This is a genomic window from Herbaspirillum sp. FG34, from assembly GCF_057809315.1.
Genome location: NZ_JBMDJS010000011.1, coordinates 113527 through 171197, shown reverse-complemented (window position 1 = coordinate 171197; position 57671 = coordinate 113527). Strand labels below are relative to the sequence as shown.

Here is a 57671-nt window from a genome sequence, read left to right as displayed (position 1 = left end):
AACAGCGAATACCTGCTCAAGCTGGCCCAGGCTTTGCGCGAGCTGGGCGCCGAAGACCACCACGTCTTCGCCATCGAACGACATCTGCTGCAACTGATCGGGCTGCCGCCCGTGCTATCGTCTGCGGCACGCCCCTGAGTCCCGCATCGCCTACGACCACAAGGAAGAGCAACATGATCAAGACCCTCGCCACCAGCCTCACCCTCATCATGGCCCTGGCCGCCTGCACCACCCCGGTGGAACGCACCGCCAGCGGCGCCATCCCCGCCGCGCGCGTCTACATCAAGAGCATGACCGAGCAGGCCGCGGGCCTGTCGCCCGTCACCTTCACCCGTGCCGCCGGCCTGCTCAACAACGACATGCTGGAACTGGCCATCAACGATGTGGTGCTGGCCCAGATCGCCGGCGGTGAACATCTGTCGATCTGGCTCAAGCCCGGCAGCTATGATTTCAGCATCAAGCGCGTCAACAGCCTGGGCAGCAATGCCGGACCGACGACGGACAAGCTGGCGCTGCCTGTGGCCCAAGGCGGCCGCTACGAGCTCCGGATCAATACCGAATTGCGCGGCCTGAACCTGCAACTGGTCAAGTAAGCCTGAGCATCCTGCACGACAAAACGTGCCGGAATTCGTGATGTTGCCCCATAGCCCCTGTCGTACGGATGACACACCGTGCCACGGGGGCTTGCTGCGTCAGCCCGGAGGGTTTTACGCAAGCCATTGATTAAAAACGGTTTTTCTCAAGAAAAAAAGACATCGGAGATACCCGAACAGCCAATCATTCACAAAATAGATAACTGGTATTGGGATTCAAAAGTGGAAGCACGCCCGTGAAGCGAATATATTGCAATGCAACAGATCAATTTCTTCCTCACGGAGCTCACCATGAACATCATCGCCGACATCCTCCCGTACACCCTGCTCATCGGCGCCATGGTTGCGCGCTACCTGATTTCGGTCAAGTAAGCAGCCTCCTGGCCGGGTGATCGCCCGTCTCCGCACGGAGACGCGATGCCACTTCGGAGCAGTCCTGAAAAGCGGTTATTGTCGCGTTGCAACGCTGACAAGCCGCTTTTTCTTTTGGCGCCGGTCGCGGATCGATTCGCACTGATTTAGCGCAAATTCGCACCATTATCATCATCGTTGATATCTCAACGATTTACCATGGTGCAACTCTGGCTTGCCGGTGTGGTAAATGTCGTGTCGTCGTCTGACTTGCAAAGCTGCTGCAGCGCATTACACTCGCAAGCTTTGCCAACGCAACGAAAGTGACGCATGAAGCGACTTGCCTCCCTCCTCGCCGCCTCCGCCCTGCTGCTGGCCGTGCAAGGCTGCGCCTGCGCGCCTGGCTTCGTCGGCTTTGACAGCCGCTGCCAGTTCAGCAACGTTCCCAGCGGGCAACCCTGAGTGAACAAAAAAGCACCGGATTGGCCCCTTCAGAAGCCTGTCGCGGTGCTTTACATGCGTAATTCCAGGTTAATTCCTGAACCCTTCTTCACGCTAGCTTCAGCGTCTTCTGGTTTTACCCCATCGATACCGTCGGCATTGGACTGGCTTGCTCGGTCGGCGGCAACTGTCCCAGCCACTCCCGCAAGTCCTGCATGGCCTGCTCACGCAGTCGGGTTTCCTCATTGAAGATCTCGTGGTAAGCCTGGGCGTACCAGTGCAGCGTCTTGCTTTGGCCGGGCAGGGCCTCGTAGAAGGCCCGGCTGCCGCGCGGGGCGACGAAGGCGTCATCGCCGGCGACCTGCAGCAGCACTGGCCGCGTGAACTGGACGGCATCGCGCGCCGTCTGCCGCATGGCATCGAGCATGAAGTTGAGCATGCGCGGCGCGATCTTGCCGTGATTGAGCGGGTCCTGGCGGTACGCTCTTACCTGCTGCGGATCGTGCGAGATGCGCGCAGCCGGCAAGGCGGTCGGCAGGGCCAGGCCCGGGGCGATGGCCGAGGAGACCTTCAGCAGCAGCCGCTGCCAGCGCGACAGATCCAGCGCCAGCGCCGGTGAGGACAAGGCCAGTGCCCGCACCGGGCTGAAACCGCCGGTGGCAAAGCGCGCCGCCACCAGGCCGCCCATGCTGTGACCGAACAGCAGCGGCGTGCACTGCGTACGGCGGCTGAAGTCATCGAAGCTCTGCTTCAGGTCGCGCAGCAGATCATCCGGTCGGATCAGGCTGCCCTGGCGGCCACCCGAATTGCCATGGCCGCGATGGTCGCAGATGCGCACGGAAAAGCCGGCCTGATTGAACAGCTGTGCCAATGCCTCATAGCGCCCGCCATGTTCCCCCAGGCCATGCACCATCTGCACCGCCGAGGTGGCGCCGGGCAGCAGCCAGTCGCGGCAAAACAGGCGGGTGCCGTCGGCGGCGTCGATCCAGTGTTCCTGTACGGGGAGAGGATGGCTCATGGTTTCCTGAAGGAAGAGGACTGCGCATCCGCCTGGCGGCGCGTCATTCGCCAGGCCTTGCGCAGGCGCCGGCTCTGGCGCAGGGCGAGCTGCAGCGAGGCAGCCCAGGACAAGGGACGCGGATGCACCACCGCGCGCAAGGCGCGGGCATAGTCCAGCACCATGCCCGGCGTCCAGGCCATGGTCACGGCGCGCTTGCGGATCTGGCTGGCGACCCAGATCTCGGGCGTCAACATCATGCGCACCGCATTGAACCAGTGCCGGTCCCGGGTGCCGATGACACCCTCAAGCGCGGCCTCCAGGGCATGAGCCACGGTGCTGGAGCAGTTGCGATAGGTGAGGTTGTAGATCTCGGTCTGGCGGTAATGCTGCCAGAAGCGCTCCAGCGAGGCGCGACGGTAGTCGCGGAAGACGATCTTCTCGGTCGATTCGCACCAGGCCGCGGCTTCGCTGCGGTAATCGGTGAGGTAGCGGCCCTTGACGTCGTTGTCGGCCGTGGCGCGCAGCAGCCGGGCGAACTGATCCGGCGAGCGGTCGATTTCCTCGGCCGGATAGAGGCTGATGTACAGATCGGGCAGGATCTCCAGCGCGGCGTGGCCGGTCGAGATGACACCCTGGGTGTCGACGGCGGCAATGTAGCGGTCGATCACCGGCTGCCGCCGGGCCTGTCCCTTGGCGCTGCCGGTGGGGGTCCATACGTGCAGGGTCATCGGCGCCAGCGGCCCCGGTGTCGCAGCAGCCGTGGCCGGGGCGCGCAGCTGCGCCTGCAGGTCGGGGGCAGCGTCGTGCAGCCCGGCATCGAAGGGCAAGTCATCGCCGCTGTTGCGCTCGGCCAGCACGTCAGCGGCGGCCTGCTGCGGCAGCATGCGGCTGCGCAGGGCCACCCAGATCATGTTCCAGCCACCGAAGACCAGGCCCAGCGCCAGGCAATACGGCACGGTCCCCTTGTAGTGGGTGGGATAGGGCTGGAAGAAGAAGATCGCCAGCCCGATCTGCACGACCCCGCCGAACATGGCCGTGCGCCAGCGCGGAAAGCGCACCACCAGGGCCGAGGTGATCTGCAGCGCACCGCCGATGGTGAAGGCCAGCCCAAACAGCATGGCCAGCGCCATGTTGCTGGCGTAGTGCTGGGTGATGACCAGGATAGCAATGAGCAGGAACAAGCCGCCCTTGGCGTAGCGCAGGGTCTTCTGCGCGCCCATGCCGCTGTTGGCCACCCACAGGGTGACCAGGCTCTCCAGCAGCAGCAGGTAGCCGAACAGGGTCAAGGGGAAATTGAGCACGCCATCGAGTGCATCGATCATCAGCGACACGCCGACGGCTCCCCAGGCCAGACCGGCCACGGCCAGAGCGTGCCAGTTGCGGCGGATGAAATCGGCACCCAGCAATAACAAGACAAGTCGTATCACGGCATTCCCGGGGCTGTGCCCTTCCTTTTGCGATCCCGCATTCTGGGGGATTCCCTGCGGCGAGGCAAATCGGCATGCGGCAAGGCTGGCCCGGAGCGGCACAATCACGCACAATGCCAGGCTGTCCACCATTGCTGCCGATCCTGTTCATGTCCTTGCCGGTCCTCCTCTCCGCCATGGCCAGCAGCCTCCTGCTGCCGCCCGTCTCGCCCCTCCTGCTGTACCTGGCCGGGCGATGGCTGCGCCGTCGCGCGCCGCGCAGCGGTCTGGCCCTGATGCTGCTGGGGGTGATGATCCTGCTGGTCCTCAGTACCCGCATCGGCGCCCTGTGGACGGTACGCCCCCTGGAAGACCAGTATCCGCCGCTGACCGGCCCCGGCGATGCGCAGGCCATCGTCATCCTGGGATCGGGTCGGGTCGACCGGGCGCCGGAATACGGTGGCAGCGACGACGCCACCGCCCTCGGCATGAAGCGGCTGCAATACGGCGCCTATCTGGCGCGCCAGACCGGCCTGCCCATCCTGGTGACCGGCGGCAGCCCCGACGGTTCGCCGGAAAGCGAAGCCGCCCTGATGACGCGCGACCTGCAGCGCGACTTCGGGGTAGCGGTGCGATGGCAGGAGCAGCAGGCCGACACCACGGCCCAGAACGCCAGCCATTCGGCCGCCATGCTCAAGGCCGATGGCATCACGCGCATCCTGCTGGTCACAGACAGCATCCACATGCCGCGCGCCATGCGCGTATTCACGCAGACGGGCTTGCAGGTCCGGGCAGCGCCTACCCTGTTCCACGGTCGGTCACGCCCCCGACCCACCGACTACCTGCCGCGCGCCAGCAACCTTGAGCTGGCCAGTTATGCCCTGCGTGAACGGATCGGCCTGTGGTGGTATCGGTTCCGCTCGGCGCTGGAGCAGTGAAATTGTCCCGCACCGCACCATTCATTTCCGAAAATGAGCGCACTTGCGCCTCCTGTTCCGGCATTCAGCAAGGCAATACCGGGTTAGAGTGGCAAGGTCGCGCGCATTTCATCTGCGAAAGCCCGTGAACACCACCTTGACTTGGCAACAATGACGCTCACGCAAGACGATGCACCAGGCCCGCGGGGTCCGCTGCCATCGTCCAGGCACGACGATGCCGGCGAGCGTCCAGATAAAAATTGGGAGATTACATCATGGGCCAGTTATCCTTCAGCAAGAAGCTGTGGCTGCCACTCGTATTGAGCCTCGTCGCCCTTCTGGCGATTTCCGTCTTCAGCGCCTATATGGTGCGCGACGTGCGCCTGGAAGAGCGCAAGAACGATCTGACCAACATCGGCCAGACCGCGCTGTCGCTGGTCAAGGCCTATGGCAGTCTGGCCGACAGTGGTGCCCTCACCAAGGAAGAGGCACAAAAACGTGCCAAGGCCGCCATCAAGAGTCTGCGCTACGGGACCGATGGCTACTTCTCGATTTCCACCTCGGCCCAGATCATCGTCATGCACCCGATCAAGACCGAACTGGACGGCAAGGACCTGACCAACTTCAAGGATCCGGCCGGCAACAACCTGTTCGTCGAGATCACCAAGGCCGGCAGCAAGCCCGGCGGCGGCTTCGTGCACTACCTGTGGCCCAAGGTCGGCGCGGCCGAACCGGTGGCCAAGACTTCCTTCGTGATCGCCTACCAGCCCTGGGACTGGAACCTGACTACCGGCGCCTACATGGATGACATCAACGCTGCCTTCATGGGCACGCTGGCCCGCATGGCGATCCTCTTCGCCGTGGTCGCCGCCGCCCTGGTGGGGCTGGTGATCGTGATCAACCGCGGCATCCTGCGCACCATCGGCGGCGATCCGGCCAAGGCGGCCGAGGTCGCCAACCGCATCGCCCAGGGTGACCTCACCCCCAACATCCAGACTGCGCCGGGCGACCAGAGCAGCCTGCTGTACGCGGTGCGCAGCATGCGTGACTCCCTGCTGAGCACCATCGCCAATATCAAGACTTCGGCCGATACCATCGCCACGGCTAGCCACGAAATCGCCAGCGGCAACCTCGACCTGTCCAGTCGCACCGAGCAGCAGGCCGGTTCCATCGAGGAAACCGCCTCGGCCATGGAAGAACTGACCGCCACCGTCAGGCAGAACGCCGACAACGCGCGCCAGGCCAACCAACTGGCCGAATCGGCATCGGACGTGGCGATCCAGGGCGGCAGCGTGGTCGGCCAGGTGGTGCAGACCATGGAAGGCATCACCGACAGCTCGCGCAAGATTGCCGACATCATCGGCGTGATCGACGGCATCGCCTTCCAGACCAATATCCTGGCCTTGAATGCGGCCGTGGAAGCGGCCCGTGCCGGCGAACAGGGGCGCGGCTTTGCGGTGGTGGCCTCGGAGGTGCGTTCGCTGGCCCAACGTTCGGCCTCGGCGGCCAAGGAAATCAAGACCCTCATCGATGACTCGGTGAGCAAGGTCGATACCGGCAGCAAGCTGGTGGAACAGGCCGGCGCCACCATGACCGAAGTGGTGGCCAGCGTACGTCGGGTCACCGACATCGTCGGCGAGATCAGCTCGGCCAGCCAGGAACAGAGTGCCGGCATCGCCGAAGTCGGCCGCGCCATCACGCAGATGGATGAAGGCACGCAGCAGAACGCCGCACTGGTGGAGCAAGCTGCTGCCGCCGCGCAATCGCTGCAGGACCAGGCCGCTACCCTGGCCGGACTGGTAGGACGTTTCCAGATCGATGGCAACCAGGCACGTACCGCCCAGGCCACGCCAGTGGCACCGGCCGCACCCGTGGCCGCCAGGGCGGCACCGCGCCCGGCGCCGACGGCTGCGGCGCCACGCAAGCCGGCGACGACGTCGGCTGCTCATGCGGCCATTGCCGCACCCAAGGCAGCCGCAGCCAAACCCGCTGCCGCACCAGCCGCCAAGACCGAGCCACAGGCCGAGAAGACAGCCGCCAAGCCGGCCGCCAAAGCCTCGCGCCTGCCTGCCGGAGAAGATGAAGGGGATTGGGAAACCTTCTGAGCCAATGAGCGCCGTACCGCCAGCCCGCCAGCCCGCTTCGTGCGGGCTTTTTCATGGGTGATGCAACTCAGGCCAGGGCGGCGCGGTTTTCCCCGACCAGACGACGGATCAGACCGGTATCAGGCGGCACCGCCAGGGCGCGCGCCGTATCCTGCTTGCCGCTGGCCAGAAGGCCCTGTGCACCGGCCGCAATGGTGTATTCGCTATGGCAGGCCGGACAGTACAGAGTATCGCCCACGGCCGCGTGGCGCGGCTGCACGATGATCGGACCGCAACTGAGGCAGCGTTGCAGGGGGATACCCTCGTCGCTGTGACCGACGATGTGGGCCAGTTCCGGATGGGACTGCAAGCCGATGAACAGCTGACCCAGCTCTGCATCGAACTGCTTGCCCAGCTCGCCCCCGATGATCTCCATGGCGCGGGCGATCGGCATGCCGCTGCGGTAGGGGCGCGTGCTGGTCATGGCATCGAAGGCATCGCAGATGCCGACGATGCGCGCAGCCAGCGGGATGTCCTCGCCGCGTCGTCCGTAGGGGTAGCCGCGGCCATCCGGCGTTTCGTGATGCAGCAGCACGGCCTCTTCGGCCAGCGCCGCCAGCGGGTGGCCGGCCAGCATGCGATGGCCGATCTCGGGATGGGTCCGGATGACCGCATATTCCGCGTCATCCAGCCGCGATTTCTTGCCCAGCACGGCATCGGGAATGCCGATCTTGCCCAGGTCATGCAGGAACGCGCCGATCGTGATGCGCGCCACCTGCTGCGCAGGCAATCCGGCCGACTCGGCCAGCAAACGCGAGAGCCGCGCCACCCGCCACAGATGCCCACCCGTGTAGGGATCGCGCGCCTCGACCGCCCAGGCCAGCAGAAACAGACTCATCAGCAACTGCTCGTCACGTGCAGCCTGGCCTGCAGCGGTCCTTTGCGTGGCCCGCTGCCACAGGGAAAGCAAACTCATTGGAAAACTCCCGGGAACTTACCAGCGCAACAGGCGCGGACCCAGCAGCAAGCCGACCGCTGCCGGGATGAGAATGCCCAGCAAGTACCAGACGCCCCAGAAGGGAACGCCCATTTCCGGGCAATGCAGGCAATACACCATGGTCGCACTGGCGCCGGCCAGCAGCCCGGCCACGGCGCCGGTCAGGCGCAGCCGCGTCGGCGCCATGCCGCGTACGGCCCAGAAGATGCCGATGAACAGCGGCACCGACAACAGCGCGATATTGAAGGGGCAACTGCGCCAGCTGATCCCCATCAACAGCGGCAGACGCTGCGCCACCGGCGCACTGAGCAGCACCGTGACGCCACCCAGCCAGAGCGCCAGGCCGGGCAAGGCAATGCCGGCCCAGCGCGCACCCACGCGCAGCCCCGGACGCACCAGACGCCGCAGCACCAGCAGGGTACCCACGGTCAGCGTGGTGGGAAAAGCCAGCTTGATCCAGAACAGCGGCACCCCCAGCATCACGGTCAGATCGGGGCGCAGTCCATAGATCGGCAGCATCAGCAGCAACGAACCCAGGCCGCCCAGCAGCAGTGCCAGGGCCATCTGCCTGGCCGGCAGGCGACGGTCCACCGGAGCTACGTCACCGGCCATCATCGAAATAAGGTCATCAGTCTTCATGCTTGCAGTTTCTCCCGGATCTTCAGGGCCAGGGCCTTGAGGCCGCGATGGATCCCCACCTTGACGGCCGATTCCGACATCCCCGTCAGTTGCGCCGTCTCGGCTACCGACAGGCCCTCCAGCTTGACGTGCACGATCGGCAGGCGCTGCTTGTCGGGCAGCTCCTCCAGCAGGGCGCCGACATCGCGCCGGGCCTGGGCCGGTTCGTCGTCACAGACGGCCAGCAGGTCATGCTCTTCCTCCAGCGGATCATTGAAGGCTTCGCGGCGCGAGCGCGCGCGCAGGAAGTCCATCAGCTTGTAGCGCGCGATGGCATGCACCCAGGCCGTCAACGGCTGGTCGGGACGATAGGTGTGACGGGCGTTGTGGATGGCCAGCAGGGTTTCCTGCACGACGTCCTCGACGTCATCCTGCAGATGGACCAGCCGCTTGCGCAGGAAAGCGCGCAGGCGTCCGCTGAGTTCGGCCAGGAATTGGCGATAGGCCACGGCGTCACCGTCGAGACCGGCCAGCAGCAGCGTACGCAAGCGTTCCTCGGCCGGGTGCGAAGGCTTGCCGGGAAGACCGGCCAGGTCACCCGACAAGGCCGGGCCGCCAGTGGCCAACAGGAAAGGACTCTCAGTCATGAGCACGCCGACAGATTACCAACGAAGCAGCCATGGGCCACACAAGGCGCCGACCCCCGTCGGCAGCGCCACCCCCAGTACATACCAGACGCCCCAGAACGGCGGCGCCATCTCCACGCAATAAAGTGAATAGACTAGCACGCCCTGGGCACCGGCCACCAAACCGGCCACGGCACCGGCTGCGCGCAGTTGCGTAGGTGCCAGTCCGCGCAGGAACCACAGCATCGTTGCCAGCGTGGGCAGCGACAGCAAGGCCACATTGGCCGAACAGACCTCCCAGCTGCTCCCCAGCAGCAGCTCCAGACGCTGCGAGGGTGGTGCCAGCGCCAGCCAGCTGCCGCCAGCCAGCCACAGCAGGGCCGGCGGCAGCAGCAATCCCGCTGCCGGTGCCAGGCCGATGCGCATGCCCGGCAGTGCCAGCCGGGATGCGGCCAGTTGTCCGGCCAGCAGCGCAGCCAGCGGAAACGAGACCTTCATCCAGAACAAAGGCTGCAGCAGCAGGGTGCGCAGGTCGCTGCGGACCCCATACAGAATGGCCAGCAGCAGCGCCGCTCCCATCAGGCCCAAGGCCAGCGCCACGGCCATGCGCGCGGCCACGTTGCGCACCAGGGTGCGCTGGCCGGGGCCGGCGGAACCTCCGGTGCCGGTGGCCAGCATGTTGACCAGTTCCATCGTTTTCATTCACATCCCCTGTTTCGCCCCTGCGGGCAGACTGCGCAACGGCGCGCTCTCCTGTGTATTCGTTCACAAAACCGTTTGGGTTACAGCAAGCGCGAAAAATATTTCTTCAAAAAATTTTCGATGCGCTGTAACCGGCCAGCCTCCGCCTGCGAATTAACCATCAGACCGGCAGCCTGGCTGCAGCAAATCAGCCTGCGCCGGTCAGTGTCATCTTCCACTTCATTCCATTTCAAGGAGTACACCATGAACCACCGCCTCGTCGCCACCGCCGCCCTGACCCTCGCCACCCTCGCCTCCGGCGCAGCCATGGCGCAAGACAAGCAACCGATGAACAAGACTGCCGTCGAGAAGTGCTATGGCGTTTCCATGGCCGGCCAGAACGACTGCAAGGCTGGTGAAGGCACCACCTGCGCCGGCACGGCCAAGATGGATTACCAGGGCAATGCCTGGAAGAACGTTCCGGCCGGCACCTGCACTTCCATCAAGACCCCGCGCGGCATGGGCTCGCTCAAGCCGATCTGATCCATCCGAAGCCAATGGTCATGACAGCGCACCTCCTCACTGCCGGCCTGGGCCTCAAGCCGCAGCACTTCGATGCGGCCCTGGCCTGCACCACGCCCGGGCTGTGGTTCGAAGTCCATCCGGAGAACTACCTGATGGAAGGCGGCCCCCGACTGGCCTGGCTGCAGGCCATCCGGGAAAGGCATCCGGTGGCCCTGCACGGGGTGTCGCTGTCATTGGCCGGGCCGCAAGCGCCCGATCCCGCTCATCTGCGCCAGCTGGCACAACTGGCCCGACGTATCGAACCGGTACTGGTCTCCGAACACCTGGCCTGGTCACGTGCCGGCGCACACTACCTGCCCGACCTGTTACCCGTGCCGCGCACGACCGAGATGCTGGCGCGCGTGGCCGCCAACATCAGCCGTACCCAGGATGTCCTGCAGCGTCGCATCGCGCTGGAGAATCCTTCTCACTATCTGCGCATGGAAAGGCACAGCTGGAGCGAGCCGGAATTCCTGCAAGAGCTGGTACGCCGCACCGGTTGCGGCTTGCTGGTCGATGTCAACAATGTCCACGTCAGCGCCTGCAACCTGGGTATCGATGCCACCGATTACCTCGACCAGTTGCCAGCGGAGGCCATCCTCGAAATCCACCTGGCCGGCCACAGTGCCGACGCCCATCTTCCCGGCCTGCTGGTCGATTCGCATGATGCACCGATCGCGGCCCCGGTCTGGGCCTTGTACCAGCATCTGCTGGCCCGTACCGGCCCCCGCCCCACGCTGATCGAACGCGACGGCAACGTGCCGGCCTTCGATGTGCTGCTGGCCGAGCGCGACATGGCCGCTGCATTGCTTCATCCGCTGGTGCCGGCACCAGAGGAGCAGCCCGCATGAATGCCCCCGAGAGCCGCTATCACGACGCGTTCCTGCAGGCCCTCCTGAGCGGTCATAGCGACGATCCCGAGATCGGCGCGCTGCTCGCCCAGCCGGCTTTCGCGATCTATCGCAATACCGTCTTCAAGGGCTGCGTCGATGCGCTGCTGGCCAACTATCCCGCAGTGCACCGACTGGTGGGTCGCACATGGATGGAATCGGCCGCACTGGAGTTCGCGCGTCACCACTTGCCGCGCCAGGCCAGCCTGATCGCCTATGGCGAAGGCTTTGCCGAATTTCTCGGCACGCTGGAGGCCGCACGCGCCCTGCCCTATCTGCCCGGCATCGCCCTGCTGGATCGCTGCTGGACCGAATCCCACCTGGCCGCCGACCAGCCCGTCCTGGCAGGCGCGGCCCTGCACACCGCACTGGCCGAGGGCCGGGACGTGACCCTGGTCCTGCATGCCGCCTGCCGCTGGCATCACGATGGGCAACATCCGGTCTACACCATCTGGAACGCCAACCGCAACGAAGAAGACGCCACGGAACTGGCCCCGCAATGGTGCGGCGAGGGCGCCCTGCTCACCCGCCCCCACGGCCAGGTGCAATGGCAGGCACTGGGCCCGGGCGGCTGCCGTTTCCTCGATGCCTGTCGCGATGGCTACGCCATCGCCAGTGCAGCCGACCAGGCGCTGACACACGAGCCCGGGCTGGACCTTGCCCTGCTGCTGGGCCAGCTGGTTCTGGCCGGCGCCTTCACTTCCTTCTATTGAACACCCCCACGGAGACCCTCATGGAACCGCCTCTCACCCTGGAAGCCACGGCCCGGCCGCGTCCCCCCCTCTACACCCGCGCCGCCGACCTGGCCAGCCGCCTCATCAGCGATTCACTGCTGGCCCTGGTGGCACGGCTGTCGATTGCCGCCATCTTCTTCCTCTCCGGCCGGACCAAGGTCAGCGGATGGCTGCACATCAAGGACAGCACCTATGTCCTGTTCCAGGAGGAATATCGCCTGCCGTTGGTACCGCCCGACCTGGCTGCACACCTGGCCACCTATGCCGAACACTTCTTCCCGCTGCTGCTGGTGCTGGGCCTGTTCACGCGCGGCGCGGCACTGGCGTTGCTGGGCATGACGGCGGTCATCGAGATCTTCGTCTACCCGGATGCCTGGCCAACCCACCTGTCGTGGGCCGGTCTGTTGCTGCTGCTGGTGGCACGCGGTGGTGGTGCCTGGTCACTGGACCGACGCCTGGGCCTGCACTGATCGAGGGAGACCATCATGTTGACCAGAATGAAGCTGCGCACTGCCCTGCTGCTGGTACTGGGGCTGTTGACCCTGGCGCTGTGGCTGGCGGTGGCCATGGCCTGGCAGGGCGCGCGCTCGGCAAGCCGTGCCACTGCTGCGCTGATCGAACTGTCGGATCGTCACATCCAGCCCCTGCATGACACCGAGCGCCTGTTTCTGACCACCCTGATCAACATGGACAACGCCTACATCAATCTGGTCAAGGGCGATGAAATCAAGTCCAATGACTACAGCCGACGGGCCTCGGCCGCCCTGCAGGAAGCCCGCAAGGCTTTCGACGGCTACCGCCAGGGCCTCACTCCGCAAGCCCTGGCCGAGCCCGAGGCACTGCGTGTCTCGGCGGCCTATGACAGTTACATCAAGGTGTTGAACCAGCGCGAGGTGGCGCTGTATGACGTCTCGCTGGACGACTACGCCGCCGCCACCGTCAGCGCAGAAGCAGCCGATCGCGAATTTGCCGCCACCCTGCGCGCCGTGATCCAGCGTGCGGAACAGGTCAAGGACGGTCTGCGCCAGGCCTCCGAACGCCGCTCGGCCCAGGCCTCGCTACTGGCCGTATCCATGCTGGCGGCGTCCATCCTGCTCATCGGCGTCTGCTGGCTGCTGTTCGACCGCCTGCTGCTGCGACCGCTCAAGCGCGCCGCCGAACATTTCGACCGCATCGCCGACGGTGATCTGAGTCGCCCGGTACAAGGCATCTCCGGCAATGAAATCGGTGTACTCCTGGCCGCATTGCAGCGCATGCAGCGCGGCGTGGCCCGCACCGTCGACGACATCCGCGAGGCCACCCGCGACCTGCATCACGGCGTCGCCGATATCGCCCAGGGCAACGGCGAACTGGCGCAGCGTACGCAGTCCCAGGCCAGTACGCTGGAGTCGACTGCGGCCACCCTGGAACGGCTCTCCGGTGCCGTGCGCAACAATGCCCAGAACGCCGGCCGCACCAATGCAATGGCGGCTGCCGCCGCCCGCGATGCCGAGCGCGGTGGCCAGGTCATGGGCGGCATCGCCGGTGCAATGGCCGAGGTCACGGCAGGGGCAGCACGGATCTCCGACATCGTCAGCGTGATCGACGGCATCGCCTTCCAGACCAACATCCTGGCCCTGAATGCCTCGGTGGAAGCCGCCCGCGCCGGCAGCCAGGGCCGCGGCTTCGCCGTCGTGGCCTCGGAGGTGCGCTCGCTGGCGCTGCGCAGTGCGCAGGCCGCGCGCGAGGTCAAGGACCTGATCGCCACCTCGATCGGCTCGGTCGACCACGCCGCAGAACAGGTCAAGGAAGCCGACCAGGCCATCGTCCAGATCGTGCAGTCGTTCGGCCATGTCATGACCACCGTCAACGAGATCGCCACGGCGACACAGGAACAGGCCGAAGGCATTTCCCAGGTCAGTCTCAGCCTGGCGGACATGGACCGTGCGACCCGGCAGAACGCGACCCTGGTCGAACAGACTGCGGCAGCCGCCGACGCCCTGACCGAACAGGCGGCTACGCTCACGGCGTCGGTGGCCGTCTTCACCCTGGCCGTCCCTGCCGCCATGAGCAGCACAGACACGACCGATGCGCAGACCCTGTCGCTGCCCCGGCTGGCGGTTTCGAGTCAATAAATTCACATCGCCCCGACGATGACACCAAGAGGAGACCCCCCATGACGTCCAGCGGCGCCCTGGAAGAACTGATCGAAGAAAGCTTCACTTCGGCCTTCAACCACCATGCAGCGGGCCGCCTCGATGCGGCCGAAGAAGACTATCGCCTCATCCTCGCCATGGAAGAGCAGCACGCCCCGGCCCAGCATTATCTGGGCGTGCTGCTGCATCAGTGCGGTCGCCACGAGGAAGGATTGGCGCTGATGCACGAGGCCGCGCGCAACGCCCCGCCTGATGCCGACTGGTGCAACGATCTGGGCAATGTTCTGTTCGCCTGCGGACGTTTCGAGGAAGCGGCACCGGCCTATGAACAAGCCCTGGACTTGCGGGCGGCAGATGCGCAACTGTGGACCAACCTGGCCGCAGCGCGGCGCGCCCTGGGCCAGACCGACGCCGCCATCGCCGCCGGCGAAGAGGCCTTGCAGTATGACCCGCACTGCCTGGCCGCCCTGCATCAGCTGGCAGAGCTTTACGCCCAGCTGGGCGATCGCATGCAGAGTTCGCGCTACCAGTGCATGGCCTTCGTGCTGCCGCCGCACGAGGGCAAGTCGCGCGAGCTGCTGGCGATCTCCTTCTATTTCCTGGGGCGGATGGAGCAAGCCGCAGAAGTATGCCGGCAATGGTTGCTGGAGGAGCCCGGCCACCCTATCGCCAGCCACATGTTTGCCGCCTATGCCGGACTGCCCAGCGACACGGTCCCGCGTGACTACATCGTGCAGCGCTTCGATGACTACGCCGATCACTTCGACAGCAACCTCGTTACGCACCTGGACTACCGTGGGCCGCAAGTGCTGGACGCGATGCTGCAGGCGGGCCTGGCCGACGCAGCACCGGTCAATGTCCTGGACGCCGGTTGCGGCACCGGCCTGTGCGCGCCGGTACTGGCGCCCTATGCGCAGGCGCTGGAAGGCATCGACCTGTCCCCCAACATGCTGCGCCACGCTGCACGGCATGCACAATACACCGCGCTGGCCGAAGCCGACGCGGTGGAGTGGATGAGGGCTCATCCGGCACGTTATGGCCTGGTCGCGGCCTGCGACGTGCTGATCTACTGTGGCCAGCTGGCCTCGTTCTTCGGGGCAGCCGTACAAGCCTTGCAGGAAGGCGGCCACCTGATCTTCACCGTCGAACTGGCGGACGAAGAACGTGCCACTGGCTACTATCTTCACGCCAGCGGTCGCTTCCGCCACCAGCGCAGCTATGTGCAACAGTGCCTGCAGGAGGCCGGGCTGGCGATGGTGCTGGTGCGCGAGGAAAGCCTGCGCGTGGAAATGCAGCAACCCGTGCCGGGACTGGTCGTCCTGGCACGGCGCTGAGCGAGCAATGCTGACGCGCGTCGGCGGATAGTCGGCGGCATGTCGGCAGGTTCAGAAATAAGCATGCCGCCACGGCAACTCATCCACAAAAGCATGTCCACCATGCAACATCCCCGCAGAAAGCTTCATTTTTTGTTGCACTTTTCGACCAAGGTACAGTCGTAGCTCCATTCGGCATGGCTTAGAATAGCCCCAGCTCACGACGTAATCGATTGGACCGTACCGGCCTGCAGCGCGATGAATCCCCGCTCTTCATTGCCCGCCAGATATCCCCGGTACGACATCTGAAAAGGAAAACGGAATGACGCAGTCTCCCAAAAATATCTCGGCCCTGATGTGTGAGCTCAGCGTGGCGCTGGCGGAACTGTCGGAGAAGATGAGCAATCTCTCGGTCACGCTGGAAAACACCTATCTGCAATCCGACGCCCCGGAACCGGCTGCCCTGATGGAAGCCGCCCGGGAAACCATCGACAAGGCGCGCAACGGCTGAGCGGGCGCTTCGACCTCACCGGGTCTCAAGCTCCTCTCAACTCCCTTCCACCTCACCGGCAGCCGGATCCCCTCCGGTCTGCCCGGCCAGCCGCAAGACACGCCAGGGCATCAACTCCCCCACGCTCCGCTCAGAAATCGTATTTCAGCTCGGCAAAGACCGTGCGCTGCGGGAAGGGATGGAACAGGAAATAATCCCGGTTGGTCAGGTTGTCCACGCCCAGCGCTGCGCTCCAGTGACGGTCGATGCGATAGCGCACACGGGCGTCGAAGACCGTATAGCCATCAAAGCCCTGATAGGTGTGGGTGTTGATGTCGGTATTGTCGACGGTGGCATAGACCCGTCCGCTGTATCGCCCCGCCAGCGTATAGGTCCAGCGGTCATCGGGCTTGTAGCTGGCCACCAGGGTGGCGCGCCATTCGGGTACATAGGGCGTGCGCTTGCCGACCGAGGTGGCACCGGCCGTGGTGGCCACATAGCTGCTGTTGTCCAGGATGCGGGCATCCACCCATGTCACGCTGCCATTGAGGGAGAAGCCGCGCATGAACAGATCGTTGCGCTCGAAGGCGGCCTCGATGCCGTGCTGGCGCGTGCGATCCACGTTCTGCGTGAAGGAGGCCACGCCGCTGCCGATGGTCGAGGTCTGCGAGATCAGCGCATCGGATACCCGCTCTTCAAACAGCGACACGCGCCATTTTCCCCGCCCTTGCGGCAACTGCTTCTCGATGGCCAGTTCGGTGGACCAGACTTTCTCCGGTTTGAGATTGGGGTTGGCCTGCAGATAGACGCCATTGAGCAGCACGTTCTGGTACAGCTCGCCCACGGTCGGGAAGCGCAATGCGCGGCCACTCGAGAGTGTCGCCATCCAGTCGTCGGCAAAGGCCCAGGCCAGCGAAGCCTTGGGCGAGAGCCCGTTGTGACTGACCTGCGGCTGGTTCACCGCAAAGACGGTATTGCCCGAGGTCGACACATTGCGTCCATCGAAAGCGCGCCACCATTCGTAACGCGCCCCCAGCGTGGCCTTGAGTGCTGGGGCAAGATGCCACACATCCTGTGCCCACAGCGCCGAGGTCTCGGTCTTGCCGCGCGAGTCCGAGGCCAGCGTGCCATTGCCGCCGCTGATCCAGTTGCTGGTATTCCAGGTGGGCGTGGCCAGGGTATAACGATCCACATGCGCACCGAAACTGACGACCTGGGCACTCCCCGCAGGGCGCCAGATGCCCTTGGCGTCGACCGTGCTCCAGCCGGTGCCGCTGGCATCGGCAATGGTACCGGCGCCGCCGCTCTGGCCGGCCGGGAAGGCTGTGGTAGAGGTGCGGGTCAGGTCGCGCGACGCCGACAAGGTCGAGGCGGCCACTTGCCAGTCCCACTGACCACCGGTCTTGCTGCGCAGCTCCAGCGACTGCATCCATTGCTGCTGGTCTACGTCATTGCTGGCGAAGCTGCTGGTATAGACCGTGGCGCCACTGGCATTGTTCAGGAAACTCTGCGGATTGGCATGGGCCTGGTTCTGCCAGAAGCCCAGCGTATAGGTCGCCGTGAGCGCCGGCGTGAAGTCATAGGAAACCTTCAGCCGTGCCGTATCCTGCACGGTGTGGGTGAGATTGCCGGCCCCCAGCACGTAGAGATTCTTGCCCGTGCGATCCTGCGTCGGCACCGCTCCGGTGGTGCCGGCCGGTGCGCTGGCGGCGGTGATGTAGGTCACCGGCTGCGAATAGCTGTCCAGGTGATTGACCGAGAAGCGCCAGGCCAGGGGCCCGCTGCGATTACCCAGACCGACGTTGTATTCCTGTGCGCGATAGGTGCCGGAAGCGCCGTAATGGCTGAAATCCTGCTGCGCGTATTGCGCCTTGATGCTGGCCTCGAACTGCTGTGGCATGCGCGTGGTGATCTCGGTCACGGCACCGTAGGAGTTGCCCGGATACTCGGCCGCGAAGGGGCCATACATCACGTCGATGCGCTCGATCTCTTCCGGTGCCACCATGAACCAGCGTGGCGAACCATTGCCGTTGTTGTTGTTCACCAGCGCCGAGAGCAGGATGCCATCGGCATAGATCAGGCTGCGCGCGCTGGCGTTTACACCCGTGGTGCGGGTGGCCAGCGGCGACTGGGTATCGCCGATGTAGCGCTTGCGCACCGACAGGCTGGGCAGATACTTGAGCGCATCCGAACTGTCGGTGACGTTGACGCTGTCGGCGGCCGTGTCGGCAGTGACGCTGGCCGTGGTCTGCGGCAACTGCTTGCGCTCGGCGACCGATCCGCTGCCGTGCACCTCGACGGTCGGCAAGGCCGTTGGCTCGTTGCTGGCAGTCTCGCTCCCGGTTTGCTGTGCCAGTGCACTGCCGCTCCAGGCGCACAGCACGGCCAGGAGCAAGGGCGAGGGACGCAGATCAATGAACCGGGAAGATGACTGCGACGGCGAGCGAGATGACGAGGATGGGGAAGAAACAAGCAGCGTGTTCATGGCGAGGATGTCCGGATTTTTCTTGGTATCGTGAGGGAAGCGCGCGCAGCCGCACCCGCGACCGCCGTGACGTTCGCACTCCCTGTTTTTTTCATCGGCGCAATCTATCACGCAGCTTGTACGCCGCGCTCCGGCCAGTCTGCTGCCGGCCGGCAAGAGCGTGTCGCATGCCCGGAAAAAATCCTTTGCACACAAGCAGTTAGCCACGCCGACCGACAAAAAAAATGGGCTGCGACATATTGCCGCAGCCCGCAAATACAACAGAGAGGAGGTGAGATTGGACCCGATTTCCGGGCCCCTTCCCTTAATCCAAATCAAATGCGCTGCGCGCATGCGAGCGCTTCTACCGTCGCGCAAAACATCCGGAGCAGCCATCACAATCACGACAAGACCAAGCCCGCGCACCCGCTGTAGCGGAGCAGCTCGCCGCCACCACGCACGATCTTTGCAAGGCGCTGCCCCATGGCCAGCTGTCCGTCCACCACCCAAACAGGGTATGATCGCTACCCGCCTGAGCACGGCCGGGTCAATGCGAGTCAATGCTTCGCAGGCGGCCCGTCCGTGCCACGCCAGCGACGCCGTGCTCACCGGCCGCGTCAGCACGATCCGCTTCACCCGCATCATCAGGAGAACCCCCATCCATGCTTCGCCGCAACCCTTCCGGCCATCGGCCCCAAGTCCACGAATCTGCCTATGTCGACCACACCGCCATCCTGTGCGGCAAGGTGATCGTGCATGAGAATGTCTTCATCGGCCCCTATGCCGTGATCCGCGCCGACGAAGTCGATGACCAGGGCGAGATGGAGCCCATCGTCATCGGTGCCCATTCCAACATCCAGGATGGCGTGGTGATCCACTCCAAGTCGGGCGCTGCGGTCACCATCGGCGAGCGCACCTCGATTGCCCATCGCGCCATCGTGCATGGTCCCTGCTCGGTGGGCGATGGTGCCTTCATCGGCTTCAACAGCGTGCTCTTCAATTGCAGCATCGGCGCCGGTTGCGTGGTGCGCCACAATGCCGTGGTCGACGGTTGCGACCTGCCGCCGGGATTCTACGTGCCGTCCACCGAACGGATCGGACCCAAGACCGACCTGGCCACCATCCCGCGCGTAACGGTGGCCGCCTCGGAATTCTCCGAAGATGTGGCCCGCACCAACAATGAGCTGGTGCGCGGCTACAAGCAGTTGCAGAACGAGTTCTGAACCCTGCCTCCTGCCGATGACATAAAAAAAATCCGGCTTCTGGCGTGAAGACCGGATTTTTCATTTATCGCTTCAGTCGATGATTCAGGCGCCTCCCATCAACTGCCGCGATAAGTGGAATAGGCCCAGGGCGAGACCACCAGCGGCACATGATAGTTCTGGCTGGCATCGGCCACACCGAAGGCGATCACCACCTCATCGACGAAACGCGGTTCCGGCAGGCTCACGCCCTGCCCCGCAAAATATTCGCCGGCGGCAAATACCAGCTCGTACTTGCCGGGCAGCAGGGCCTCACCTTCCAGCAGCGGCGCATCGCAACGGCCATCGCTGTTGGTGACGGCATGCTTGAGCAGCGTCTTGCCCTCGGCAGTGACCGCGTAAAGCGCCAGCTTCACGCCCGCGCCCGGCTTGCCCTTGGTGATATCCAGCACGTGCGTGCTCAGTTTGCCCATGTTGCTGTCCTTTCCCTTTGTGATAGATGAGTCGTCCTGGGGGTCGATGATATACCGCCGCCCGCCGATGCCTATACGAGTGCGCTTATACCGGCCATCCTCGCAGCGGACATAATGCCTTACCGCGTCACCCCCTGCCAAACCGGAGTCCACATCCGGTGCGCGGATCACGGCTGCGGCATCAAGGCCAGAAAATCCTAAATCATTTATATCAATAAACATCCATCACTGGAGGAGACACCATGCCCATTTCATCCCTGCGCCGACACGGCCTGCTTGCCGGCGTCCTGCTCGTGACCGGCGGCAGCACGCTGGCGGCCGACTGGTCCGACAATTCGATCGGCTATCGTTACGGCACCCGCTTTGCCGAACCCTACAATTCGCAGGACATCAGCAAGAACATCCTCAACTTCCAGCATGCCAGCGGCTACAAGTACGGCACCAATTTCCTCAACGTCGACCTGCTGATGTCGGACCGCAAGGATGACAACGCCCAGGAAGCCTATCTCACCTATCGCCATACGCTGGACCTGGGCAAGATCAGCGGCCGCGATCTGTCCTTCGGACCGGCGCGCGGCGTGGGCCTGACGCTGGGCCTGGACTGGAACACCAAGAATGACAACAGCTACGCCTCCAAGAAGCGCATGTGGGTCATCGGCCCGACCCTGATGATGGATGTGCCGGGCTTCCTGAACGTGAGCGTGCTGGCACTGTTCGAGAGCAACCAACCCAAGGGCGTCAGCAGCCGCTACCGCTATGACACCCACCCGATGCTGAACCTGGCCTGGGGCATTCCCCTGGGTACATCCGGTTGGGCCTTCGAAGGCTACATGAACTACATCGCCGCCAAGGGCAAGAACGAGTTCGGCGGTGCCACCGCCCCCGAACTGAACTTCGACGGGCAGCTCATGTACGACGTCGGCACCGCCATGGGCCTGGGCAAGAACACCTTCCGTCTGGGGCTGGAATACCAGTACTGGCGCAACAAGTTCGGCAACCCCGGCAACGTCCCCGGCTCGCTGGCGAAGACGCCGATGGTACGTGCCGAATATCACTTCTGATCTGCGCCTGATCCGCGCCTGATCCGCCCAGGGGGGCTCATTCTTTTCTTCCAGGATTCAGACTATTCTGATTGAAAAAAATCGAGTTCCCCGATTCAAATAGCGCGCTTTAAAACTCCTGCAAAAAATCGAAATTTTCAGGAGTTCTTTTTTTCGCCCCGCTTCCTATACTCGTCAGGATCCGTTCCCGGCATGTCTGTCCGTCCGGCCGGATATTCCTGACCTCTCCCCGCCAGCCCTTGCCCGACCGCGCTTCCCGCTTTTCTGCATAAAGCTTCATATCGCGCCGGATACCGCTCTTTGCCAGCCCAGAGTTTTCGCAACCCTTACTCTCGGAACCTGACATGAGCTTCATCAAGAGCCGCAAGCACCCTATCTCCACTCCTTCCACCCCTTCCGCTGCCTCCACGCCTTCCTGTCTCACGGCTGCCATCGCCGGCGCCCTGCTGCTGCCGGTGGTCGCTGCGCAGGCCCAGTCACCCCGTGCGCAACTGCCTGCCGTGCAGGTCGATGCCGTCAAGGACTCCCCCTACAAGGCCGAGCAATCGGCCTCACCCAAGTACAGCCAGCCGCTGGTGGATACCCCGCAGACCCTGCAGATCCTCAAACGTCCGCTGATGGAACAGCAAGGTGCCACGACCCTGACCGAGGTCCTGCGCAATACCCCCGGCGTGGGCACCTTCTTCCTCGGCGAGAACGGCAGCACCAGCACTGGTGATACGGTCTACATGCGCGGCTTCGACGCCTCCAGCAATATCTTCGTGGACAACGTGCGCGACCTGGGCGCCATCTCGCGTGACGTCTTCAACCTGCAGCAGGTGGAAGTTCTCAAGGGCGCCGCCGGTACCGACAACGGACGCGGCTCGCCGACCGGGGCCATCAACCTGGTCAGCAAGCAACCCGAACTGACCGACGCGGTGACGGCCAGCGGCACCTATGGCAGCTGGAACCAGAAACGCCTCACCGTCGACTGGAACCAGGTGCTGGTCCCCGAGCAGGGCCTGGCGCTGCGCCTGAACCTGATGAAGCAGAACAGCGGTGTACCTGGCCGTCACGAAGTCCACAGCCGCCGCGACGGCTTCGCCCCCTCGCTGGCCTGGGGCCTGAACACGCCGACCCGCATCTATTTCAATTACCTGCACATGGAGCAGCACAACCGGCCCGATGGCGGCGTGATCACCCTCGGCCTGCCCGGCTACAGTTCGCCTGATCTTGCTCGACCTTTCATCTCCCGTGCACCCAAAGTGAATCCGAGCAATTACTACGGCCATCGCGATGATTACGACCGGGTCAATGCCGACATGTACACGCTGCGGGTGGAGCACGATATCGCCCCCGAACTCAAGCTGCACAACACCACCCGCTACGCCCGTACCGACCAGGATTACCGTCTGGCCTCCTTCATCGCCACCGGATCCGACCGCGGCCGCTTCAAGACCGGCATCATCACGCCTTCGGCCACTGATCGCAGCAGTTGGCTGCTGGCTCGCAACATCGTTACCCGGCGCGATCAGGCCAACGAAATCATGAGCAACCAGACCCATGTCACGACGCAATGGCAGACCGGGCGGATCCGTCATGCGCTGGTCGGCGGGCTGGAATTGACGCGTGAACGCCAGCGCTCGCTGTCCTTCGGTACGGACGGCTTCCGCCCCTATGCCAACCTGTACCAGCCGAATCCGCACTTTGACGAATCAGCGGTGCGCATCAGTACCACCGGCAGCAACGAAGGGCAGACCGATACCGTCTCGCTGTACGTGCTGGACACCCTCAAGTTCAACGAGCGCTGGTCGCTCAACCTGGGGCTGCGCGAGGACCATTACCGCACCTCCTTCACCGGCATCGCCTCGGGCAGCCTCACGCAACTCTCGAGCTCGGGCAATCTGCTGAGCTGGAAGCTGGCGGCTGTCTTCAAGCCCACCAGCTACAGCAGCGTCTATGCCCTGCTGGCAACATCGCAGCAACCGCCGGGCGGCAACAATATCACCCTCAGCGCCAGCCGCCGGAACCCGTCGCACCCCGACTACGCGCCGCAAAAGACCCGCACCGCCGAGCTCGGCACCAAGTGGGATCTGCTCAATCGTCGCCTGGCCGTGACCGGGGCGCTGTACCGTACCGACGTGAGCAATGAAATCGAGGCAGGAACGCTGGCCGATACCTACTTCCAGATCGGAGAGAAACGTACCGACGGCGTGGAGCTGGGCGTCACCGGCGAGATCACCCCTGACATTTCGCTCACCGCCGGCTATAGCCGCATGAACAGCCGGGTCAATCAGGGACGTGTGGCCACCGCCAGCGGCGAAAACTATCTGGCCTACGCACCGCGTCAGTCCTTCACCTCATGGGCGACCTGGCGCGCGGCACCGGGCCTGGCGCTGGGTGGAGGTCTGCGCTACACCGACGGCCTGCTGCGCGGCACGGACACCAATGCCGTGGGCACGCCCACCCGCACCGATGCCTACTGGCTGGTCGATGCCATGGCCAGCTACGCGATCAACAAGACGGTGGAGCTGCAGTTCAATGTCACCAACCTGTTCAACAAGCAATACGCCGCCGCCATCAACAAGAGCGGCTACCGCTATACCCCGGGCGGTGCGCGTGCCGTCTCGCTGACGGGCAACTTCCGCTTCTGATGACTTCCTCCGGTGGCGGCGTTCTGCCGCCACTGCCCCCCGTCTCCCCTTCCTGCAACGCCTTCCTGCAAATCATTTATCACGTTGACCAAAACGGCAGGAGCACGGTGTATTTTCCTCACCACATGCCGAGCCATCCTGCCGATGCCCGCCATGCCCGAGCCCGCGCGGACCATCGGACTGCTGACCGCATCCGACCGGCTGTGACAATAGACTACATGCCAACTTTTTCAGGAATAAGAATCACTTTTATTTTCAATATGTATATAATTGTAAGCATCCTGATTCAATTCGTTACAAAAAAGACCGATACGGGATACACAAAAAGACAACCTCGCCAGCCATTGCGGCGGAGCCTGCCAGGTCATTTCTGACCACGCGATTGCCCGTTCGACTCGTAGCCAGCCAAGAGAACCCTCAACAATTTCTCTCGGAACCAAGCCATGAGTTACATCAAGAGCCGCAAGCACGCACAACCCGCGTTTGCCTCGACCCGCCTGTCTGCTGCCGTTGCCGGCGCCCTGCTGCTGCCCGCCGTGGGCGTGCATGCCCAGACCAGCAGCGCTCTGCCCAAGGTCGAAGTGACCGCCACCCAGGAATCGGACTACAAGGCTGACAAGGCTTCCTCGGCCAAGTACAGCCAGCCGCTGGTCGATACCCCGCAGACCCTGACCGTGATCAAGAAGCAGCTGATCGACCAGCAAGGCGCCACCACCCTGACCGAAGCCCTGCGCAACAGTCCTGGCGTGGGCACCTTCTATCTCGGCGAGAACGGCTCGACCAATACCGGCGACGCCATCTACATGCGTGGCTTCGACAGTTCCAGCGCCATCTTCGTGGACAACGTACGCGACCTGGGTTCGATCTCGCGCGACATGTTCAACATCCAGCAGGTGGAAGTCCTGAAGGGACCCGCGGGGACCGACAATGGCCGTGGCTCGCCGACCGGCTCGATCAACCTGGTCACCAAGCAGGCCGAGATGAGCAACTTCTTCAATGCCTCGGCCACCTACGGCAGCTGGAACCAGAAGCGCGCCACCGCCGACTGGAACAAGGTGGTCGATGAAGAACGCGGCATCGCCCTGCGCCTGAACCTGATGAAGCAGGACAGCGGCGTACCCGGCCGTCACGAAGTCAAGAACGACCGCTGGGGCGTGGCGCCCTCGCTGGCCTTCGGCCTGAACAGCCCGACCCGCGTATTCCTGAACTACCTGCATATCGACCAGGACAACGTTCCAGATGGCGGCGTACCGACCATCGGCCTGCCCGGCTACACCTCGCCGGACAGCTCACGTTCCTTCCTGAGCGGTGCGGCGCGTGTGGATTCGTCCAACTTCTACGGCCTCTCGGGCGACTACGACAAGGTCACCTCCGACATGTTCACGGCGCGTGTGGAACATGACTTTTCCTCCGACGTCAAACTGCAGAACACCACCCGCTATGCCAAGACCAGCCAGGATTACCTGCTGACCTCCTTCATGGGAACCTCGGCCAACCTGGTTACCCCGTCGGCCAGCAATCCATCGGCGTGGACCATTTCGCGTTCCAATCCGACGCGCAAGGACCAGAGCAACGAGATCATCACCAACCAGACCAACATCACCGCCGACCTGCAGGCGGGAGGACTCAAGCACACCCTGGTGGGCGGGGTGGAATTCACCGAAGAAAAGCAGCATGCCCTGTCCTTCACCCGTAGCGGCACGCTCTCGGTGGCCAACCTGTACAACCCGAATCCGAACGATCCCAAGACCTACACGATGACGGCCACCGGCTACAACGACGGCAAGACCGACACCGTCTCGGCCTACCTGTTCGACACCATCAAGTTCAATGAGCACTGGGCGATCAATGCCGGCATCCGCGAGGACCACTATCGCACCACGTACTACGCCAACGCCGCCGGCACCATCACCAACCTGTCGACCTCGGGCAACCTGTTCAACTGGAAGCTGGCCGCCATCTACAAGCCCACCGACTACAGCAGCATCTACGCGCTGTATGCCACGTCGCAGCAGCCGCCGGGCGGCAGCAACTTCGCCCTGTCGGCCTCGGCCAACAGCGCTGCCAACAGCAACTACGCACCGCAAAAGACCAAGACTTCCGAGCTGGGCACCAAGTGGGATCTGCTGAACAAGAAGCTGGCCGTCACCGCCGCCCTGTTCCATACCGAAGTGACCAATGAAGTCGAGCGCGATCCGACCTCGCTGCAATACTTCCAGACCGGCAAGAAGACCGTGCAGGGCATCGAACTGGGCGTGACCGGTGACGTGACCAGCAATCTGTCGCTGGCGGCCGGCTATACCTGGATGGACACCAAGGTCGACAACGGCGCCATCGTCACCGCCTCCGGTGACAACAACCTGGCATACACCCCCAAGCAGGCCTTCACCTCGTGGGCGTCCTATCGCCTGCCGCATGGCTTCACCGTGGGGGGTGGTGCGCGCTACGTCAGCTCGCTGCTGCGCGGCACCGATGGTGCCGTCGGCACCCCCAAGTACGCCAACAGCTACTGGGTCTTCGACGGCATGATGGGTTACGTGGTGAACAAGAACGTCGATCTTCAGTTGAACATCTACAATATTTTCGACAAGGACTACGTAGCGGCCATCAACAAGAGCGGCTATCGTTATACCCCGGGCACGCCGCGTTCGGTGGCACTGACGGCCAACTTCAAGTTCTGAGACAGCGCCTCGCGATGACTTGATCTGCCTCAGTTGCGTCACTGCCGGTCTTGCTTAAAGTGAGGCTGCCCACTGAGTCCAGTCATGGATCAGCCAGACTTGACGGCCCCTCCTTCACGGGAGGGGCCTTTTCATTAGCGACAGGAGAAATTCATCATGATGCTGCACATCCCCGCCGTTCTCAGCGCCGACCAGGTGCGCCACATCCGCAGCGAGCTCGACCGTGCCGGCTGGGTCGATGGCCGCGAGACGGTGGGCGACCAGGGCGCGCGCGTCAAGCGCAACCGGCAGTTGCCGGAGCACTCGCCACTGGGTTTCCAGCTGGGCGAGATCATCCTCGACGCATTGCGCCGCAACCCGCTGTTCTTTGCCGCCGCCCTGCCCAAGAAGACCATGCCGCCGCTGTTCAACTGCTACGAGGGCGGCGAACACTATGGTCTGCATGTCGACGGTTCGGTGCGCAACCTGCCCAACGCAGCGGGCAGCCTGCGTACCGATGTCTCCTCCACGCTCTTTCTCTGCGACCCTGAGGAATACGACGGCGGCGAACTGGTCGTGGTCGATACCTATGGTACGCACGAAGTGAAGTTGCCGGCGGGTGACCTGATCGTCTATCCCTCCACCAGCCTGCACCGGGTGGAACCAGTCACGCGCGGGGCGCGCGTGTGCTCCTTCTTCTGGACCCAGAGCATGATCCGCGACGACTGGCGGCGCAGCATGCTCTTCGAACTGGACCGCAATATCTACAGCCTGCGCCAGAAGCTGGGCGATAGTGAGGAAGTGGTCGGGCTGACCGGGCATTATCACAATCTGTTGCGACAGTGGGCCGATGTCTGATTTCCAACAATTTTTTATTTGATTTATATCGTTGATGCAAATTTGACGTTCCCGTCATGCCAGCAACCAAGGGCCGTCCGGTGTTACCCGGACGGCCCTTGTGCTTTCCGTCAGCATCGCATCAGACGAAGCGCCCGATCGCTGCCATCACCGCCTGCCGCACCGACCCGCTGACCACGAAGTCATGCGCTGCCTGCACATCATCATGGAACCAGCGATCGCCCTCCAGGCAGGCCGGAATCTGTCGACGGATCTCCTCATACGCCGCCTGCGTGCCCTGTCCCAGCGTGAAGTCCTTGAGCAGTTCTTCGGTCATGGTCAGCGCCTGCGCGGCCAACAGCATTTCCACGCCGACGATGTATTGCGTGTTCTGCACCACCGTCATGGCCTTGCGCGCGCACCAGGTCGAATTGGAAATATGATCTTCGCTATTGCCCTTGGAGGGGATGCTGTCGACGCTGCCCGGCATGCAGAGGGTACGATTTTCCATCACCAGCGAACTCATCGAACATTGCACCACCGGATAACCGGTGTTGACACCACGCACGCCGCTCATCAGGTTGCGGGGCAAACCCCACGACAGCGTGGGATCGATCAGCCGCGCGATACGGCGCTCGCAGATGCTGCCCAGGTCCGTGATGGCCATGGCCAGCAAGTCCATGGCCTGCGCCAGATACTGGCCGTGGAAGTTGCCACCGGAAATGATTTCGAAACCTTCGCCCTCTTCCTTGTTGAAGATCAGCGGATTGTCGGTGGCGGAGTTGATCTCCTTCCCGATGATGGTATCGATGTAGTCCAGTGCATCGAAGACCGGTCCATACACTTGCGGTGCGCAGCGCAGCGAATAGACGTCCTGGATGCGCGCGGTATAAGCGATATCGGTGCGACGCAGTTCATCGGGCAATTGCACCGCACGTGCTTCATGCGTGGTACGGGTGGAGCCTTTGAGCAGAGTGCGGATGACTTCGGCCGTCTTGATCTGCCCCGCATGCGGACGCGCCATCTGAATGCGCGGATCGAAGGCCGACATCTCGGCCCGCATCGCTTCCAGCGTCAGCCCCAGCGACAGGCAGGCGTCGGTGAGCAGGTGGCGTGCATCGTGGGCCGCCAGGATGGCCACGGCCAGCGAGGCGGTGCAACCATTGATGAGGGCCGAAGCATCCTTGGCCTTGAGGTCGAATTTCACCGGAGCGACACCGGCTTGCTCAATCGCTTGCGTGGCCCGCATACGTTGGCCGCGATACATCACTTCGGCCTCATCGAATCCGGCAATGGCCGCCGCCAGATAAGCCAGCGGCGCGAGATCTCCTGAGGCACCGACTGAACCCTTCTGCGGCATGACCGGATGAATACCGGCATTGAGGAAGGCCAGCAGGCGATCCACCACTTCCACGCGCGGTGCGGAATAATTCGACGCGAAGGCATTGGCACGCAAGAGCATGGTGGCGCGGCTGACTTCTTCGGAGAAGGGCTCGCCGATGCCTGCGCTGTGCGCGCGGATCAGTTGCGTCTGGAACAGCTCGATGTGCTCGACCTTGATGCGCGTGTCCTTGAGCAAGCCCACACCGGTGTTGAAGCTGTACATCATGGGGGCTTCATCGTGCATCCAGGTGGATTCGATGTAGTCGCGGCTTTGCTTGAGCGCGCTGCGCGAGGAATCGGCCAGTGCAACCTTCAGGTGCGGGGCGCGGGCCACGCTGAGGACTTGCGCGGCGGTGAGGTTGAAGCCGTCGATGGTGATGGTGTGCATGTGATGAGTTCTCTCTGACATGATCGTGTGCGATTACTTGGCCCCGGCCTGGAACCAGGCGGCGACTTCAGCGCGTTCCGCATCGGTCATCTGGGTCATGTTGGCCAGCGGCATATCCTTGGTCTGGACGGCGCGCTGGAAGATCTTGGCCGCGTGCTGACGGATCAGCTCAGGCGTCTGCAACATCATCCCCGCCGGGGCGGTGGCAAAGCCGGCCTGGGTCGGCTTGTCCGAATGGCAGCTGGCGCAGCGCTGGGTAATGATGGCCTGGATGCGGGCGAAGTCCGGTGCGGCGGCAGCGACCGGTGCCGCACCCGCAGCAGCAGGTGCCGCCAGGGGCGTCACCGGACGCGGCGCAATCGCCACCGCCACGCCCAGCAACAGGGCTACGCCGGCGATGGGATAGGCCACCACCACGCGGCCCTTGTGTCGCAAATTGAAGAAGTGACGAATCAGCACACCGGCCGCCATGATCGCCGCCAGCACCAGCCAGCTGTGGGCGTGCGTATAGGTCATCGCATAGTGGTTGCTGATCATGATGAACAGAATGGGCAGGGTGAAGTAGTTGTTGTGCACGCTGCGCTGCTTGCCCTTGCGACCATGGACGGGATCCGGCGAGCGGCCCGCCTTCATTGCCTCCACCAGCTTGCGCTGCCCCGGGATGATGACCATGAGCACATTGCCGACCATGATGGTGCCGATCATCGCGCCCACGTGGATATAGGCCGCGCGGCCCGACAGCAGGTGCGTGAGCAGATAGGCCACCGCCACGATGAAGACGAACATCACCAGCCCCAGCAGCCCTTCGCGCTTGCCCAGTGGCGACTTGCACAGCAGGTCGTAGACGATCCAGCCCAGCACCAGGGTACCGATGCCCACGCCCACTGCTTGCGGACCGGTGAGGTTGGCCACCGACTTGTCCACCATCATGGCCGAGGCATTGAAGTAATACACGATGAACAGCATGGCCACGCCGGTGATCCAGGTGGCATAGGCTTCCCACTTGAACCAGTGCAATTCCTCGGGCAGTTCGGCCGGGGCCACCAGATACTTTTGCGGATTGTAGAAACCACCGCCGTGCACCGCCCACAGTTCACCGGAGACGCCCTTCTTCTCCAGATCGCTGCCCGGCTTGGGCGGGCGGATGGAGTTGTCCAGCCAGACGAAATAGAACGAGGCACCGATCCAGGCGATGCCCGTGATCAGATGCAGCCAGCGGACCAGCAGATTGGCCCAGTCGATGCCATATGAAACCAGGAGTGCTTCCATGTCTTCCCCACGCAGGATTGCTGTCCGCCACCGCGACCTACTCCGGACAGGCGAGGCATTGCCTCAGGAATGGGCCGCCATGAAAGTCTTCCCCCGCCATGCGCATGCCATGGCAACGACTGGATGAGTGGAGTGAAGGCTTCCCGCGCGCCGGGAAGCGCGGGCACCGTGATGGTGCCGTGCCTGGTCTCCCGTCGTGCTGCCGCTACGACCCGATGGCTTTTGCCATCTGTTCTAAGCCGCCCTGCTGATGCGGGACGGTTGCACGAACGATAAACGCGGGGACTGCACAAAACATGGTCATCAACGTATATTTGACATACGAATGACGATATACAAAAATGCCCCCTGGATGTGGGACGCTTGCGCTCGCATCCCGCCAGGCCGCCGCCCGAGCCGGTCTGGGAAAACGACAACGATAATGCGCCTGCCCCGATGCAGCCGCCCCAGAGTGAACGAAAAACCGTCACCTGTCCCGCACCACAAGACCCCGGAGACATTCCCATGTCCAGGCTGCCTGACCATCTCGACATCCACCTCATCCGTATTCTTTATCTCCTGCTGTGCGAGAAAAACGTCTCGCGGGTGGCCTTGAAACTGAACCAGCCGCAGCCCTCCATCTCGGCCTCCCTGCGCAAGCTGCGCGAACTCACCGGTGACCCGCTGCTGGTGCGCGGTGCGCGCGGCATGGTCCCGACCCAGCATGGCGAGAGCCTGTTGAAACCGGCCAAGCGCATCCTCGACGAGACCGAACGCCTGTTCGTGCCCAAGACCGCCTTCGTACCGCAAGAGGAGGAGCGCACCTTCCACATTGCCGCGCCGGACTACATGAACACGCCCTTCTTCACCGAAGTGATCGCCCGCCTGCGCCGCGAGTCGCCGCGTAGCCGCATCGTCATCCATGCGCTGGGGCCGGATACCGATTACGTGCGCCTGCTCTCGGATGGAGAACTGGACCTGGTCATTGCCAACTGGGACGAACCGCCTGCGCATCTGCATCTCTCCAAGCTGTTCGATGATCCCATCGTCTGCCTGATGCGCGCCGACTGCGCCTATGCCAAGCGCACCGCGCGCGATGCCATGCGCATCGAGGACTATCTCTCGCTGCCGCATGCAGCGCCCTCGCAGATCCTGCCCGGCTACCACGGCACCATCGACACCTTCCTGGAAAAGCAGAACCTGCATCGCAACGTGGTGGTGGAATCGGCGCACTTCCGCATGCTGCCCTACATGGTGGCGCAAACCGACCTGGTGCTCACAGCAGGCCAGCAGTTCGCCAGCTTCTACGAAAAGCTCCTGGGCCTGAAAAGCTACACGGTGCCGATCAAGTTCCCGCCCCTGCGTTTTTACCAGCTGTGGCATGAGCGGGTGCATCAGGCGACCGAGCACAAATGGCTGCGCGCCCAGGTCAGCGCGGCGGCCAAGATGATGGCGCAGGGCCGCGCCTGAACCGGTGCCGGGCCGCTGCGGCAAAGGAAACGGGCGGTCCGGCATATATCGGCGGCGCGCCTGCCGGTATGCCGGGACTTATATATCGCACTGACCGGATTGCATTAGTATCGCCAGCAACAGGCCGGTATCCGCACAAAGACAGCACCAAGACGCGGAACACGGTACTGGGCCGGAACCACCTTCAAGCGGCAAGGCACGCCCTCCTGGCAACACGGAGACACAATACGGGCGCGGTCACATGCCAGGTTCCATCGATAAAAAAATACCAGGAGACAACCCCATGCAAGCCGCTCGCCATCCGGTGGATGAACGCCTACCCCTATTCAAGCTCTTTGCCCTCGGCATGCAGCATGTGCTGGTGATGTATGCCGGCGCCATTGCCGTGCCGCTCATCATCGGCGGCGCGCTGAACCTGCCCAAGTCCGAGATTGCCTATCTCATCAGTGCCGACCTGTTCTGCTGCGGCCTGGTGACCATCATCCAGAGTGCCGGCATCTGGAAGTTCGGCATCCGCATGCCGGTGATGATGGGCGTGACCTTCGCCGCCGTGGGGCCGATGGTCGCCATGGCCAACGACCCGCAACTGAACATCCTGCACATCTATGGGGCCGTGATTGCGTCCGGCGTCTTTTGTATCCTTGCCTCGCCCTACATGAGCAAGCTGATGCGCTACTTCCCGCCGGTGGTGACGGGCACCGTCATCACCGTCATCGGAGTCTCGCTCATGGGCGTGGGGATCAACTGGGCGGCGGGTGGGCAACCGGTGATCGGCAAGCTGGTCGACGGGGTCTTCGTGAAGGTCCCCAATCCCGACTACGGCTCGCCGCTGTCGCTCTCGATTGCGGCGGTGGTGCTGGTCTCGATCCTGCTCATCACCAAGTACACACGGGGATTCATCTCCAACATTTCGGTGCTCATGGGCATGGTGGTCGGGTTCGTGATTGCCTTTGCCCTCGGCAAGATCAGCTTTGACGGGCTGGATGCGGCGGACTGGTTCGCCTTCATCCAGCCCTTTCACTATGGGCTGCCGCAATTCGACATCGCCTCCATCATCAGCATGTGCCTGGTGATGATCGTGACCATGATCGAATCGACCGGCATGTTCATGGCACTGGGCGACATCGTCGGCCGCCGCATCGACGACCGCACCCTGGCCAGCGGCTTGCGCGTGGATGGCCTGGGCACGGTGATCGGGGGGCTGTTCAATACCTTCCCCTATACCTCCTTCTCGCAGAATGTCGGGCTGGTCGGCGTGACGGGCATTCGCAGCCGTTTCGTCTGCGTGGCAGCCGGGGTGATCCTGATTGCCTTCGGCCTGTTCCCCAAGATGGCGCACGTGGCCGCATCGATTCCGCAATTCGTGCTGGGTGGGGCCGGCATCGTGATGTTCGGCATGGTGGCAGCGACCGGCATCAAGATCCTCTCCAAGGTCGATTTCCACGGCAACCGCAACAATCTTTTCATCGTGGCCATCAGCATTGGCGTGGGCATGATCCCCATCGTCGCCCCGACCTTCTTCGACAAGATGCCGCATCTGCTGGGCACCATCTTCCACAGCGGCATCCTGCTGGCCTCGGCCATGGCGGTCGGTCTGAACCTGTTCTTCAATGGCCGTGGCAGCGAAGAGGACGTGGCCCGCTATGCGGTGGCGGCGGCGCAGAGCTCGGACCACTGAAACGCGGCCGGCGAGATATGCCGCCGTGCATAGCGCCCAGATGAAACCGTTGATGCCATCCGGGCCAAGATGTTTTAAAGTCTCATCTGCGCTGCAGACCGCACCGGGCGGGCTTGGGCGCAGAGCGTGAGACGACAGCCGCAGACAACAATCGGCACCGACAATCCTGATTTTCAGATGGGGGGGGCGGCGCCGACTTGCGGCATCACCCATGAACACAGCGAGGGAGCCGGCGGCGCGCCGACCGGCCAGCACATGACGACGACACTGGAACAACTGAACGCAGCCGAGACTTCGGCCTTCATCGCCGCCCTGCACGGCATTTACGAGCACTCTCCCTGGATTCCCGAGCGGGCTGCGCTGCAGCGTCCTTTCCGCAATCTGACTGCCTTCAAGCTGGCCTTGCACAAGGTCGTGACCGACGCCAGCCGCGCCGAGCAGCTGGGCCTGATCCGGGCCCACCCCGAACTGGCTGGCCGCGCCGCCATTGCCGGCGAGCTGACCGCCGAATCTACGGGAGAGCAAGCCAAGGCCGGATTGAATCTGTGCACCCCGGAAGAATTTGCCCGCCTGCAACAACTCAATGCCGACTACAACGCAAAGTTCGGCTTCCCTTTCATCCTTGCGGTGAAGGGCCCCACCGGTGCGGGCCTCACGCGCCAGCAGATCATCGCCACCTTTGCCCGCCGCCTGCGCAACCAGCCGGAAGACGAATTGCGTGAAGCCCTGCGCCAGATCGGCCGCATTGCCGAGATGCGCATCAACGACCTGCTGGGCCATCGTCCGGCGATGGGCGCGATGGTGATGCAGTGGGCAGAAGAGATCGGCGCCTTGTCCGAAGACGAAGGAGCGCTGACCTGCACCTATCTCACCGAAACGCACCAGCGCACGGCAGAGCAGATTGCGCAATGGATGCGCGAGGCCGGCATGCACGTGCATATCGATGCGGTCGGCAACGTGGTGGGGCGATATCTTTCCACGGATCCGCAGGCCAAGACCCTGCTGACCGGCTCGCACTACGACACGGTGCGCAATGGGGGCAAATACGATGGACGCGAAGGCATCCTGCTGCCCATCGCCGTGGTGAAGCATTTGCATGAACGTGGCGAGACCTTGCCTTTCCATTTTGAGGTGATCGGTTTTTCGGAAGAAGAAGGTGTGCGGTTCAAGAGCACCTTCCTGGGCAGCAATGCGGTGACCGGCCATTTCGACATGAAGCTGCTGGAGTTGCAGGACAAGGATGGCATCAGCATGCGCGAGGTCATCACCAGGGCGGGTCATGATGTCGCGGCCATCCCGCAGATCGCGCGCGACCCGGCCGACATCCTGGGCTATGTGGAGGTGCACATCGAGCAGGGACCGGTGTTGCTCAATCGTGATTTGCCGGTAGGCATCGTCACCTCGATTGCGGGCAGCTCGCGCTATCTGGTGGAATTGAAGGGTGTAGCCAGCCATGCCGGCACCACGCCGATGGACATGCGCAAGGATGCGGCCGCCGCGGCGGCCGAGATCATCCTGGCTGTGGAGCAGCGTTGTTCGCAGGACCAGCATGCCGCGCTGGTGGGCACGGTGGGGCAGTTGCAGGTACCGCGCGGGTCGACGAATGTGATTCCGGGCGCGTGCCAGTTGTCGCTGGACATTCGTGCGGCCGAGGATGGAGTGCGTATTGCGGCGGTGAAGGACATCCTGGGCAAGATCGAAGAGATTTGTACTCGCCGCAGCATTGACTTCAAGCTCGAAGAGACCTTGAGCGCCCCGGCTGCGCCGTGTGCGCCGTGGCTGATGGATCAGTTGCGCGCCGCGACGGAGCGTGCGGGGGTGACGCCGTTCGAGTTGGCTTCCGGAGCGGGGCATGATGCGATGGCGATTGCGAAACTGACGGATGTCTGCATGTTGTTTACGCGTTGTGGCAATGGCGGCATCAGCCACAATCCGTTGGAGACGATGACGGCGGATGATGCGGAGGTCTCGGGGCAGATTTTGCTGGATTTCCTGCGCAGCTTTGAGGCGAAGCGCTAATGATTTATATGATTTAGCCAGCGGCGCGTCTTCGATACGCGGCGGTGCCGCTACTCAGTCCGAACGGGAGTTTGAGCACCCGACCGCACAAAGCCGCAGGCGAGGAAGACAAATGCGATGCCGAAGGCGAGGAAGACAATGGCGATGCCGAAGGCGAGCCCGTGTGGACGGTCCCCATAGAGCCAGCCGTCGCAGCGGAGCGAAAAGTGGATCAGAAGAATAGTCGGAGCGAAGCGACTCTATTCTTCCCACTTTTCGCTTCGCTGCGACGGGGACCCTCCGCAGGAGGGCTGGCTCTTTGGGGTCGCCTTCTTTTGCTTACTTTTCTTGGCGAGACAAGAAAAGTGAGCGGCTGCCGGGCCGCCCCCGGCGCTCCGTTCCGCCCGGAGAGAGAAAATAATTAAGCTAGAGCGCAGGAAGACATTCCGTGCAGACTACCCAAGAAAACAAGTAAACAATTTCCAAGAAACAACAAAAACAATCCCCAAAAACCCCAGCCGAATAAAACTGGCAAAATCTCGCCTGAGCGACACAAGATTCCATACCTGCGCATCACCAATCATCGGCAACAATCCTCAGTCTCACCTCCGATTTTCGTCGACGAATCCACTTATAACTCCAGGTTAATAATGGCTATGTCATAGCCCTTACATCCCTCCCATGAAATTGAACGACATTAGCAACGCTGCCAGAACAATGCGAAAAGCACCCCCACCAGCAACGCCCATTTTTTGCCTGACCCAGCCTGACCAGCCCGCACAAGAGGATGGACAGCATCAGACAAGTTTTCCGGCGAATAAAAACGGACCAAACGGAGACAACCCACAATGAACGCCTTGAACAAGTTCTTCCACCTGGAAGAAAACGGCACCACCGTACGCACGGAACTACTGGCCGGCCTGACCACTTTCCTGACGATGGCCTACATCATCTTCGTCAACCCCAGCATTCTGGGCGATGCCGGCATGCCCAAGGACTCGGTCTTTGTGGCCACCTGCGTGGCGGCGGCTGTCGGCACGCTCATCATGGGCCTGTATGCCAACTACCCCATTGGCCTGGCCCCCGGCATGGGCCTGAACGCCTACTTTGCCTATGCCGTGGTCAAGGGCATGGGCTTCCCGTGGCAGGCTGCGCTGGGCGCGGTGCTGATCTCGGGTTGCTTGTTCCTGCTGGTGAGCGTACTGCGGGTACGCGAGCTGATCATCAAGAGCATCCCGGCCTCGCTGCGCACGGCCATTCCGGCCGGCATCGGACTCTTCCTGGCCATCATCTCCCTCAAGAGTGCCGGCATCGTCGCGGCCAACCCCGCCACCTTCGTCACCCTCGGCGACCTGCACCAGCCGGCCCCGGTGATGGCCATCATTGGCTTCCTGGTGATCGTGGCGCTGGACCGCCTGAAGGTACGCGGCGCGCTGCTGATCGGCATCCTGCTGGTCACGGTGCTGTCCTTCCTCTTCGGCGGCAACCACTTCTCCGGCATCTTCGCCGCCCCGCCCTCGGTGGCCCCGACCTTCCTGCAACTGGACATCAAGGGCGCCATCTCCATGGGCCTGTTGAATGTCGTGCTGGTGTTCTTCCTGGTGGAACTGTTCGACGCCACCGGCACCCTGATGGGCGTGGCCACTCGCGCCGGGCTCATGAAGGAAGGCAAGATGGAGCGTCTGAACAAGGCCCTCATGGCCGACAGTACCGCCATTGTCGCCGGCTCCCTGCTGGGCACTTCCTCCACCACCGCCTACATCGAAAGCGCCGCTGGCGTACAGGCCGGTGGCCGCACCGGCCTCACCGCCGTCGCCATCGCCGTGCTGTTCCTGCTGTGCCTGTTCATCGCCCCGCTGGCCGGTGTGGTCCCGGCTTATGCCACCGCACCGGCGCTCTTCTTCGTGGCCTGCCTGATGCTGCGCGAACTGGTCCACATCGACTGGGAAGACACCACCGAATGCGTGCCGGCCGTCATCACCGCCCTGGTGATGCCCTTCACCTACTCCATTGCCAACGGCCTGGCGCTGGGCTTCATCAGCTATGCCGGACTGAAGCTGCTCACGGGTCGTATGAAGGATGTTTCAGTGGTAATCTGGATCATCGCCGCGATCTTCCTGTTCAAGATCATCTACCTCGGCGGTGAGTGAGCCCTGCCCGGGAACATGAAGTAAATTGAAAAAATCGAGGAGGCAGCCCGGCACGACAGGGGCTGCCCATTCGGGATCGTGACAAGAGGGAACCCGACAATCGTCCGCAACAATCGTGCGCGGACAATCCGTTTCCTCTTTTGACGACCCCGGCACGTTTCTTGAATGCCATCTGGCCACGGGAGACACCACAGGCCGGCCCCGCCCCAAGCGGACAGGCCGCCTGAAAGCAGATCCAACAACAAGAAGCACGCCCCACGATACGCCCTGGAGCGCGCCATAAAGCAGTCTGTTTTGTAGACAATCCATTTCGAGTAAAGCCAAATGCCAGAGACTACCCGCCCCATCCAGTTCTACTTTCGCGGCCAGACCCACGAAGTAGCAGGCCAACCCACGACCCGCACCGTTCTGCAGCATCTGCGCGAGGACCTGCATTGCACCGGCACCAAGGAAGGCTGCGCCGAAGGCGATTGCGGTGCCTGTACCGTGGTCGTGGGCGAATTGCGCGATGACCGGCTGGAACTGAAGACGGTCAATGCCTGCATTCAATTCCTGCCCACGCTGGACGGCCGCGCCCTGTTCACCGTGGAAGACCTGAAGCAAGCCGATGGCTGCCTGCATCCGGTGCAGCAGGCCATGGTGGAATGCCATGGCTCGCAATGCGGCTTCTGCACGCCGGGCTTCGTGATGTCGCTGTGGGGCCTGTACCTCAAGCATGACAAGGACGGCATCACGCCCGGCAAGCGCGAGATCGACGATGCCCTCTCCGGCAACCTGTGCCGCTGTACCGGCTATCGCCCCATCATCGATGCGGCACGCCGCATGGGCGAACTGCCCAAGGTCGAGTTCGACCGCGAGGCCGTCAAGTCGGCCCTGCGCGCCATCGACCAGGACACGCCGCTGGCCGTCACGCATGCAGGCCAGACCTTCCATGCACCGCGCACCCTCGCACAACTGGTGCAGCTGCGTACCGACCTGCCCAAGGCCCGTATCCTGGCCGGCTCCACCGACGTGGGCCTGTGGGTGACCAAACAGATGCGCGAGCTGGGCGATATCGTCTACATCGGCCGCGTGGAAGAACTGCGCGCCATGCAGGTGCAGGACGGCATGCTGGAGATCGGCGCCGGCGTCTCGCTGGAAGAGGCTTACGCCGAAGCCACGCGCCATTATCCGCAAGAGCTGTCGGAACTGTGGCAGCGCTTCGCCTCCCTGCCCGTGCGCAATGCCGGCACGCTGGGCGGCAACGTCGCCAATGGTTCGCCCATCGGCGACTCCATGCCCTGGCTGATCGCACTGGGCACGCAGATCGTGCTGGCCAGCGTGCGTGGCCAACGTGTCATGCCGCTCGAAGATTTCTACCTGGCTTACCAGAAGTCGGCCCTGCAATCCGATGAAGTGGTGCAGGCCGTACGCATCCCGCTGCCGCGAAAGGACCTGCGCTTCCGGGTTTACAAACTCTCCAAACGCTTCGACCAGGACATCTCTGCGGTCTGTGCCGCCTTCGCGCTGCGTATGGATGGCGACATCATCACCGAGGCGCGCATCGCCTTCGGCGGCATGGCCGCCACCCCCAAGCGGGCCGCGCAGGCTGAAGCGCTGCTGCAAGGCGCTGCCTGGAGCGAAGCACAAGTGCAGGCAGCGATGGCTGCACTTGCACAGGACTATGCGCCCCTGTCGGACATGCGGGCCACCTCGGCCTATCGCTTGCGCACGGCGCAGAACCTGCTCTATCGCTATTGGCTGGAAACCCGCACCGAGGCGCCGCTGGCGCGTCAGGATGTGCGCGCCTTCGCGGTCAGCGCCGCGTGAAGCCCTTGGACCGAACCAGCAGGAGAACCGCATGAACAAGCAAACCGAACAATTCCTCAACACCCTGGTCCAGCCGCCCAGGGACTGGGCCACCGTGGGCAAGCCGCATCCGCATGAATCGGCGATGCTGCACGTGACCGGCGAAGCCACCTATACCGACGACATCGTCGAGCTGCAAGGCACGCTGCATGCGGCGCTGGGGCTGTCGCAAAAGGCCCATGCCCGGGTGCGCGCGATCGATCTGGAGCAGGTCAGGGCCGCGCCTGGTGTGCGCGCCGTCTTCACCGCCAACGATATTCCCGGCGAGAACGAATGCGGCGCCATCATCCACGATGACCCGGTGCTGGCCGATGGCCTGGTGCAATACGTGGGCCAGCCAGTCTTCATCGTGGTCGCCGACAGCCATGACCAGGCCCGCCGCGCCGCACGCCTGGCGGTGATCGACTACGAAGAACTGCCGCCGATCCTGACCCCGCGTGAGGCGCACGCTGCGCAATCCTACGTGCTCCCGCCGATGCACCTGACGCGCGGCGAACCGGCGGTGGCTCTGGCGCTGGCGCCGCACAAGCTGCGCGGCCAGTTCGACGTGGGCGGCCAGGAGCAGTTCTATCTGGAAGGACAGATTTCCTATGCCATCCCCAGGGAGGGACGCGGCATGCACGTCTATTGCTCGACCCAGCACCCCAGCGAAATGCAGCATCACATCGCCACGGTCCTGAAACTGGCCTCGCATGACGTGCTGGTGGAATGTCGGCGCATGGGCGGCGGCTTCGGCGGCAAGGAATCGCAATCGGCCCTGTGGGCCTGCGCCGCGGCGGTGGCGGCAGCGAAACTGCGGCGCCCGGTCAAGCTGCGCGCCGACCGCGATGACGACATGATGGTCACTGGCAAGCGTCACTGCTTTGCCTATGACTATGAGATCGGTTATGACGACGATGGCCGCATCGTCGCGGCAAAAATCGACATGATCTCGCGCGCCGGTTTCTCGGCCGACCTGTCCGGCCCGGTGGCCACACGCGCGGTCTGCCACTTCGACAATGCCTACTATCTTTCGGACGTGGAAATCCACGCCATGTGCGGCAAGACCAACACCCAATCCAATACCGCCTTCCGTGGCTTCGGCGGACCGCAGGGTGCCTTGGCCATCGAGTACATCCTCGACGAGATTGCGCGCAACCTCGGCCGTGATCCGCTGGAGATCCGCCGCAACAATTTCTATGGCCCCAGCGAGGCCGAAGGACCGGAGGCGCGCAACGTCACCCATTACGGGCAGAAGGTGGAAGACAACATCATCCACGGCCTGGTCGACCAGCTCGAACGCACCAGCCGCTATCAGGAACGTCGCCGCGCGGTCGCCGAGTTCAATGCCGCCAGCACGGTGCTCAAGAAGGGCCTGGCTCTGACGCCGGTGAAGTTCGGCATTTCCTTCAACGTGCCGCACCTGAACCAGGCCGGCTCGCTGGTGCACGTCTATACCGATGGCTCGGTGCTGGTCAATCACGGTGGCACCGAGATGGGGCAAGGTCTGAACACCAAGGTGGCGCAGGTGGTCGCCCATGCCCTGGGCGTGCCGCTGGAACAGGTGCGCTGCACCGCCACCGATACCAGCAAGATCGCCAACACCTCGGCCACCGCCGCCTCCACCGGCAGCGACCTCAACGGCAAGGCGGCGCAGGATGCGGCCCTGCAGATCCGTGCACGCCTGGCCGAGGTGGCCGCGCGGCATTTCGGCGTGGAGGTAGCATCGGTACGCTTTGCCGATGGACTGGTGCTGGCAGGCGAGCAATCACTGCCCTTCGTCGAACTGGTGATGAAGGCTTATCTGCAACGCGTGCAATTGTGGTCCGACGGTTTCTATTCCACGCCCAAGGTGCATTGGGATGCCAAGCGCATGCACGGTCATCCCTTCTTCTATTTCGCCTATGCGGCGGCGGTATCCGAAGTGGTGATCGACACCCTCACCGGTGAATGGAAACTGTTGCAGGCCGACCTGCTGTATGACGCCGGCGAGAGCCTGAACCCGGCGCTGGACATCGGCCAGGTCGAAGGCGGCTTCATCCAGGGCATGGGCTGGCTGACCACCGAGGAACTGTGGTGGAACAAGGACGGCAAGCTGATGACGCATGCCCCCTCGACCTACAAGATTCCGGCCATCTCGGATTGTCCGGAAGCCTTCCGTACCGAGCTCTATGCCAACAGCAATGTCTCCGATACCATCCACCGCTCCAAGGCCGTCGGGGAACCGCCGCTGCTGCTGCCGTTCTCGGTGTTCCTGGCAATCCGCGATGCGGTGTCGGCGGTGGGCGCGCATCGTGTCAATCCCCCGCTGCGCGCACCGGCCACCAGTGAAGCCATCCTCGACGCGGTCGATGCCGTGCGCGCGGCCACGCTTACCCAGTAATACGCGGCGGAGAAACATCATGACCACATGGCTGAGCGCATTGCGTCGCATGCAGCAGGACAGCGTCCCGGCGGTGCTGGTGACGGTGGCACAGATCCAGGGCTCGACGCCGCGCGAGCCCGGAGCGCGCATGCTCTATACCGCCGGGGGCCAGTTCGACACCATCGGCGGCGGCCACCTCGAATGGCGCGCGGCGCAGATTGCCCGCGCCATGTTGCAGGCCGACGCCGCCCCGCTGACCAACCGCCGCCGGCTCGAACGCATCGCCCTCGGGCCCAGTCTGGGCCAATGTTGCGGGGGCGTGGTGTTGCTCTGCTTTGAGCGCATCGAGGCCGATGCCATATCACTGCACACGTGGCAGGCGCTGGAACAGGCGTGGTCCGAAGGCAGCGACCTGTGTCGCGCACTGCCGCTGGATCAGGACGGGCCGCTGCAACTGATGGATAACGATGGCGAGCCCTGCCCGCCTGATGGCCCCGAACTCGGCTTGCCGCGCGAGGCATTGCGCCACGCGCGGCAGACGCAACTGGTACGCGACGCACAGGGCCGCCGCTGGCTGCTCGACCTGTGCCGGGCATATCAACCGCAGGTGCTGCTGTTCGGTGCCGGCCACGTCGGCGCGGCCATCGTCAAGGTCTTGTCCAACCTGCCCTGCCGGGTGCTGTGGGTCGATGAGCGTGAAGACATGTTCCCGCCCGATCTGCCGCCGCAGATCCGCATCGAGGCTACCGATGTGCCCAATGCTGCGGTCGACATGGCCGAACCCGGCGCGTATTATCTCGTGATGACCCACAGCCACGCCCTCGACCAGCAATTGAGCGAACGCATCCTCAAGCGTGACGATGCGGCGTGGTTCGGGCTGATCGGGTCCATCACCAAGCGCAAGCAGTTCGAGCATCGCCTTGCTGAGCGCGGTTACTCGGCGGCGCAGCTGGAACGCATCACCTGCCCCATCGGCATTCCCGGCATCTATGGCAAGGAACCCGCCAGCATCGCCATTGCCGTGGTGGCGCAACTGATGCAGCTGTGGGAATTGCGCTTTACCCACCCCAAACCCAAGGCATGGCCACTGAGTCTGGCCACACACGCTCTGGACGGCAGAGGCTGAAGGAACACCCTGCCGTCACCCCTTCCGGGAATCCTGTCGACACGTCCTGGCTGATCGCACGGGGTTCCCCTTCGATTCCACTTTCGCAACACGGAAAGCATCGTCACGACCGTGCCTTCCAGTATGATGACCACTGAATCGACGGCCCGCGCCCGTGCGCGCGGCGCCGCCTGCATCGAGGAAACACCATGAGCCCATCCCTGCAAGCCTACCGCGCCAGCCTGCTGTATTTCACCAACGATCCCGCCTTCGACGAGCACGCCACCCAATGGCACAGCGATGGCCTGCTGCTGGTGCAAGACGGCAAGATCCAGGCCGCCGGCGACTACGCCACGCTGGCCGCCACCCTGCCGCCCGGCACCGCCATCGAAGACCTGCGCGGCAAGATCCTTTGCCCCGGCTTCATCGATACCCACATCCACTACCCGCAGACCGACATCATCGGCTCGCCCGCGCCTGGCCTGCTGCCCTGGTTGGACAACTACACCTTCCCGGCTGAGCGCCGTTTCCAGCAACCGGAACACGCGGCCGAAGTGGCCGATTTCTTCCTGGCCGAACTGCTGCGCAATGGCACCACCAGTGCCGCCGTGTATTGCACGGTACATCCGCAGTCGGTGGATGCCTTCTTCGCCGCCAGCCATGCACGCAACCTGCGCATGGTGGCCGGCAAATGCCTGATGGACCGCAATGCGCCGGATTTCCTGCGTGATACGGCCGAGTCGGGGGTGCGCGAGAGCGAGGAGCTGATCGGGCGCTGGCACAACAAGGGGCGCCAGCATTACGCCATCACGGTGCGCTTCGCGCCGACCTCCACCCATGAACAGATGAAGCTGGCGGGCGAACTGGCCGCGCAATATCCGGACACGTATATACAAACCCACGTGGCCGAAAATACCGACGAAGTGAAATGGGTGAAGGAACTCTATCCCGATGCCCGCAGCTACCTGGACGTGTATGACGGCTATGGCCTGATGCGCCAGCGCGCGCTGTATGCCCACTGCATCTGGCTGGATGACCAGGATCGTGCCCGCATGGCGGCCACGCAATCGGCCGCCACCTTGTGCCCGACGTCCAACCTGTTCCTGGGCAGCGGCCTGTTCGACTTCGCCCGTGCCGATGCGGCGCGCGTGCCACTGTCGCTGGCCACGGATGTCGGCGGCGGCACCAGTTTCTCGATGCTGCAGACCATGAACGAGCTCTACAAGGTAGCCCGCATGGGCGGCACCTACCTCCCGGCGCAACGCATGTTCTATCTGGCTACCCTGGGCGGTGCCCGCGCGCTTCAACTGGAAGGCACCATCGGCAGCTTCACGCCGGGCTGCGACGCCGACTTCATCGTGCTGGATCCGCAGGCAACGCCCTTGCTGGCCCGCCGCAGCGCCACCACCGACAGCCTGGAGGAACAATTGTTCGCACTGGCCATTTTGGGTGATGACCGTGCCATCGCCGCGACCTATTCGGCGGGGGTGCGGGTGCATCAGCGCTGAAATCGTTCATATCGGCCCCGATGCGGGGGAAGCCGGGCTTGCCGTTGAGGCAAGTCCGGCTTTTTTTTACGGCCCATTTTGTAGCGGTTTATCCCATCTTTTCGAAACCGCTGGGCGACAGCCTGAGGGAACATCAAACCTCAACGTATCCCACATGCAACATCAATTGATTATTTCCCTTAACACACTAATCAATTGATTTAATATTGGAGCTTCCGCCATGTCAGCGACCCGATTGCAGGTGCAGCACTTCCTCACCCGCTTGGGTGCCTTGCCCTCCCGGGACATCATCTTGTCGCGTCAGCGCAAGACACTGGAATTCATGGCGCAAATCGATTTCGAGATGGTGGATGTGGTGCGCGAGCTCAAGCAGCTCCGCATCGAGGACTACAGCTACGGCCCCGGCCAGAACGACTGGGGCACAGGCTGGGTCTGGCACTTCGGCAAGACGGTAGCGCAGCACATGGGCGGGCAGGAGCGGGGCCATCGCGTGTACATCAAGCTCTGTCTGGCAATGTCGCGCGAGGGACGCCGGACGACGTGCATGTCATTTCACCCGCCTGAAAGACCAATGCAGTTTCCCTTCAAGAAGCCCCCTGTGCAATGGAGTGTTTGATGGAGTGTTTTATGGAGTGTTTTATGGACCTGAAGCCCTTTGAAATTTGCCCCAACTGTGCCGGCGAGGGAACCGTGCATCTTGTCAGCACGACGGAGGCCCGTATCGTGAACAAGGAAACGTTTGACGTACCGGTGGATTATTTCGCCTGCGGCCGCTGTGGCGAGAGCTTCCAGACGCTGGACATGGAAGACAGCCTGGTCAAGGCGCGCGCGCTGTATCGCGCGCGGCATGGAATGGTTGAGCCGGACAGGCTGATCGCCTGGCGCAAGTCGCTGGGGCTGTCACAAGTCGAGCTGGCTGCGGTGCTGGGCTGGGGCGTGGCCACCGTGAGCCGCTACGAAAACGGCAAGCTGCAGTCCGACGCGCATGACAAGGCCATGCGCATGGCAATGGGCTCGGTCGACACCCTCATTGAACTGGTCCGCAGTGCGCGTGATCTTGCTCCGCAAGTGCGTACCCGGCTGCTGGCCGAACTGGAAAAGCGGGCGGGCGCCGCTGCGCTGGAGAAGGCCTTCGTGAGCACCGCACGTACCGCCCCTGCCGAGAGCCTTCGGCTGGACAAGCTCGAACAAGTCGTGCTCTTGCTCAGCGAAGGCGAAGGTGTCTTCGTGACCAAGCTCAACAAGCTGCTGTTCTACAGCGATTTCAAGCATTACCAGCAGCGAGGAAGAAGTCTCTCGGGGCTGGCTTATGAACGCCTGCCCTACGGACCGGTGCCGTCAGCTTTCCGCCTGCTGTTTTCCCTGCTGGAGCAGCGTGGACTCATCGAACAGACGGAGGTCCAGGTCGGCGCGATGGAAGGGACCCAGGTGCGGGCCTTGCGCAGTGCTGACCGCAATCACTTCGATGAGGACGAACTGGGTCTGCTGCTGGCCATCAAGAAGCGCTTTGCCAAGATGAGCGCCAGTGACATTTCCGAAACTTCGCACCGGGAACAGGCGTGGACTCAGACGCCCATGGGCGCCCTGATCGACTACCGGCACGCTGCTGCACTGAGCTTCTGAATCCTTTCAGCGCGGCTGATACAGATAAAGAAAAGCCTCCACCGCCCGCTGGGCCGACGCCTGCAGCTGATCCGCCGGGATCTCGGTGACCACGTTGAGCATGCGCACTTCCATCCATTCCGCTTCGATCAGCGCGCGAAACTGCATGGCTGCAATCCAGGCGTCAGAGGAGCGCAGCTTGCCCTCCTCCATTTTGACCTTCAGGAAATCGGCAATGCGCGTCCAGCCGCGTTTGGGCCCGCGCTCATACAGCAGCGGCCCCAGTTCCGACTTGCCCGCGTAATACATCGCCAGCCGCTTGACCGCCACGATCTCGGGCCGGAACACCACCCCCAGATAATGATTTGCCAAGCGCAATAAACCGGCCCGTACTTCGTCTTCATTACGCAAGGCCATGAACAACTCTTCAAACTGGCAACCCACCTGCTTGATCATCACCTCCACGAAGATTTCTTCCTTGGAGCTGAAATAGTTGTACAGCGTGGCCTTGGAGCCCCCGATACGGGCCGAGATTTCCGCCATGGAGGCGCCTTCGAAACCGATTTCGTTGAATACCTCGGCAGCGATGTCGATCATCTGCTGCCGCCGCTCTTCACTCTTCTTGCGCATGATTGTCCTGTGATGCCGGCCGGAAAACCGGCCAATCCCGAATTATAGGCGACGATGCCGCAGAAAGCCGCCTGATTACCCTCAAATACGGTAGAAAAAACCATGTTGCGGCAATGCCGCACAAAGACGAGCAATTTCTCGCAATGTGCCTTGACACTTCATAAAACCGAATACTATACTGAACTGTACAGTTAATAAACATCCGATTTCCTGATTCAGTTGTTCACTCCACTCTCCACGCAAATGAACAAGAACTCATCCCTCCCCGATCAGCGGGCGCCCCATCCGGCGCTGCGATCCGCGCGGCCTACCCTGCCGTGGCGGCGGGCGGTGGCGGTCTCGGCGGCCGTGCTGACGGCCACGCTCATGACCGGCTGCGCCTCCTTCACCGATCTCGGTGCGCGCGCCGAACCGAAATCCATCGATCAGTACCAGACCCGCCAGACCCTGGCCGCTGACGCCGTACAAGCCGCCTGGCCCAGCGACCGGTGGTGGACGGTCTACGGTGACGCCCAATTGAATGCGCTTATCGATGAAGCCCTGCAAAGTGCACCCTCCATGGCCGTGGCCAAGGCGCGCCTGATGAAGGCCGAAGGCAGCGCCCAGCAGCAAGGTGCGGCCCTGTATCCGCAAGTGAGCGGCAACGCCTCGCTGGACCGCATGAAGCAGTCCTACAACAACGGCGTGCCGCCGGATTTCGTGCCCAAGGGTTACAACAACGAAACCCGCACCACGCTGGACTTCAGCTACGAAATCGATTTCTGGGGCAAGAATCGCGCGGCCCTGGCCGCCGCCACCTCGGAACTGGAAGCCAGCCGTGCCGACGCCGCTCAGGCGCGCATCACGCTGGCCACCTCGATCGCCTCGGCCTACGCCGAACTGGCCCAGCTCTACGCCCAGCGCGATACCAATGTCGCCGCCCTGAAGGTGCGTGAAGAGACGCTGGACCTGTTCAACCAGCGCTTCAACAACGGTCTGGAAACCCGTGGCTCGGTCAAGCAGATGGAAGCCCGCCGCGCCATCGCCCAGGCCGATCTGAAAGCCACCGACGAATCCATCGCCCTGCAACGCAACAAGCTGGCCGCGCTGGCCGGTGCCGGTCCGGATCGCGGGCTGCGGCTGGCGCGTCCGCAGATCGATCTGTCCAAGCCCTTCGGCCTGCCGCAGCAACTGCCGGTGGAACTGCTGGGCCGTCGTCCCGACATCGTGGCCGCACGCCTGCGCGCTGAAGCGGCGGGCAAGCAGATCAAGGTGGCGCGTGCGGCCTTCTATCCGAACGTGAACCTGTCGGCTTATTTCGGTTTCCAGTCGCTGGGCATCGACATGCTCACCCGCAGCGGCTCGGACATCGGCAGCTTCGGCCCGGCCATCTCCCTGCCCATCTTCAATGGAGGTCGTCTGCGCGGACAGTTCCGTTCGGCCAGCGCCAGCTATGACGAAGCCGTGGCCAACTACGACCAGGCCGTCACCCAGGCCCTGCAGGACGTGGCCGATGTCGGCGTGAGCGAGAAGGCCCTGGCCGGTCGCCTGCACGACGTGCAAGCCGCCGCCGACGCCGCCGACGAGGCGTATCGCATCGTCAGCAACCGCTACAACGGTGGCCTCAACACCTATCTCGACGTACTCAATGCGCAGGACACGCTCATCAGCAACCTGCGCCAGCTCTCGGACCTGCGCTCGCGCATGTTCACCCTGGATGTCGCGCTGGTGCGCGCCCTGGGCGGCGGCTACCGTGCCGCCGACGACAGCAAGAGCCAAGACAGCGCCACCGCGCCCCACACCGAACAGCAAGCGAAAGGTTGAACATCATGTCCCACAGCGATTCCCAGGCGGCCCACACCCTGGCCGAAGAAACCCGTCAGCGCAATGAAGCGGCCAGCAAGGCGGCCGCCGCGCAAAAGCGCAAGAAGCTCTTTTCCATCTTCGGCGGCGTGGTCGCCATCGTCGCCATCGGTTACGGCACCTACTGGTACCTGATCGGCTCGCGCTACGTCGAGACCGACAATGCCTACACCGCCACCGAAGTGGCCACCGTCACCCCCGCCATCAACGGCATCGTGGCCGCCGTCGACGTGGTCGACACCCAGGCCGTCAAGAAAGGGGATGTTCTGGTGCGCATCGATGATGCCGACGCCAGGCTGGCCGTAGACCAGGCCGCCGCCGACCTGGACCGCACCGAACGCAAGGTCAAGGGCTACTTCGCCAACGATGCCGGCCTGGCGGCCCAGGTGCTGGCCCGCGAAGCGGACCAGAAGCGCGCCAGTGCCCAGTTGCTGTCGGCCCAGGCCGACCTGCAGCGTGCCCAGATCGACCTGCAGCGCCGCGAAGCGCTGGCCAAGTCAGGGTCGGTCTCCGGCGAAGAACTGAGCAATGCCCGTACCGCCCTGCTGACCGCCCAGGCCAATCTGAAGGCGGCCGAAGCGGCTGAAGTGCAGTCCCGCGCCAACATCAAGGCCACCCAGGGCGCAGAAAAGGCCAGCACCGTGCTGACCGCCAACACCACGGTGGCCGACAACCCGGAAGTGGTGCTGGCCCGCGCCAAGCTGGATCAGGCCAGGCTGGACCTGGAACGCACCGTGCTGCGCGCCCCGGTCGATGGCGTCATCGCCCGCCGCCAGGTACAGGTCGGCCAGCGCGTGCAGAGCGGTGCCAGCCTGCTGTCGGTGGTGCCGCTGCAACAGATGCACGTGGATGCCAACTTCAAGGAAGGCCAGTTGACCAAGGTGCGCATCGGCCAGCCGGTGACCATGACGGCAGACCTCTATGGCAGTTCGGTGCAATACCACGGTGTGGTGACGGGCCTGTCCGGTGGTACCGGTTCGGCCTTTGCGGTGATCCCGGCGCAGAACGCCACCGGTAACTGGATCAAGGTGGTGCAGCGTCTGCCGGTGCGCATCTCGCTCGATCCCAAGGAACTGGCGCAGCGTCCGCTGTCGGTGGGCCTGTCGATGGAAGTGGAGATCGATACGCGCGGCCAGATCAAGGCCGGCGACGTCCAGCCCAAGACAGCCAGCACCGAGGCCAAGGCCGCCGCGCTGTAAGCGAGCGACCACCAGGAAAGACTCATCATGTCATCCACACCAAGCGCAACGGCTGGCGACCTGCCAGCCCCCAAGCCCGCCGCCCAGCCTGGTCTCTTCGAGGCCCCGCTGACCGGCGGCCAGTTGGTGGGCGCCGGCATTCTGCTGGCGGCTGCCAACTTCATCGCGGTGCTCGACACCACCATCGCCAACGTCTCGGTCTCGACCATCGCCGGCGCGCTGGGGGCTTCGACCAGCCAGGGCACCTACGTCATCACTTCCTACGCGGTGGCCGAAGCCATCACGGTGCCCCTGACCGGCTGGCTGGCCAATCGCTTCGGCACGGTGCGCGTGTTCATCCTCTCGATGGTCATGTTCGGCCTGTTCTCGGCGCTGTGCGGCCTGGCCAATTCGCTGGGCATGCTGATCGCCTTCCGCGTGATGCAGGGCTTGGCCGGTGGCCCGCTGATGCCGCTGTCGCAAACCCTGCTGCTGCGCATCTTCCCCAAGGAAAAAGCGCCGGCCGCCGTGGGCCTGTGGGCCATGACCACGCTGGTGGCGCCGATTGCCGGGCCGATCCTGGGAGGGGTACTGTGCGACCAGTACAGCTGGCCCTACATCTTCTGGATCAACGTGCCGGTGGCGCTGATCTGCGGCTATCTCGGCTGGCGCATGCTCAAGCGCTTCGAGACCAAGACCAGCAAGCTGCCCATCGATCGCGTGGGCCTGATCCTGATGGTGGTCTGGGTGGCGGCACTGCAACTGATGCTCGATGAAGGCAAGGAAAAGGACTGGTTCGCCTCCACCGAAATCGTGCTGCTGGCCGTGACCGCTGTGGTGTTCTTCATCGCCTTCCTGATCTGGGAGCTGACCGAGCACAATCCCATCGTCGACCTGCGGGTGTTCCGCCATCGCGGCTTCACCGCCAGCGTGACCACCATCTGCCTGGCCTTCGGTGCCTTCTTCGGTTCGGTGGTGCTGACACCACTGTGGCTGCAGGGCTACATGGGCTATACCGCCACCTGGTCCGGCTGCATCTCGGCGCTGACCGGCATCCTGGCGGTGATGACCGCCCCTCTGGTGGCCAAGATGTCCACCACCGTGGATGCGCGCAAGCTGGTCTGCATCGGCGTGACCTGGCTGGGTTTCATCACCTTCCTGCGGGCCTTCAACACCACCGACATGTCGTTCTTCCAGATCGGCTGGCCATTGTTCCTGCAAGGTATCGGATTGCCGCTGTTCTTCGTGCCGCTGACCGGGCTGGCACTCTCCAGCGTGAACGAGGAAGAGACCGCATCGGCCGCCGGCCTCATGAGTTTCTGCCGCACCATGGCCGGGGCGATTGCCACCTCCATCGTCAATACCAGCTGGGAAAACGACGCCACCTACTTCCACGCCGAACTGTCCGGCCTGGTCGATCGTGGCGGCGATGCGGTCAAAACCATGATGGCTGCCGGCATGAGCGCCGAACAGGCCACCGCATCCCTGGCGCAGACCGTGCAGAACCAGGCCGTGATGCTGTCCACCAACCACATCTTCATGATGGCCGCGGTGTCCTTCTCGCTGGCGGCGCTGGCGGTGTGGCTGGCCCCCAAGCCGACCCGGGTGGCCGATACGACAGCGGCGCACTGAGCCTTGCCCTTCTCCCCCCACAGTCCGTCTCCCCCTGCGGACTGGGCAGGCGGCCACTTCGGTGGCCGCCTGTTTTTTTTGGCGGGAATTTGGGCGGGAAGATGGACGGGCTTGGATGCCGAACTTTCTGGATATTCACCCACGGCTTTGCCCCTGCGCCGGGCCGCGCCGGGCGCAACCCTTGGCTGCACCGCCCCAATGCGCGTACAATCCCGGCTCAAGCATGCGGACCACGGTCCGCATTTTTGATTTATGGCGGCCTCCCCATCGCGGCCGCCATGACGTCCCGCCGCCAGCCGTGGCTTGATGAACCCGTGGTGTCCACGGAGATCCAGGCCAGCCCGCGCGGCCATGCTTCCCGAACTTGCAAGAAGCGATGCCCGCATCGCCCCTGACCCATGACCAAAGACCTCGCCGCCCACACACCGATGATGCAGCAGTATCTGCGCATCAAAGCGGACCACCCCAACACGCTGGTGTTCTACCGCATGGGCGATTTTTACGAACTGTTCTTCGAGGATGCCGAAAAGGCGTCGCGCCTGATGGGCGTGACGCTCACCCAGCGCGGCTCCTCCAACGGCAACCCGATCAAGATGGCCGGTGTGCCCTTCCACTCGGTGGAGCAATACCTGGCGCGCCTGATCAAGCTGGGCGAGTCGGTGGCGATCTGCGAACAGATCGGTGACCCGGCCACCAGCAAGGGCCCGGTGGAGCGCAAGGTGGTGCGGGTGGTCACGCCCGGCACCCTGACCGACTCTGACCTGCTGCCCGAAAAGGCCGAGCGCTGCCTGCTGGCCATGCAGCTGCTGCCGGCCAAGTCGCGCAAGCAGATGCAGGTCGGCCTGGCCTGGCTGTCCATGGCCAGCGGTGCGTTGAAGATGATGGAATTCACGGTCGATAGCGCCCTGCTCGATGGCCGCGTCAAACAGGAGCTGGAACGCATCTCGGCCGCCGAAGTACTGGTGGCCGATGGCCAGCTGGAGCAGTGTGAGCCGCTGCTGCCCAACCGTGCCGTGACGGTGCCGGACTGGCATTTCGACCAGCCCAGCAGCGAGAAGGCCCTGCTCGATCAACTGGGCGTGGCCACCCTGCACGGCTTCGGCGCCGACGGCCTGGGCCCGGCCATCTGCGCCGCGGGAGCCCTGCTGCGCTATGCGCAATCGACCCAGGGACGCGGCCTGCAGCACGTGCGCACGCTCACCGTCGAATCCGAAAATGAATTCATCGGCCTGGACGCCGCCACCCGCCGCAACCTGGAACTGACCGAAACCATCCGTTCGCAGGATGCCAATGCGCTGGCGCCCACGCTGTTCTCCACGCTGGACCACTGCCGCACCGCCATGGGTTCGCGCCTGCTGCGCCACTGGCTGCATCACGCCCTGCGCGACCAGCAGGTGGCGCGCGCGCGCCACGCTGCCATCAATGCGCTCATGCGCACCGATGCCTGCTCGGGCCTGTCGGCCACGCTGGCGGCGGTGCCCGACATCGAACGCATCACCACCCGCATCGCCCTGCTCTCGGCCCGTCCGCGCGATCTGGCGGGATTGCGCAGCGGTCTGCAGCAACTGGGGTCGCTGCGCGCCTACGTGGAAATGTGTGCACGTGACGCCGAAGCCCCGCTGCTGGGCCAGTTGCACGAAGACCTGGCGACGCCCGCGGAATGCCTGGACCTGCTGGAACGCGCCATCATGCTGGAACCCGCCGCCATGGTGCGCGACGGCGGCGTGATCGCGCGCGGCTATGACGCCGAACTCGACGAACTGCGCGGTCTGTCGGAAAACGCCGGCCAGTACCTGCTGGAACTGGAAGCGCGCGAGCGCGAACGTACCGGCATCGCCAACCTGCGCGTGGAATACAACAAGGTGCATGGCTTCTACATCGAGGTCACCCACGGCCAGACCGACAAGGTGCCGGAAGACTATCGCCGCCGCCAGACCCTGAAGAATGCCGAGCGCTACATCATCCCCGAACTGAAGGCCTTCGAGGACAAGGCGCTCTCCGCGCAGGAACGTTCACTGTCACGCGAGAAATTCCTCTACGAACAGTTACTCAATGACATGGGCGTTCATATCGTGCGCCTGCAATCCATCGCCCATGCCCTGGCCCAGCTCGACACCCTGGTGGCCCTGGCCGACCATGCCGTGCGCAACAACTGGTGCGCACCGCAACTGGTCGAGGAACCCTGCATCCAGATCGAGCAAGGTCGCCACCCCGTGGTAGAAAACCAGATCGAGCGCTTCATCGCCAACGACTGCCAACTGGCCGCCGAACGCAAGCTGCTGCTCATCACCGGTCCCAACATGGGCGGCAAATCGACCTTCATGCGCCAGGTGGCGCTGATCACGCTGCTGGCCTATGTGGGCAGCTTCGTGCCCGCCACCAGCGCAGTAATCGGCCCCATCGACCGCATCTTCACCCGCATCGGCGCGGCCGATGACCTGGCCGGGGGGCGTTCCACCTTCATGGTGGAGATGACCGAATCGGCCTCCATCCTCAACAATGCCACCGAGCATTCGCTGGTGCTCATGGATGAGGTCGGACGCGGTACCTCGACCTTCGACGGCCTGGCCCTGGCCTGGGCGATTGCCCGGCACCTGATCGACGTCACCCGCAGCTTCACGCTGTTCGCCACGCACTATTTCGAACTGACGCAGTTGCCCGACCTCCATCCGACGGCGGCCAACGTGCATCTCTCGGCCGTGGAGCACAAGGACAGCATCGTCTTCCTGCATGCCGTGCAGAGCGGCCCGGCTTCGCAGAGCTACGGCCTGCAGGTGGCACAACTGGCCGGGGTACCGGCAGCGGTCATCCGCGCCGCCCGCAAGCACCTCTCGGCACTGGAAAGCCAGTCCATGCAGCCGACGCCGCAGTTCGACCTGTTCAGCGCCCCTTCCTTCATGGATACCACAGTGGAAACTGAAGAAGCGCACGATGAACGCACGCCGCCAGCCACGGTCGAACCTGATCCGCTGGCTCAGGCGCTGTGGCAGTCGCTGGACGGCATCGACCCCGACGCCCTCACGCCGCGCCAGGCGCTGGATGCGCTCTACCAGCTCAAGGCCCTGCGCCGGGGGCAATGAGGACAGCCCCCACCGCCGCTACCAGCCACCCTTTGACCCGCACAGAGACCGCATGCCGATCCAGCCGCTCCGTCACCTCCTGCTGAGCACCTGCTTGGCGGCAGCCACCCTGCTGGCTGCCGGTGCGGCCCGCGCCGGCGCGCAGGATTTCGCGTTTGCCGTGATCAACCACGCGGCCGCCGGGGTCAAGGGCGACGCCGGGCTGCGCCAGGCGCTGGCCGAGACGGATGCCGACAATCTCGCCTTCGTGGTGGTCAATGGCATCAAATCGCCCTCCGAAAGCTGCGACGACGCGCTCTATGCCCAACGGCATGACCTGCTCGCCCAGGCGCAGAACGGTATCTTCGTCTCGCTGGCGGGCAGCGACTGGATCACCTGCCGCGACCGCGAAAACCGCTCGGACGCCATCGAGCGCCTGGCGCGCATGCGCGATATCTTCTACGCTGGCGAATTCTCCCTGGGCGCCAGCCGCCTGCCGATGCTGCGCCAGTCGCTCACGCCCAAATTTCGCAGCTATGCCGAAAACACCCGCTGGGAAGTCGGCAATGTCCTCTTCGCCACCGTCAACCTGCCGGCGGCCAATAATCATTTCCTGCTCGATGGCGGACGCAACAACGAGTTCGAGGACCGTCTCATCGCCAACCGCAACTGGCTGCAGCACCTCTTCGCCTTTGCCGCACTGAAGAAGAGTGCAGCCATCGTCTTCTTCAGCGATGGCAATCCCTTCGGGACGCCGCCCAGGCGCTCCTTTTTCCGGACCCAGCGCGACGGCTTTGTCGAGACGCGCAAACTGTTTTCGGAACTGGCTGGCAAGTTCCGGGGCCGGGTGCTGGTGGTACATGCTCAGGGCGGCAAGAACAAGGCCGCCGCCCACATCCTCTGGAGCGGCAACCTCGGCAGCGTGGGTGTGGGGGAGCGCTGGCTCAAGGTAGTGGTCGATGAGCACCTGCCGCAACTGTTTGCGGTAGCCGATGCGGATGGAGAACGGCGCTAGGCGGCCAATACGGGTGAAAAACGGCTGGAAAGCGGCTGGAAAACGAGTTTTAACGACTTATATGAAGAAAAACGCCCGCAGAGCGCATCTGCGGGCGTTTTTTAGTCATCGCCGGAAGGAATTTACCGATTTTCGGGACGCCCTCGGCGGCGATGCAGGATCAGTTCAGCGGCTGGCTGCGGAAGTGGTCGCCGGCATCGCCTTCCTCTTCGTCATCGTGGTGGTGATGATGGCCATGGGCGCCATGCACGTGGCCGTGGGCCACTTCTTCCTCGGAGGCGGCACGCACTTCGGTTACCGCCAGTTCGAAGCGCAGGGCGATACCGGCCAGCGGATGGTTGCCGTCCAGTACGGCCTTGCCGTCAGCGACTTCGGTGACGGTGAAGATGACCGATTCCTCGCTGTCATCGTCGGGCGAACCTTCGAACTGCATGCCCACTTCCAGCGGCTGCGGCAGGCGTTCGACCGGCTCGATCTTGACCAGCTCGGAATCGTATTCGCCGAAGGCATCTTCCGGCTCGACCTGGATCGTGGTGCTGTAGCCGGTTTCCTTGCCATCCAGTGCTTCTTCGATCTTGGGCAGGGTGTTGTGGTAACCGCCGTGCAGGTAGACCATCGGCTCGCTGCTTTGCTCGATCAGGTTGTTCTGGGCATCCGACAGCTTGTAGTTGACGGAAACGACGGTATTCTTGGCGATCTTCATCGTAAGGGTCCTTTGTATCGATAGTGGTGCGGGAGCGGCAGGGCTGCGGTTCATGCGCGCCAGGCACCTGCCACCCGGGTTGGGGCCTAAGAACCATCCCCTTGCCATTCCCGCGAGGCAAGGACTCTTTCAAAACGGTTTCTCGACCCTGCGATTATACCTGCATCAAACTTGGTCGCCGCCAATGGCTTGCTGCCGCGCCAGCCCGCCTATAATGGCGACCATGAAAAAACTCGATCTGCTCGGCGGCATCACGCCCGCCCAATTCCTGCGTGACTACTGGCACAAGAAGCCGCTCCTGATCCGCAACGCCCTCCCCGGTTTCACCGCACCGCTGCCGCGCCGCGAACTGTTCGACCTGGCCCGTCGCGAGGAGGTCGAATCGCGCCTCATCACCCACCGCAGCGATGGCTGGGACATGCAGCACGGCCCCTTCAACAAGCTGCCGCCCTTGAAGCAGAAAGCCTGGACCCTGCTGGTGCAGGGCGTGAACCTGCATCATCCGGCGGCCGACGCCCTGCTGCGCCAGTTCCGCTTCCTGCCCGATGCGCGCCTGGATGACTTGATGATCAGCTATGCCACCGATGGCGGTGGCGTCGGTCCGCACTTCGATTCCTATGACGTGTTCCTGCTGCAGGCCCACGGCCAGCGCCGCTGGCGCATCAGCGCCCAGGATGACCTGACGCTGGAGGAAGGCGTGCCCCTGAAAATCCTCAGCCACTTCCAGCCGGAACAGGAATTCGTGCTGGAGCCGGGCGACATGCTCTACCTGCCGCCGCAATATGCCCACGACGGTGTGGCCGTGGGCGAGTGCATGACCTATTCGATCGGTTTCCGCGCACCGGCCTATCAAGAACTGGGCGAATCCTTCCTGGAATTCATGATGGATACCATCGACCTGCCCGGCCGCTATGAAGATCCGGACCTCAAGGCCAGCGCCAGACCGGCCGAGTTGCCGCTGGACATGGTGGCGCGCATCCGGGATGAACTCAACAAGATCCGCTTCACCGACGACGACATCACCATCTTCCTCGGCGAGCACCTGTCGGAGCCCAAACCCAGCGTCTTCTTCGAGGCACCGGCCCAGGAACTGTCCTTTGCTCGCTTTTTCCAGGGGGCCAAGAAACGCGGCCTGGCCTTGCACCGCAAGACACGCATGCTGTATCGCGGCTCCCACGTCTTCATCAATGGCGAATCCTTCCAGGTCAACCGCGGTGACAAGGCCATCCTGGCCCGCCTGGCCGACTCGCGTGTGCTCGACAAAAGCGACTTCGAGCAGGCCTCCGAAGACTTGCTGGAAGCCCTGCATCAATGGCATGAAAGCGGCTGGCTCGACATTATTCGAGATTAGTTAAAAATTATGGTGGCAACTTCTCGAAATTACTTTAGGAAATCCCGGGAAGTGGCTTGCATCAAGCTTTTGCGGCCGCAGGGCCGGGGATGTAAGTTCTTACAAATTCTTACGAATTCCCGTGGCGACGATGTGATTTCGGAAAAAAATAGCTATAATGATGGGCTGGAAAGTTTTCGTTGTCAGGCATTGTTTCGGCAGTAAAAAGATACAAGAACCGAAGCTCGACCGTGAGGTCATACCCGCGGCGAAAGCCTCCTAGTAGAGCGATAATTACCGGTAATTATTCATCGCACAATTTTTAAATACTGAAGGAATATTCATGAAAAAGACTCTGTTGATCGCTTCGTTGTTGGCTGTTGCTCTGGC

At 63.4% G+C, this 57671-nt stretch carries 47 protein-coding genes (2 of these 47 only partly in view); 34 read left to right on the top strand and 13 right to left on the bottom strand.

The window, feature by feature from the left end; genetic code table 11:
* The 3 genes from ACODSZ_RS15335 to ACODSZ_RS15325 all read left to right on the top strand — a co-directional run.
* Positions 1-138, top strand: partial view of a gamma-glutamylcyclotransferase gene (locus ACODSZ_RS15335; RefSeq protein WP_488927937.1) — the end only. It extends 462 nt beyond the left edge of the window; only the last 138 of its 600 coding nucleotides appear in the window; its start codon lies beyond the left edge, outside the window; its stop codon occupies positions 136-138.
* 35 nt (positions 139-173) lie between these two features.
* Positions 174-593 (top strand): NAD-GH domain containing protein, encoded by a 420-nt coding sequence (locus ACODSZ_RS15330; protein WP_488927936.1) that lies wholly within the window; start codon positions 174-176, stop codon positions 591-593.
* 681 nt (positions 594-1274) lie between these two features.
* Positions 1275-1406, top strand: a complete 132-nt coding sequence (locus ACODSZ_RS15325; RefSeq protein WP_008330666.1) for a hypothetical protein — start codon at positions 1275-1277, stop codon at positions 1404-1406.
* A 115-nt stretch (positions 1407-1521) separates the two neighbouring features.
* On the opposite strand, the gene ACODSZ_RS15320 is transcribed toward ACODSZ_RS15325, so the two are convergent.
* Positions 1522-2403, bottom strand: a complete 882-nt coding sequence (locus ACODSZ_RS15320) for an alpha/beta hydrolase (protein ID WP_488927935.1) — start codon at positions 2401-2403, stop codon at positions 1522-1524.
* Positions 2400-3812 carry an HdeD family acid-resistance protein gene (locus ACODSZ_RS15315; RefSeq protein ID WP_488927934.1) on the bottom strand — a complete coding sequence of 471 codons (1413 nt, stop codon included), beginning with the start codon at positions 3810-3812 and terminating at the stop codon, positions 2400-2402. Before ACODSZ_RS15315 ends, ACODSZ_RS15320 begins: the two co-directional genes overlap by 4 nt.
* Positions 3813-3961: 149 nt before the next feature.
* On the opposite strand from ACODSZ_RS15315, the gene ACODSZ_RS15310 reads away from it, so the two are divergent.
* Positions 3962-4729 (top strand): YdcF family protein, encoded by a 768-nt coding sequence (locus tag ACODSZ_RS15310; RefSeq protein WP_488927933.1) that lies wholly within the window; start codon positions 3962-3964, stop codon positions 4727-4729.
* Between the two features lie 254 nt (positions 4730-4983).
* Positions 4984-6813, top strand: coding sequence for a methyl-accepting chemotaxis protein (locus ACODSZ_RS15305; RefSeq protein WP_175343594.1), 1830 nt, complete (start codon positions 4984-4986; stop codon positions 6811-6813).
* A 67-nt stretch (positions 6814-6880) separates the two neighbouring features.
* On the opposite strand, the gene ACODSZ_RS15300 is transcribed toward ACODSZ_RS15305, so the two are convergent.
* From ACODSZ_RS15300 to ACODSZ_RS15280, 5 genes are all read right to left on the bottom strand, one after another.
* Positions 6881-7768 carry an HD domain-containing phosphohydrolase gene (locus ACODSZ_RS15300; RefSeq protein ID WP_175343593.1) on the bottom strand — a complete coding sequence of 296 codons (888 nt, stop codon included), beginning with the start codon at positions 7766-7768 and terminating at the stop codon, positions 6881-6883.
* Between the two features lie 18 nt (positions 7769-7786).
* Positions 7787-8428, bottom strand: coding sequence for a DUF1109 domain-containing protein (locus ACODSZ_RS15295; protein WP_175343592.1), 642 nt, complete (start codon positions 8426-8428; stop codon positions 7787-7789).
* Complete coding sequence (locus ACODSZ_RS15290; protein WP_034350757.1) at positions 8425-9054, bottom strand: sigma-70 family RNA polymerase sigma factor; 630 nt, start codon at positions 9052-9054, stop codon at positions 8425-8427. The genes ACODSZ_RS15295 and ACODSZ_RS15290 overlap by 4 nt, the downstream gene beginning before the upstream one ends.
* Before the next feature lie 15 nt (positions 9055-9069).
* Positions 9070-9735 carry a DUF1109 domain-containing protein gene (locus ACODSZ_RS15285; RefSeq protein ID WP_249776976.1) on the bottom strand — a complete coding sequence of 222 codons (666 nt, stop codon included), beginning with the start codon at positions 9733-9735 and terminating at the stop codon, positions 9070-9072.
* 80 nt (positions 9736-9815) lie between these two features.
* Positions 9816-9980, bottom strand: a complete 165-nt coding sequence (locus ACODSZ_RS15280) for a hypothetical protein (protein ID WP_175343590.1) — start codon at positions 9978-9980, stop codon at positions 9816-9818.
* Here ACODSZ_RS15280 and ACODSZ_RS15275 point away from each other — a divergent pair.
* From ACODSZ_RS15275 to ACODSZ_RS15245, 7 genes are all read left to right on the top strand, one after another.
* Positions 9979-10257 (top strand): BufA1 family periplasmic bufferin-type metallophore, encoded by a 279-nt coding sequence (locus tag ACODSZ_RS15275; protein ID WP_008330675.1) that lies wholly within the window; start codon positions 9979-9981, stop codon positions 10255-10257. The two genes, ACODSZ_RS15280 and ACODSZ_RS15275, sit on opposite strands and share 2 nt — an antisense overlap.
* A 20-nt stretch (positions 10258-10277) precedes the next feature.
* The gene (bufB, locus tag ACODSZ_RS15270) at positions 10278-11129 is read left to right on the top strand and encodes an MNIO family bufferin maturase (RefSeq protein WP_488927932.1); all 852 of its coding nucleotides are present in this window, start codon (positions 10278-10280) and stop codon (positions 11127-11129) included.
* Positions 11126-11881, top strand: a complete 756-nt coding sequence (locus ACODSZ_RS15265) for an HvfC/BufC family peptide modification chaperone (RefSeq protein ID WP_488927931.1) — start codon at positions 11126-11128, stop codon at positions 11879-11881. Before bufB ends, ACODSZ_RS15265 begins: the two co-directional genes overlap by 4 nt.
* A gap of 20 nt (positions 11882-11901) precedes the next feature.
* Positions 11902-12372: a DoxX family protein gene (locus ACODSZ_RS15260; protein WP_175343588.1), complete on the top strand. Its 471-nt coding sequence runs from the start codon at positions 11902-11904 to the stop codon at positions 12370-12372.
* Between the two features lie 15 nt (positions 12373-12387).
* The gene (locus tag ACODSZ_RS15255) at positions 12388-14016 is read left to right on the top strand and encodes a methyl-accepting chemotaxis protein (protein WP_008330695.1); all 1629 of its coding nucleotides are present in this window, start codon (positions 12388-12390) and stop codon (positions 14014-14016) included.
* 41 nt (positions 14017-14057) lie between these two features.
* Positions 14058-15371 (top strand): class I SAM-dependent DNA methyltransferase, encoded by a 1314-nt coding sequence (locus tag ACODSZ_RS15250; RefSeq protein ID WP_488927930.1) that lies wholly within the window; start codon positions 14058-14060, stop codon positions 15369-15371.
* 301 nt (positions 15372-15672) lie between these two features.
* Positions 15673-15861 (top strand): hypothetical protein, encoded by a 189-nt coding sequence (locus ACODSZ_RS15245; RefSeq protein WP_008330704.1) that lies wholly within the window; start codon positions 15673-15675, stop codon positions 15859-15861.
* A 130-nt stretch (positions 15862-15991) separates the two neighbouring features.
* Here the strand turns inward: ACODSZ_RS15245 and ACODSZ_RS15240 are convergent, their stop codons facing one another.
* A complete protein-coding gene (locus ACODSZ_RS15240) occupies positions 15992-18325 on the bottom strand; it encodes a TonB-dependent receptor (RefSeq protein WP_488927929.1) in 2334 nt (777 codons plus the stop codon).
* A 641-nt stretch (positions 18326-18966) separates the two neighbouring features.
* Here ACODSZ_RS15240 and ACODSZ_RS15235 point away from each other — a divergent pair.
* Complete coding sequence (locus ACODSZ_RS15235; RefSeq protein WP_008330708.1) at positions 18967-19527, top strand: gamma carbonic anhydrase family protein; 561 nt, start codon at positions 18967-18969, stop codon at positions 19525-19527.
* Between the two features lie 98 nt (positions 19528-19625).
* Here ACODSZ_RS15235 and uraH read toward each other — a convergent pair whose 3' ends face one another.
* On the bottom strand, positions 19626-19979 hold the full coding sequence (uraH, locus tag ACODSZ_RS15230; protein ID WP_488927928.1) for a hydroxyisourate hydrolase: 354 nt from the start codon (positions 19977-19979) through the stop codon (positions 19626-19628).
* Between the two features lie 242 nt (positions 19980-20221).
* Here uraH and ACODSZ_RS15225 point away from each other — a divergent pair, with 242 nt between their 5' ends.
* The 4 genes from ACODSZ_RS15225 to ACODSZ_RS15210 all read left to right on the top strand — a co-directional run bounded on the left by ACODSZ_RS15225 (position 20222) and on the right by ACODSZ_RS15210 (position 27191).
* Positions 20222-21040 carry a hypothetical protein gene (locus ACODSZ_RS15225; protein WP_008330712.1) on the top strand — a complete coding sequence of 273 codons (819 nt, stop codon included), beginning with the start codon at positions 20222-20224 and terminating at the stop codon, positions 21038-21040.
* 344 nt (positions 21041-21384) lie between these two features.
* Positions 21385-23673 carry a catecholate siderophore receptor Fiu gene (locus ACODSZ_RS15220; RefSeq protein WP_488927927.1) on the top strand — a complete coding sequence of 763 codons (2289 nt, stop codon included), beginning with the start codon at positions 21385-21387 and terminating at the stop codon, positions 23671-23673.
* A 443-nt stretch (positions 23674-24116) separates the two neighbouring features.
* Entirely contained in the window at positions 24117-26354 is a 2238-nt protein-coding gene (locus tag ACODSZ_RS15215; RefSeq protein ID WP_175343584.1) for a catecholate siderophore receptor Fiu, read from the top strand.
* A gap of 156 nt (positions 26355-26510) precedes the next feature.
* Positions 26511-27191, top strand: a complete 681-nt coding sequence (locus tag ACODSZ_RS15210; protein WP_175343583.1) for a Fe2+-dependent dioxygenase — start codon at positions 26511-26513, stop codon at positions 27189-27191.
* A 121-nt stretch (positions 27192-27312) separates the two neighbouring features.
* Here the strand turns inward: ACODSZ_RS15210 and ACODSZ_RS15205 are convergent, their stop codons facing one another.
* Positions 27313-28941 (bottom strand): HAL/PAL/TAL family ammonia-lyase, encoded by a 1629-nt coding sequence (locus tag ACODSZ_RS15205; RefSeq protein WP_488927926.1) that lies wholly within the window; start codon positions 28939-28941, stop codon positions 27313-27315.
* Positions 28942-28974: 33 nt separating this feature from the next.
* Positions 28975-30210: a urate hydroxylase PuuD gene (locus ACODSZ_RS15200; protein WP_175345142.1), complete on the bottom strand. Its 1236-nt coding sequence runs from the start codon at positions 30208-30210 to the stop codon at positions 28975-28977.
* 504 nt (positions 30211-30714) lie between these two features.
* On the opposite strand from ACODSZ_RS15200, the gene ACODSZ_RS15195 reads away from it, so the two are divergent.
* The 10 genes from ACODSZ_RS15195 (at position 30715) to ACODSZ_RS15150 (ending at position 45913) form a co-directional block, all read left to right on the top strand.
* Positions 30715-31659: a LysR substrate-binding domain-containing protein gene (locus tag ACODSZ_RS15195; RefSeq protein ID WP_175345141.1), complete on the top strand. Its 945-nt coding sequence runs from the start codon at positions 30715-30717 to the stop codon at positions 31657-31659.
* 283 nt (positions 31660-31942) lie between these two features.
* Positions 31943-33337 (top strand): nucleobase:cation symporter-2 family protein, encoded by a 1395-nt coding sequence (locus tag ACODSZ_RS15190; protein ID WP_175345140.1) that lies wholly within the window; start codon positions 31943-31945, stop codon positions 33335-33337.
* Positions 33338-33592: 255 nt separating this feature from the next.
* Positions 33593-35356, top strand: coding sequence for an allantoate amidohydrolase (locus ACODSZ_RS15185; RefSeq protein ID WP_488927925.1), 1764 nt, complete (start codon positions 33593-33595; stop codon positions 35354-35356).
* An 827-nt stretch (positions 35357-36183) separates the two neighbouring features.
* Entirely contained in the window at positions 36184-37485 is a 1302-nt protein-coding gene (locus ACODSZ_RS15180) for an NCS2 family permease (RefSeq protein ID WP_488927924.1), read from the top strand.
* A 324-nt stretch (positions 37486-37809) separates the two neighbouring features.
* Positions 37810-39294, top strand: coding sequence for a xanthine dehydrogenase small subunit (gene xdhA / locus ACODSZ_RS15175; RefSeq protein WP_488927923.1), 1485 nt, complete (start codon positions 37810-37812; stop codon positions 39292-39294).
* Between the two features lie 31 nt (positions 39295-39325).
* On the top strand, positions 39326-41695 hold the full coding sequence (gene xdhB, locus ACODSZ_RS15170; protein WP_488927922.1) for a xanthine dehydrogenase molybdopterin binding subunit: 2370 nt from the start codon (positions 39326-39328) through the stop codon (positions 41693-41695).
* A gap of 19 nt (positions 41696-41714) precedes the next feature.
* Positions 41715-42803 carry a xanthine dehydrogenase accessory protein XdhC gene (gene xdhC, locus ACODSZ_RS15165; protein WP_488927921.1) on the top strand — a complete coding sequence of 363 codons (1089 nt, stop codon included), beginning with the start codon at positions 41715-41717 and terminating at the stop codon, positions 42801-42803.
* Between the two features lie 188 nt (positions 42804-42991).
* Complete coding sequence (gene guaD, locus ACODSZ_RS15160) at positions 42992-44290, top strand: guanine deaminase (RefSeq protein WP_488927920.1); 1299 nt, start codon at positions 42992-42994, stop codon at positions 44288-44290.
* 220 nt (positions 44291-44510) lie between these two features.
* Positions 44511-44906, top strand: a complete 396-nt coding sequence (locus tag ACODSZ_RS15155; RefSeq protein ID WP_175343412.1) for a hypothetical protein — start codon at positions 44511-44513, stop codon at positions 44904-44906.
* Positions 44894-45913 carry a type II TA system antitoxin MqsA family protein gene (locus ACODSZ_RS15150; protein WP_488927919.1) on the top strand — a complete coding sequence of 340 codons (1020 nt, stop codon included), beginning with the start codon at positions 44894-44896 and terminating at the stop codon, positions 45911-45913. Before ACODSZ_RS15155 ends, ACODSZ_RS15150 begins: the two co-directional genes overlap by 13 nt.
* Before the next feature lie 6 nt (positions 45914-45919).
* Here the strand turns inward: ACODSZ_RS15150 and ACODSZ_RS15145 are convergent, their stop codons facing one another.
* Positions 45920-46522 carry a TetR/AcrR family transcriptional regulator gene (locus tag ACODSZ_RS15145; protein WP_008330781.1) on the bottom strand — a complete coding sequence of 201 codons (603 nt, stop codon included), beginning with the start codon at positions 46520-46522 and terminating at the stop codon, positions 45920-45922.
* Positions 46523-46765: 243 nt separating this feature from the next.
* Between ACODSZ_RS15145 and ACODSZ_RS15140 the strand changes: the two genes are divergently transcribed.
* From ACODSZ_RS15140 to ACODSZ_RS15120, 5 genes are all read left to right on the top strand, one after another.
* Positions 46766-48325, top strand: coding sequence for an efflux transporter outer membrane subunit (locus ACODSZ_RS15140; RefSeq protein WP_283810167.1), 1560 nt, complete (start codon positions 46766-46768; stop codon positions 48323-48325).
* 5 nt (positions 48326-48330) lie between these two features.
* Complete coding sequence (locus ACODSZ_RS15135) at positions 48331-49563, top strand: HlyD family efflux transporter periplasmic adaptor subunit (protein WP_175343410.1); 1233 nt, start codon at positions 48331-48333, stop codon at positions 49561-49563.
* Between the two features lie 27 nt (positions 49564-49590).
* Positions 49591-51174: a DHA2 family efflux MFS transporter permease subunit gene (locus ACODSZ_RS15130; RefSeq protein ID WP_008330805.1), complete on the top strand. Its 1584-nt coding sequence runs from the start codon at positions 49591-49593 to the stop codon at positions 51172-51174.
* Between the two features lie 398 nt (positions 51175-51572).
* Positions 51573-54254 (top strand): DNA mismatch repair protein MutS, encoded by a 2682-nt coding sequence (gene mutS, locus ACODSZ_RS15125; protein WP_175343409.1) that lies wholly within the window; start codon positions 51573-51575, stop codon positions 54252-54254.
* A 52-nt stretch (positions 54255-54306) separates the two neighbouring features.
* Positions 54307-55248 carry a hypothetical protein gene (locus ACODSZ_RS15120; RefSeq protein WP_241822285.1) on the top strand — a complete coding sequence of 314 codons (942 nt, stop codon included), beginning with the start codon at positions 54307-54309 and terminating at the stop codon, positions 55246-55248.
* A 160-nt stretch (positions 55249-55408) separates the two neighbouring features.
* Here the strand turns inward: ACODSZ_RS15120 and ACODSZ_RS15115 are convergent, their stop codons facing one another.
* Entirely contained in the window at positions 55409-55951 is a 543-nt protein-coding gene (locus ACODSZ_RS15115; protein WP_008330810.1) for an FKBP-type peptidyl-prolyl cis-trans isomerase, read from the bottom strand.
* Positions 55952-56174: 223 nt separating this feature from the next.
* On the opposite strand from ACODSZ_RS15115, the gene ACODSZ_RS15110 reads away from it, so the two are divergent.
* On the top strand, positions 56175-57302 hold the full coding sequence (locus ACODSZ_RS15110; RefSeq protein WP_237713571.1) for a cupin domain-containing protein: 1128 nt from the start codon (positions 56175-56177) through the stop codon (positions 57300-57302).
* Between the two features lie 322 nt (positions 57303-57624).
* On the top strand, positions 57625-57671 hold the 5' end (the start) of the coding sequence (locus tag ACODSZ_RS15105; RefSeq protein ID WP_008330814.1) for a hypothetical protein. Its footprint extends 229 nt past the window's final position; only the first 47 of its 276 coding nucleotides appear in the window; it begins with the start codon at positions 57625-57627; its stop codon lies beyond the right edge, outside the window.

Excerpts from the sequence above, each read along its gene's own strand:
- ACODSZ_RS15330 (WP_488927936.1), top strand. The coding sequence starts at position 174 with ATGATCAAGACCCTCGCCACCAGCCTCACCCTCATCATGGCCCTGGCC.
- ACODSZ_RS15325 (WP_008330666.1), top strand. The coding sequence starts at position 1,275 with ATGAAGCGACTTGCCTCCCTCCTCGCCGCCTCCGCCCTGCTGCTGGCC.
- ACODSZ_RS15320 (WP_488927935.1), bottom strand. The coding sequence starts at position 2,403 with ATGAGCCATCCTCTCCCCGTACAGGAACACTGGATCGACGCCGCCGAC.
- ACODSZ_RS15310 (WP_488927933.1), top strand. The coding sequence starts at position 3,962 with ATGTCCTTGCCGGTCCTCCTCTCCGCCATGGCCAGCAGCCTCCTGCTG.
- ACODSZ_RS15305 (WP_175343594.1), top strand. The coding sequence starts at position 4,984 with ATGGGCCAGTTATCCTTCAGCAAGAAGCTGTGGCTGCCACTCGTATTG.
- ACODSZ_RS15300 (WP_175343593.1), bottom strand. The coding sequence starts at position 7,768 with ATGAGTTTGCTTTCCCTGTGGCAGCGGGCCACGCAAAGGACCGCTGCA.
- ACODSZ_RS15295 (WP_175343592.1), bottom strand. The coding sequence starts at position 8,428 with ATGAAGACTGATGACCTTATTTCGATGATGGCCGGTGACGTAGCTCCG.
- ACODSZ_RS15290 (WP_034350757.1), bottom strand. The coding sequence starts at position 9,054 with ATGACTGAGAGTCCTTTCCTGTTGGCCACTGGCGGCCCGGCCTTGTCG.
- ACODSZ_RS15285 (WP_249776976.1), bottom strand. The coding sequence starts at position 9,735 with ATGAAAACGATGGAACTGGTCAACATGCTGGCCACCGGCACCGGAGGT.
- ACODSZ_RS15275 (WP_008330675.1), top strand. The coding sequence starts at position 9,979 with ATGAACCACCGCCTCGTCGCCACCGCCGCCCTGACCCTCGCCACCCTC.
- ACODSZ_RS15280 (WP_175343590.1), bottom strand. The coding sequence starts at position 9,980 with ATGGTGTACTCCTTGAAATGGAATGAAGTGGAAGATGACACTGACCGG.
- bufB (WP_488927932.1), top strand. The coding sequence starts at position 10,278 with ATGACAGCGCACCTCCTCACTGCCGGCCTGGGCCTCAAGCCGCAGCAC.
- ACODSZ_RS15265 (WP_488927931.1), top strand. The coding sequence starts at position 11,126 with ATGAATGCCCCCGAGAGCCGCTATCACGACGCGTTCCTGCAGGCCCTC.
- ACODSZ_RS15260 (WP_175343588.1), top strand. The coding sequence starts at position 11,902 with ATGGAACCGCCTCTCACCCTGGAAGCCACGGCCCGGCCGCGTCCCCCC.
- ACODSZ_RS15255 (WP_008330695.1), top strand. The coding sequence starts at position 12,388 with ATGTTGACCAGAATGAAGCTGCGCACTGCCCTGCTGCTGGTACTGGGG.
- ACODSZ_RS15250 (WP_488927930.1), top strand. The coding sequence starts at position 14,058 with ATGACGTCCAGCGGCGCCCTGGAAGAACTGATCGAAGAAAGCTTCACT.
- ACODSZ_RS15245 (WP_008330704.1), top strand. The coding sequence starts at position 15,673 with ATGACGCAGTCTCCCAAAAATATCTCGGCCCTGATGTGTGAGCTCAGC.
- ACODSZ_RS15240 (WP_488927929.1), bottom strand. The coding sequence starts at position 18,325 with ATGAACACGCTGCTTGTTTCTTCCCCATCCTCGTCATCTCGCTCGCCG.
- ACODSZ_RS15235 (WP_008330708.1), top strand. The coding sequence starts at position 18,967 with ATGCTTCGCCGCAACCCTTCCGGCCATCGGCCCCAAGTCCACGAATCT.
- uraH (WP_488927928.1), bottom strand. The coding sequence starts at position 19,979 with ATGGGCAAACTGAGCACGCACGTGCTGGATATCACCAAGGGCAAGCCG.
- ACODSZ_RS15225 (WP_008330712.1), top strand. The coding sequence starts at position 20,222 with ATGCCCATTTCATCCCTGCGCCGACACGGCCTGCTTGCCGGCGTCCTG.
- ACODSZ_RS15220 (WP_488927927.1), top strand. The coding sequence starts at position 21,385 with ATGAGCTTCATCAAGAGCCGCAAGCACCCTATCTCCACTCCTTCCACC.
- ACODSZ_RS15215 (WP_175343584.1), top strand. The coding sequence starts at position 24,117 with ATGAGTTACATCAAGAGCCGCAAGCACGCACAACCCGCGTTTGCCTCG.
- ACODSZ_RS15210 (WP_175343583.1), top strand. The coding sequence starts at position 26,511 with ATGATGCTGCACATCCCCGCCGTTCTCAGCGCCGACCAGGTGCGCCAC.
- ACODSZ_RS15205 (WP_488927926.1), bottom strand. The coding sequence starts at position 28,941 with ATGCACACCATCACCATCGACGGCTTCAACCTCACCGCCGCGCAAGTC.
- ACODSZ_RS15200 (WP_175345142.1), bottom strand. The coding sequence starts at position 30,210 with ATGGAAGCACTCCTGGTTTCATATGGCATCGACTGGGCCAATCTGCTG.
- ACODSZ_RS15195 (WP_175345141.1), top strand. The coding sequence starts at position 30,715 with ATGTCCAGGCTGCCTGACCATCTCGACATCCACCTCATCCGTATTCTT.
- ACODSZ_RS15190 (WP_175345140.1), top strand. The coding sequence starts at position 31,943 with ATGCAAGCCGCTCGCCATCCGGTGGATGAACGCCTACCCCTATTCAAG.
- ACODSZ_RS15185 (WP_488927925.1), top strand. The coding sequence starts at position 33,593 with ATGACGACGACACTGGAACAACTGAACGCAGCCGAGACTTCGGCCTTC.
- ACODSZ_RS15180 (WP_488927924.1), top strand. The coding sequence starts at position 36,184 with ATGAACGCCTTGAACAAGTTCTTCCACCTGGAAGAAAACGGCACCACC.
- xdhA (WP_488927923.1), top strand. The coding sequence starts at position 37,810 with ATGCCAGAGACTACCCGCCCCATCCAGTTCTACTTTCGCGGCCAGACC.
- xdhB (WP_488927922.1), top strand. The coding sequence starts at position 39,326 with ATGAACAAGCAAACCGAACAATTCCTCAACACCCTGGTCCAGCCGCCC.
- xdhC (WP_488927921.1), top strand. The coding sequence starts at position 41,715 with ATGACCACATGGCTGAGCGCATTGCGTCGCATGCAGCAGGACAGCGTC.
- guaD (WP_488927920.1), top strand. The coding sequence starts at position 42,992 with ATGAGCCCATCCCTGCAAGCCTACCGCGCCAGCCTGCTGTATTTCACC.
- ACODSZ_RS15155 (WP_175343412.1), top strand. The coding sequence starts at position 44,511 with ATGTCAGCGACCCGATTGCAGGTGCAGCACTTCCTCACCCGCTTGGGT.
- ACODSZ_RS15150 (WP_488927919.1), top strand. The coding sequence starts at position 44,894 with ATGGAGTGTTTGATGGAGTGTTTTATGGAGTGTTTTATGGACCTGAAG.
- ACODSZ_RS15145 (WP_008330781.1), bottom strand. The coding sequence starts at position 46,522 with ATGCGCAAGAAGAGTGAAGAGCGGCGGCAGCAGATGATCGACATCGCT.
- ACODSZ_RS15140 (WP_283810167.1), top strand. The coding sequence starts at position 46,766 with ATGAACAAGAACTCATCCCTCCCCGATCAGCGGGCGCCCCATCCGGCG.
- ACODSZ_RS15135 (WP_175343410.1), top strand. The coding sequence starts at position 48,331 with ATGTCCCACAGCGATTCCCAGGCGGCCCACACCCTGGCCGAAGAAACC.
- ACODSZ_RS15130 (WP_008330805.1), top strand. The coding sequence starts at position 49,591 with ATGTCATCCACACCAAGCGCAACGGCTGGCGACCTGCCAGCCCCCAAG.
- mutS (WP_175343409.1), top strand. The coding sequence starts at position 51,573 with ATGACCAAAGACCTCGCCGCCCACACACCGATGATGCAGCAGTATCTG.
- ACODSZ_RS15120 (WP_241822285.1), top strand. The coding sequence starts at position 54,307 with ATGCCGATCCAGCCGCTCCGTCACCTCCTGCTGAGCACCTGCTTGGCG.
- ACODSZ_RS15115 (WP_008330810.1), bottom strand. The coding sequence starts at position 55,951 with ATGAAGATCGCCAAGAATACCGTCGTTTCCGTCAACTACAAGCTGTCG.
- ACODSZ_RS15110 (WP_237713571.1), top strand. The coding sequence starts at position 56,175 with ATGAAAAAACTCGATCTGCTCGGCGGCATCACGCCCGCCCAATTCCTG.